Raw genomic sequence first — 56755 nt, forward strand, 5'->3', positions numbered from 1 at the left:
CCAGTCTATCCTGAGCGTCTCAACCGTCTTTCCAGTCCGTCAGCACCGTCTCCAGCGCCCCAGCACCGCCTCAGAAGCGCCGGTGAAGGGGGTTCTAAGGTTTACCCCGGAAAGCCGCAAGCAGAAAATCTGGAAAAATCGGAAAAAACTCTGATTGAAAAATTTTCAACATATTTACAGTTACTTACCGAAGATTCCCTTCCCAAAACGAACACCCCAGGCCACCGTTTCGACGTGCATCCCAGGTTTTGCACAGGCTTACCCACAGACTCAGGCGGAATCGACCTGTCGGAATCGGTTGAGCGGGTTCGACAGCGGCAGACGCAGGGCCAGAAGGCCCAGAATCACGCTCAGATAGATCAGTGGCTCGATCTGGAACCCTTTCGCCAGCATCACGTAATGCAGCCCGCCCAAAATCGCAGCTGGATAGACCAGACGTTGTAGAACGCGCCAGCGTGGACCCAAACGGCGCACCGACAGATTATTTGAAGTCACAGCCAGGGGCAGCAGCAGAAGAAATCCGGCCATGCCCACCGTGATATAGGGACGTTTGAGGATGTCGGCCCAGATCTGGCTCGGCAGTTGCACATCCAAAACCAACCATACCAACAGATGCAGACTAACATAGACGAAGGTCAGCACCCCCAAAGCGCGACGGAACTTCGTCAGGTTCAGTCCCGAAAACCGCCGCAACGGGGACACCGCAAGCACGACAATCAACAGCTGTAACGCCAACTCGCCATAGCGATGTTCCAGCGCCTCAATCGGATCAATACCCAGCCCTCCGGTCAAACCCTGATAGAACAGCCACGGTGCCGGGATCAGGCCCAGCAGGTAGACAGCCCAAACAGGCACTCGGCGGAGTATCTGGTTCAAGGTCTGCATGCGCCTAATAGTATTCCGACAGATCCATGCCTTCGTAAAGACCGGCGACTTCGGCCTCGTAGCCGTTGAACATCAGTGTCGGAATACGTTTCGAGAACAGCCCGCCCCCGATGGTACGTTCCGACGCCTGAGACCAGCGCGGGTGATCCACATTCGGGTTCACATTACTATAGAAGCCATATTCGCGCGGATTGGCCATGTTCCAGCTTGTCGGAGGCTCAACGTCCGTCAGGGTAATCCGAACAATCGACTTGATCGACTTGAAGCCATATTTCCACGGCACGACGAGTCGAAGAGGTGCGCCGTTTTGGTTCGGAATTGGACGATCATAGATGCCTGTCGCCATGATCGTAAGCGGGTGCATCGCCTCATCCAACCGCAATCCTTCGCGATAGGGCCAATCGAGCACCGGGTATTGCACGCCGGGCATCTCATCAGGACGGTATGCGGTTTCGAAGGCAACAAACTTGGCTCCTTCCTGCACTCCGGCCATGTTCAGCAGATCGGCCAGCTCAAACCCGTTCCAGGGCACCACCATTGACCAGGCCTCGACGCAGCGAAAACGATAGATGCGTTCTTCGACCGTCATCTCAGACATGATGTCCTTGAAATCATATTCGCCGGGACGGTCGACCAATCCATCGATCTGCACGCTCCAGGGTTCCGTTACCAGCGTGTGGGCGTATTTCGCAGGATCATCCTTGCGCGTACCGAACTCATAATAGTTGTTGTAAGACGTGATCTCTTCCCAGGTGTTGGGCACCAGATCCTCGGCCGCCTCTTCGGCCGCACCTTTCTGCGCCATCCCTGCCAAGCCGACACCTGCAAGCCCGGCCATCACCTGCCGCCGGTTCATAAACGCCGCCCGCGGGGTAACGTCTGCACGTGTCAAATTATTGGTCCAGCGATGCGCCATCTGCGTCTCCGTGATCGTTCTGTATTAGAGTCCAATTAGTGCGCTCATAGCACAGGACCAAGGCAACATGCGTCACGATTGGGAGAAGAGGCTGTAATGTATTCGCCACTCGGGAAACTCATATTGAGAGATAGCGGTAAAGATTCGCGCGTTTTCGAGCGTTTTTGCCAACAAGACCTAGCGTCAAGGTTGATATTCCCGCTAGCCAATGCCCAATCCGGAAGCGTAAGTTTTCTCAGGGCGCGAAGGGACAGAGTAGGCTGCCGTATATGGCTGGCATCGCAGTTGGCGCCAAGGGAAACGACGAGAATACGATCGGAAAGGACGAGACATGAAAACGAAAATGCTTGCGGGCTTGTCGCTGGTGCTGTTCATCGCTGCCTGCGCTGAGAATGAAACATATCCCATCAGCGGCTGCGATTCGAATGAAACATTCCCCGTAACCTGCGAGGAAATCGGCGACGACACTGGCCTGGACGAAAGCAACGCTCAGGATCTGAACGCTCTTCCTTCGGGCACCTGATCACGCATGATCTAAAATCCGAACACGTCGATGTTCGCACAATAACCCGCCATTCATCGGCGGGTTATTCGTTTTCAGCCCACCAGTTTCTCCCAAAATATCCTTTCAATTCAATAATATGAATTTTAAATTTAACAGATTAAGCCTTTACAGGCCATTTCCCAGCCTTGCACTCTGATTGCCGGGTACGCTGAAAATTCGAATGATCAGCCCCCGGATCGAACGCTGGACAGGGAGAAGACGAATATGTGCGACATCTGTGTAATGAATGCGGTTAAGGACCGAATGCTTTCACGGCGCAGTTTCTTCAAGGCCGCCGCTGCGTCGGGTGTGGCCGTTGCCGCCGGAGGGGTCACCGCACCCGCCGCTATGGCCTCAGGGCATGGCAAGGTCGAGGATATGACCCACACGATCAGCCCGGATTTCCCGACCTATTTCGGAGAGCCGGGCTATTCCGCCGAACAAATCTACAACTTCGGCGAACACGGCTTCAATCTTCAGCGGATCACAGTGAACGAACATACCGGCACCCATGTCGATGCGCCACTGCATTTCTCGGCGGATGGGGCGTCGGTGGATGAAATTCCGGTCTCTGACCTGATCGCCCCACTATGTGTGGTCGATATTGCCGCCCGCGCGGCTGAGGACGCAGATACGCTGCTGACACCCGATGACCTAAAGGCATGGATGGCCAGTCACGGCGATATTCCGGACGGGGCCTGTGTGGCCCTGTATTCTGGCTGGGCCGCCAAGGTCGACAGCGACGCCTATCGCGGGTTTGACGGGCAGGCACAGCACTATCCCGGTTTCCACGTCGAGGCGGCACAGATGTTGATCGAGGAAACTGGTGCACGCTCAATCGCCTCGGACACGCTGTCACTGGACCACGGCCCCTCGGCAACCTTTGATACGCACTATGCGTGGTTATCCACCGGTCGTTTCGGGATCGAAAATATCGCCGGGCTGGACCGCATTCCGGCCTCTGGCGCAACGCTCGTCGTCGGCGCGCCGACACATGCGGGCGGAACCGGCGGACCCGCGCGCATTTTTGCGATGGTTTGACAAGTTCTATCAAACGATAGCCAGTGGAAAGAGCTCTACGAAACAGAAAAACCCGCCGTGAAGGCGGGTTCTTCCTTTTGCCTCAGTGCACGACCGCGTCATTTGGCCTTGGGCGGTCCGAGGTGCCCAGACGGTCGCCGATGATCAGGCCATCCGAACCTGCCGAGACTGGGACGGTTTCACCATCCTTGATTTCACCGGCCAGCAACGCCTCGGCCAGCGGGTTCTGAAGCGCGCGTTGGATCACGCGTTTCAGCGGACGCGCGCCAAAGACCGGGTCATAGCCTTCATCGGCCAACCATTGCTTGGCACCATCATCCAGCGCCAGCTCGATCTTGCGGGCGGCCAGTCGTTTCTGCAGACGTGCCATCTGGATATCGACGATGCCATCCATGTCGGCCCGCTTGAGCCGGTCAAAGATGATGGTCTCATCCAGACGGTTGAGGAATTCGGGCCGGAAATGGGCTCGGACCGCATCCATCACATCCCGCCGCGCCTGCGCACTGTCGGCTCCTTCGGGCAACTGGCTTAGCGCCTGCGACCCAAGGTTCGACGTCAGGATGATCAGCGTCTGTTTGAAATCCACGGTGCGGCCCTGACCATCGGTCAGCACACCATCATCGAGAACCTGCAACAGCACGTTGAACACATCCGGGTGCGCCTTTTCGACCTCGTCAAACAGCACGACCTGATAGGGCCTGCGCCGCACGGCCTCGGTCAGCACGCCACCTTCGTCATACCCTACATAGCCCGGAGGGGCACCGATCAGACGGGCGACCGCATGCTTCTCCATGAACTCGGACATGTCGATGCGCACCATCGCGTTGTCGTCGTCGAACAGAAAGTTCGCCACGGCCTTGGTCAGCTCGGTCTTACCCACACCGGTCGGGCCGAGGAACAGGAACGAACCCAAGGGGCGGTTCTCGTCATTCAGGCCAGCCCGCGCACGGCGCACGGCGTTGGCGACGGCGGTGACGGCGGCATCCTGACCGATCACGCGGGAATGCAGGTCGTCTTCCATCCGCAGCAGTTTCTCGCGCTCGCCTTCCAGCATCTTGGCTGTCGGGATACCGGTCCAACGCTCGACCACAGACGCGATTTGGGCTGGCCGCACAGTTTCCTCGGCCATCATCGCATTGCTTTCGGCGTTCTCTGCGTCGGTCAGCTTTTTCTCAAGCTCGGGGATGACGCCATAGGACAGCTCACCGGCCTTGGCCAGATTGCCTTCGCGCTTGGCGATCTCAAGATCGGCACGAGCCTTTTCAAGCAGTTCTTTCAGATCACGTGCGCCTGCGAGTTTATCGCGTTCTGCCTGCCATTGGGCAGTCATCTCGGCAGATTTCTCCTGCAGATCGGCCAGGTCCTTTTGCAAGGTTTCCAAACGGTCCTTGGAGGCCGCGTCATCTTCGCGCTTCAGGGCCTCTTCCTCGATTTGCATTTGCAGGATCTGACGGTCCAGTTGATCTAGTTCCTCGGGCTTCGAATCGACCTCCATCCGCAGACGCGACGCGGCTTCATCGACAAGGTCGATCGCTTTGTCGGGCAGGAACCGGTCGGTGATATAGCGATGCGACAGCGTCGCCGCCGACACCAACGCCGAGTCTGAGATGCGCACGCCGTGGTGAAGCTCGTACTTTTCCTTGATGCCGCGCAGGATGCTGATCGTATCCTCGACCGTCGGCTCGGTGACCATCACAGGCTGGAACCGGCGCGCAAGGGCCGCATCTTTTTCGACGTATTTACGGTACTCATCCAGCGTGGTCGCGCCGATACAATGCAACTCTCCCCGGGCAAGCGCTGGTTTGATCAGGTTCGCCGCATCCATCGCGCCGTCGGATTTACCAGCGCCGACCAGCGTGTGCATCTCATCAATGAACAAGATGATCTCACCCGCCGCTTCGGTCACTTCGGTCAGCACGGCCTTGAGGCGTTCTTCGAACTCACCACGGTACTTCGCACCGGCAATCAGCGCTCCCATGTCGAGCGCAAGCAGCTTCTTGTCCTTCAGCGATTCTGGCACGTCACCGTTAATGATGCGCAGGGCCATGCCCTCGGCGATCGCGGTTTTACCCACGCCGGGCTCACCGATCAGAACCGGGTTGTTCTTGGTTCGACGCGACAGAACCTGCATCGAGCGGCGGATTTCCTCATCCCGCCCAATGATCGGATCGATCTTGCCTTCGGCCGCAGCCTTGGTCAGATCGCGCGCATATTTCTTGAGTGCGTCATAGCCTTCTTCCGCCGACGCGGTATCGGCTGTGCGCCCCTTGCGGATATCGTTGATCGCCTCATTCAGTTTCTGCGCGGTCACGGCACCATCTTCCAAAGCCTCCTTAGCCTTGGATTTCACCATGCACAGCGCCATCAGAATGCGCTCGACCGGGACAAAACTGTCGCCTGTCTTGGTTGCAATCTTTTCGGCCTCGGCAAGAACCTTGGCGGTCTGGCCGTCCAGATAGACCTGACCTGTGTCGCCTTTGACCTTTGGAATGCGCGCCATCGAGGCGTCCAGCGCATTCACCACACGGCTGGGCGCACCACCGGCCCGCGTAATCAGGTTGCTGGCCAGCCCCTGATCGTCATCCATCAATGCTTTCAGCAAATGTTCGGGCGTCAGACGCTGATGCTCTTCCCGCATCGCAATGGTCTGCGCCGCTTGCACGAATCCCCGTGCCCGCTCGGTGAACTTGTTCAAGTCCATTTTATTCTCCTTTTCCAAGCGCCCTGTTTTGATGCGCCCGCCTGGCGGCACGCGTCGGTTTTGGGCCTCACATTCAATCTGGGAAATATCTGCCCCGGTTCAAGAGGCGGAGGCGTATATTCGACCCCTATCTGCGCGGCACGGAATAGACCGCATAGCCCCCCGTTTCCGCCACCTGCCGCGCGCCGTACATGTCGACCAGAGACTGAGCTGCACTGCCGCCTTCGGGGCAAGACACAAGGTCCGCCGCATCATCCAGAAAGTCGACGGTAAAGGCCGTTTCACCCGTGATCTGACAATCGTCATCGGTCGAACGATACCCTCGCACCAGACGCAGGTTTTCGTTGGTGGGCGTTCTGACCACTGTATCGGCAGCCTCGGTTTCCAGCGGCATGTCCTGACATCCTGCCAGCACCAGAGCAAACGCGGTGGGCGCAAGTTGTTTCATTTGCAAATCCGTTCCTTCAATGTGCGAATAGTATAGCACAGCCTGAATGCGCTGCCGTGATCTGAATCACCTACCCATCCCACATGGACACAGACCCCCAAACCCGCTAGGACGCAGACGTTTGCCAAAAAACGGAGCACCCCCATGTCCGACGACCGCCTGATCGTAGCCCTAGATGTCCCGAACGCCCTGCAAGGTCTGGCCATGGCCGAGCGGTTGGGAGACAGCGTTTCCTTCTATAAGATCGGGCTCGGCATGCTAACGGGCGGCGGGTTGGCGTTGGCCAATGAGCTGAAACAGGATCACGGCAAGCGCATCTTTTTGGACATGAAGCTGTTCGACATCGGCAACACGGTCGAAAACGCGGTGCGTGGGTTGGCGCAGTTCGATCTGGATTTCCTCACAGTTCATGGCGATCCCCACGTGGTGCGCGCCGCGAAAGAGGGCGCCTCGGGCAAGGATCTGAAAATCCTGGCTGTAACCATCCTGACGTCGCTGAATCGCGGCGATCTGGACGCCAGTTTGTTGAAGGCGGGCGATGTGCAGGAGCTGGTGGTGGAACGCGCAGCCAAGGCGCTTGAGGCCGGGGCAGATGGCGTCATCGCCAGCCCGCAAGAGGCTGCGCTGATCCGCGCCCTGCCTCAGGCCGAAGGTCGATTGATCGTCACCCCCGGCGTTCGTCCGGCAGGGGCTGCGCTTGGCGATCAGAAACGCGTTGCCACCCCAGCCAGTGCTATTGCAGATGGCGCAGACCACATCGTTGTGGGCCGCCCGATCTATCAGGCAGAGGACCCGAAAGCCGCCGCCCAAGCGGTTCTTGCCGAGTTAAATTCCTTGACACGGCAATAAACGCGGACGTCAGAAACCGAGAAAAACATCGGTTTCTGGCGGCCAAGCAGTTGACCTTACGTCACTTTTAATGAAAACCGCGCCAAATCGTCCCTGTGCCCGAAAACACACATGAAAACTGCCTGTTTTCCTTGTGTGAACTCGATCCTATCGAAACCTCTGTTTTTCAGCGAATCTGGTCTTGTGATACTCCCCGCGGACCGTCTCTTCCTGAGGTCCGTCACCTCCCCCCGCAACGCGCGGGGGGTCTTCTTTTCCACCAGATCGTACCTGAAATCCGGCCTTGGACTTTTGCGTGGAGGTGGAGTTGGTATAGTTGCGCTCATGAACCGATCGCTTTGAAGGCGGGAAGACATCCATGCCCGGTCTTTGCCGAGATTGCCTGACCACAGTCACCGATGACAGGCGCTGCCCCGCGTGTGGCAGCCCCCGGATCAAATCACATCCGGAACTGTTCGACCTGACAATTGCGCATATGGATTGCGACGCCTTCTATGCCTCGGTCGAAAAACGGGACAACCCAGAACTGGCCGATAAGCCGGTCATCATTGGTGGCGGCAAGCGCGGGGTTGTGTCCACGGCGTGCTATGTGGCCCGTATTCGCGGCGTGCGCTCGGCCATGCCCATGTTCAAGGCGCTGCAACTCTGCCCCGATGCGGTGGTGATCAAACCACGCATGTCCGTCTACGCCGAGGTTTCGCGCGAGATCCGCAAGATGATGGATGAACTAACCCCGGTTGTTGAACCCCTGTCGCTGGACGAGGCCTTCATGGACCTCTCTGGCACCGAACGCCTGCACGGAGCGCCACCGGCGGTGATGCTGGCGCGTTTGGTCAAGCGCATGAAAGACGAGCTGGGCGTGACCGGGTCAATCGGGCTTTCGCACAACAAGTTTCTGGCCAAGGTAGCCTCGGATCTGGACAAGCCACGCGGGTTTTCAGTGATTGGCCGGGCTGAGACGGCAGAGTTTCTGCATGACAAACCAGTGCGCCTGATCTGGGGTATCGGCCCCGCCGCGCAGGAATCGCTGGACCGTGCCGGTATTCGCAGTTTCTCGGACCTGTTGCGCTGGGATCAGGAGGCGTTGACGGCCAGATTTGGCGCGATGGGCTATCGGCTGTGGCATCTGGCCCGCGGTCAGGACAAACGCCGCGTTTCGGCCCATGAACCGATGAAATCCATCAGCAATGAGACGACCTTTTTCGAAGACACCGCCAGCCTCGACATTCTGGACGGACATCTTTGGCGCATGTCGGAAAAGGTCGCCGACAGGGCCAAGGCCAAAGGGCTAGCCGGGCGGGTCGTGACCCTTAAACTGAAACGAGCCAACCACAAGATCATCACGCGACGGGTATCCCTGCGGGACCCAACCCAGATTGCTGATCGTATATATCGCACGGCGCGCGCGCTGTTCGATCAGGTTGGGGAACAGGGGCCATACCGGTTGCTGGGCTGTGGTCTGTCGGATTTGTGCCCGGAACATCAGGCCGATATCTCGGGCGATCTGCTGGATCCTGGTGCCGCCCAAAGATCACAGGCCGAGCGTGCCACGGACGAAATTCGCCGCCGCTTCGGGACCGACGCTATCGTGAAAGGACGGGCGCTGCGCTGATCCTATTCGGCCGCCAGACGCAGGGGCTCTTCGCCGATCTGGACGACATCGCGGATGACCTGCCGCAACAGTGTGCGGAACTCGGCGAAATTGCCGTTAGGTTCGATCCGGTCCTCATCCATATATAGCGCGCGGTCGATCTCGATCTGAACCGCATGTTGGTTGCGCGCGGGGCGTCCATAGGTTTGGGTCACATAGGCCCCCGCAAACGGAGCGTTGCGCACGACCGTCAGGCCGGCGGCGACAAAGGCCGCTTCGATCCGGTCAACCACCTCGGTTGAGGCTGACGCACCAAACCGGTCGCCGAGCACAACTTGCGGCCGTTTGGCTTTTGGGCCACTGGCCATGGCAACCGCCTCGTGCGGCATCGAGTGGCAATCAATCAAAACCGCCTGCCCGAACTTGGCATGCGATTCGGCCAAAAGTGATTTCAGGCGGGCGTGATAGGGACGCCAGCACGTGTCGATCCGCAGCCGCGCCTCGTCCATCGTCAGCTTGCCACGGTAAATCGCGCGCCCATTTGCCACTACGCGGGGAATCACGCCCAGGCCCGAGGCAACACGCGGATTGTGCCCTTGCCGCCGCGCACCTTGGATCAGCGCAGGATCCAGTTCCTCTGAACTGCGGTTGAGGTCCAGATACGCCCTTGGTTTCGTGGCCGATATCAGCGGTGCCCCGAAATCTGCAACAGGCGAGAACAGCTGATCGACAAATGCATCTTCCGAGGACCGAATCGCATTTCGGTTCAAAACCGTGCGTTTCAGCAAGCCTTCGGGATAGTTCCGCCCGCTATGCGGAGACGAAAACACCACACAAGACGTGCGCTTGGCGGGCATATCCAGTACATAGGCGGCGTTCTGCATGGTGACTCCTTGTTCGGACTGAACATAGACTGGAAAATAGTTCAACCAAACCCCTTGAACCCCTTTGCGACTCCTTTTATAGACCCCGCTACCGGCGCGGGGATCCGCGCCCCATTTCGTTATGGGGCAGGGCACGCAAAGGGAAAGTGGGCGGTTAGCTCAGCGGTAGAGCACTTCGTTGACATCGAAGGGGTCACAAGTTCGATCCTTGTACCGCCCACCATGATTTCACTGTTCCGGTTTTCCGGGACACCCGCTAACCCAGGCGCTGGCCACGTCCTTGATGAAGGCGCCGCAGATTGGAGACAGACCCATGAAGGTCAAGAACTCGCTCCGCTCGCTCAAGAACCGGCACCGCGATTGTCGGGTTGTGCGTCGCAAAGGCCGCGTCTACGTGATCAACAAGACGCAGCGCAAGTTCAAAGCTCGCCAGGGCTAAGAACGGCACGAACCGATTTGAAAAAACCGCGCCTTTGGGTGCGGTTTTTTTGTTGGCGCGTGAAAACTCGGAAATTGGTAATTTTGCTCAATTCCCGTCCGCGCGTGCTGAAACACCAAACGCCGCGACACCGCATCTCTGCGACCCCTTTGATACAGCTTTATTTTTCGCGGGTTCTCTCACAACCCGCGGGCCGCTCTATTGATGTATTGGGGTGTTTTTGTTTCAGATGCTCACATTCCCTCGACGCGATGTGAATTGGCAGCGCCCACTTAGTCTGCGCAGCATCTTGCAGTCGTTGAACGAGATAGGAAATTCGCCATGACAATCAAACGCCGCCAATTCGTGAAACTGGGGCTGGCTTCGGCTACCGCAGTCGCACTGGGAACGCCGTCTGCATTCGCCGGGGATAAGGAACGCACCGGCAGCCTCTCCGGTCGCAGCGGCTATAAGGTGAAGGGAACAGTTTCCGTATCCGGCGACACCGTCACCCTCAAGAGCGACTATGTGTTCGACCCCAACAAGAACCCGCCGGATATCAAGATCGGCTTCGGCAATGGTGAGAAATACGCAAAGGGTTCGAAGATCCACGACAAACTGACCGTGAAAAAGGGCGAAGCATCGTTCAAGATCCCGGCTGGAATCGACGTTTCGAAATACAACGAACTTTACATCTACTGCGAAAAGTTCACTGTGATTCTGGCAGTTGCACCGCTCAGCTAAGCCACGTACACGCTTTTTTTCGAGATCCGCCTGCACATGTGGGCGGATTTCTTTTTGCCCAAGTCACCGAGGGTAGACGTGTATAGTCAGGATTCCTTCTTTGATTTATCGACAAGGGGACAGGTGGGGCTTGCGTTGCTCAGCCTCATTCTGTTTGTCCTGATGGTGTATCTGACCCGGCGTGGTTTGTATCGATTTCCTTTTTGGGCAAGGATGTCCGGGGCTCTGATCCTCTTTTGGTTGTTCGTATGGGTTTCGCCGCAAATCTACTACATGTATTACCGCATGATCATTCCGGACTTGCCCCTTCAATGGGTCATCTGGCCACTACGAGACCCGGTTAAACCGCTGCAGATGCTGCTCTTCTCGTATCAGAGCAACCTCAGCGCGCATGGCCAGGGAATCCTCGGTTGGGCAATCATTCTGGCAGCTACCCTTCCGCGCTCGCGATCCATCTAAAGGGTTGTGGAAATAGAAACCGGCCCCCGCCCGAAACACTACACTCAATAATCAGAATCAGGCCGCACTTTGCCAGCGACCATTTGACCAACTAATTTTGTCGGAATTCCTTGCATCCCAGTCAGAATCGTTTAATTGACCAAATCAGTCGGGTTATCACCCGCCACGACATTTAAAGTTGGGACATATGATGCTGAAATCCTCTACCTGTATCGCCGTCGCGCTGACGGCCCTGATTGCCACCTCTGCTGCTGCCGAGGGAGAGCTGAACCTTTATTCTTCGCGCCACTACGACACGGACGAACGCCTCTATTCCGATTTCGAAGAGGCCACAGGCATCACCATCAACCGCATCGAAGGCAAGGCCGACGAATTGATTGCACGTATGGAAGCAGAAGGCGCGAACTCTCCCGCCGATATCCTGCTGACCGTTGACACTTCGCGTCTAGCGCGCGCCAAGAATGCAGGCATCCTGCAAGCCATCGACAGCGCGGTTCTGGAAGATCGCATCCCGGCGAACCTGCAAGACGAAGACAATCAGTGGTACGGTTTCTCGCAGCGCGCGCGGATCATTTTCTTTGATAAGGCCGACGTGGCAACCCCGCCCGCCAGCTATCTGGATCTGGCCAAACCCGAATACAAAGGTCTGATCTGCATCCGGTCGTCCAGCAACACCTATAACCAGACTCTGCTGGCCTCGATCATCACCAACCACGGTGCCGAGGCCGCCAAAACTTGGGCCGAAGGCGTTGTCGCCAACATGGCGCGTGACCCGCAGGGCGGAGACACTGACCAGCTGCGCGGGATCGTTTCGGGCGAGTGCGAAATTGCCGTTTCGAACTCGTACTACTTTGCTCGCGCGCTGCGTAAGGACGTGAAGGGCCTGAGCGCAGATATCGACATGATCGGCATTCAGTTCCCCGCACAAGACGCGGAAGGTGCTCATATGAATCTGTCGGGCGCAGGTGTTGCTGCCCATGCCCCAAACAAAGAGAACGCGGTGAAATTCCTGGAATACCTCGCCAGTGAACAGGCGCAGGTCTATTTCTCGAACGGCAATGATGAATTCCCCGCCGTCGAAGGCGTGGCGCTGGCTGACAACGTCGCTTCGCTGGGCGAGTTCAAAGCGGACGAAGTGAACCTGTCCGAGGTCGCCAAGAACATCCCGGAGGCACAGAAGATCTTCAACGAAGTCGGCTGGAAATAATCCTTCAATCCGGCGAGTGAGGGAAGAGCGCGGTTTTCCGCGCTCTTTTCTATTTACATAGCCGCATTTTAAACCGAATATCTCATAATCGGAAATGATTCTCATAATTGAAACATGCTGGATGACCTGTCAAACCGACTAGCCAACCGTCTGAACGAACTGCGCCGCACGCGGGGCTGGTCACTGGATCAGTTGGCAGATCACAGCGGTATCAGCCGCGCCACCCTGTCCCGGATGGAGAAAGGGGACGTCAGCCCGACGGCCGAAACGCTTGGTCGGTTATGCGCTGCTTACAGCTTGCCGATGTCCCGACTGTTGATGATGGTCGAAGACAGTTTTGCCCCGCGTGTACCTTTTGAAAGGCAACCGGAATGGCACGACCCCGAGACCGGATTTACCCGCCGTTCGGTCTCACCCCCCGCCAACGGGTTGAGCGGTGAGGTCCTTGAGGGCCACCTGCCACCCGCAACGGTGATCAGCTATGACGCACCGCCGAAACCAGGGCAGGAGCACCACCTGATCATGTTGGACGGCGCCTTGACCCTGACCGTCGATGACGTCGCACACGACCTGACGGGCGGGGACTGCCTGCGCTATCACTTGTCCGGCCCCACCCGGTTTGCAACGCCAAACACGCGCGGTGCACGATACCTACTGGTGCTGATATGATCGCCCGACTGACAGAACCGGAACTTGAAAGCGCGCTGGGCGACCTGACGGACATTCTGCACGCCTGTGTGCAGGACGGGGCCAGCGTCGGCTTTGTCTTACCCTTCCCCCCCGAACAGGCCCGAGCCTATTGGCACGACCACGCCTGGCCCGGCGTCGCGGTAAATACGCTGGACTTGTTCGTCGCGCGGCAGGACGGGCGCATCCTGGGAACGGTACAAATGGCCCCTGCTTTGATGCCAAACCAGCCTCATCGCGCAGACGTGGCCAAATTGCTTGTACATCCCGATGCCCGTCGGCGTGGGCTGGGTCGGGCGTTGATGATCGCGCTGGAGCAGCGTGCCGCGCAGATCGGGCGGACGATGCTGGTTCTGGATACGCGCAGCTCAGATCCCTCGCGCGTGTTGTATCAAAGCCTGGGCTTTCAGATCGCGGGCGAAATTCCGAACTATTGCCGCAACCCGTTCGAGGATCGGCTGGAGCCCACGACCTACATGTTCAAGGATCTGTCCTAAGCGTTGGTCTTGCGGACATTCGCCGCAAAGCAGTAGCCGATCCCGTGCACGGTCTTGATATAGGTCGGCGCAGCGGGATCGGGTTCGATCTTTTTGCGCAGACGCATGACGTGGACGTCGATGGTCCGGTCGCCGACAACGGTTTCACGTCCGCGCGCCTTGTCCAGCAACTGGTCGCGGGAAAACACCATATGCGGGTTCGAAACAAAAGCGTGCAGCACGTCGAACTCGGTCGTGGTCAGGTCCGCCGCAGCGCCGTCGTCGCCTGCGGTCAGCGTCCGTTCGTTCACGTTCAGCACCCAATCCCCGAACGTGATCAAGGGCGCATCCGCGCCATTGGCGGGTTTTTCGTCGGGCTTTGCCCGGCGCAGAACGGTGCGGATACGGGCCAGAACCTCGCGTGCCTCGAAGGGTTTGGTGATATAGTCGTCGGCCCCGAATTCCAGCCCGACCACGCGGTCGAAAATCTCATCCCGGCCCGAGAGGACAATGATGGGGATGTTGGAATTCACCCGCAACTCGCGCGTGATGTCAAAACCGTTGCGTCCGGGCAGGCCGATATCCAGCAGGATCAGATCGACGCTGGACTTGGTCAGAACCGCATCCATCGCATCGCCATCCGCAGCGCACGTGACCTGACATCCCTGCTTCTCAAGGTAGCGTTGCAGGAAAGACCTGATCTGCGGGTCGTCGTCGACCACAAGGATATGTTCTTGAACCATATTTCCAGTCCGGTGCGGGCGAGTTGAGCTTGCGCGCCAATGTTTTAGTCACAGCGTTCCGCCACATGCAAGCCAGCAAGGGCGGAACGCTGGCGTATGGCGATGGGAACTAGAACCTCAGGAAGGTAAGTCCATGACCTTCCGACAATTCCTCTGTCTCAGCAGGGATCACGGCCAGACCGTCTGCCTGCGCCAACAGCGCCACCCGGCCGCTGTAGGACGGCGCCATCAGCCGCAGGCGTGGCGTGCCGTCGGGCGTCCGGCCCTCAATGGTGACAGGGCGGTATTCCTGACGTCCGGCACGCCGGCGCAGCGGTTCGGCCAGAACGGCCTGCTGGGGTGTTTGCGAGGCATGGTGCAGTCCGGCACGGCGGGCCATCATTTGCGATCCGATGATCTGCCATGTCACATAAGCCGAAACCGGATTACCCGGCAGACCCACATAAAGCGCGTTCCCGCGCCGCCCGAACATGATCGGTTTCCCCGGCTTCATCGCCACTTTCATCACATCGACCTGACCGCCGATTTCCCCGAACACACGGGGCATGTGATCTTCGTCACCGACCGAGACGCCACCCGTGGTGATGATCAGATCGGCACTGTCGCAGGCCTCGCGCAGCACTTGTTCAAGCTTGGCAGGATTGTCCTCGACCGGGCCCTTGTCAGTCAATGCGATCCAAGGTTTGTCCAACAGCGCCCGCAGCATATAGCGGTTCGAATTGTAAATCTGCCCCGGTCCCAACGTCTCGCCGGGTTGTTTCAATTCGCTACCGGTGGAAAAGATTGCGACTTTCAGCTTGCGATAAACCGTAACCTCTCCGTATCCGGCCGAGGCCAGCGCGGCGACCTCGCGCGCGGTGATCTCACAGCCGCGGCGAAGGATAGGCGCGTCCGCTTTCAGGTCTTCACCCGCGCGGCGGATATGCTGGCCCGGCTTGGGTCGGCGGGAAAAGCGGATACCGTAGATCAGAGCGTCGCAATCTTCCTGCATCACCACGGCGTCGAAATCCGGCGGAACCGGCGCACCAGTGAATATCCGCAGGGCGCTGCCCGCAGGCGCGTCGTGCGCGCCGCTGTCTCCTGCCGCGATTCGCCCAGCAAGCGGCAGCTCGAACAACGGGCCGTTGCCCAGATCACATGTCCGCACTGCGTAGCCATCCATGGCCGAATTGTCGAAGGCGGGCATATCCACCTTGCTGGTACAATCTTGCGCCAGAACGCGCCCAATGGCGTCGATCAGCGGCAGGGTTTCGGTATCCGTCAGTGGATCGGCCACCGACAGACCACGCCGCAGCGCATCCTCAACAGTCAGGTACATATGGGCGTGGCGGTCGCAGGCGCATCCATCAGCCATTATGAGCCTCCATTTCAGCAAAGAGTTCTTCGAAACCTGCCCGCTCGGCCTCGCCCAGCTCGGACAGATGGGCCTTGGCCTCCTCAAGGTTCGCGTCGGGGTCGCCGACCACCAGCAGCATGACCATTCCGTGACGGCCATGCACGCGGCAGCGGATGCCGTAGACGCCTTCTTTGTCGAAGGTCAGGTCCAATTCGGGTTTTCCCCGGATCTCGAACGCGCGGGCACCCACAGGGATCATGCGAAGGATTGACGTGACCGTGTGACGCCCTGTCGATCCTTTGAACCGCACCGTCGCGCCCGCTTGGACATGCAGCAGCTTGGGTTCAAACCTAAACGCATGGGCCGGGGTATCGGCATTCGGGTCGATGATCTGGTGGACCACAGCGATTTCGGGGATATCCTCGGCCCAAGCAGGCGCAACAGCCAGTGCGCCTGCCAATATCGCTGCACCTAGTTTCAGCGATGATGTCATCTGTCCCTCCGGGCCTTTCAGGCCGCCTGTGAGGGTTCTCCCAGCAGGTCAGCCAGCGCGCTGATCATCACCGGCCATTGCGCGCGGCGGTCTTCGTCGCGCAGCTCGGCCAGCAGTTCGCGGCCAATGGATACGATCGCAGGGGTGCTGTCCTTGACATAGGTCACAATCCGCTGCTCGGGGTTGGCCAACAGGAAGGGCACGATGGCCGCCCCCGCCTGATCGGGCGCGGTTTCCGACAAGAGCCGCATGGCCGCCTGCCGCACGGGGGCCGAGATATCATCCAGCAGGCTGCGCGCCACGTCTGGGGTGCCATCCCATCGGGTCAGGATATGCATCGCGTCGATGCGGAAAGCAGTATCGCCGGTTTTCACCATCGCACGCAGTTTGCCGCGCAAGCTATCCTGCGGTGGCAGATCAGCCTGTTGCAGCAGCTTCAGCGCCTGCTGGGACAGGGCGGAATCTGTGTGCGACAACCCCTTGGTGATCAAATCGACCAGCTGGTCTTGATCCAATTCCGCACCATGGCGAGCGACGGCCACGCCCAGCGCGGCAAACGCCTGCTGCGCGATCTCGGTTTCCGGGTCTTGGGCGATCTGGGCCAGCATGACCTGCATCCCTTTGACCTCGCCCAGCAGGCAGATGGCGGACATGCGGGTTTCGCGCTGCAACGCAACCGCATCGTCGTCCAGCGCCACGCGGCGGCGTTTGGGGTGGCGGGTCGCCTTGGCCAGCAGCGCCTGTTCGCGGGGGGTGAGGGGTTGGACCTCATCCTCTTGCGCTTCCTGAGTCATCTCGGCGGCAATCGCGTCATGCCCCAGAATCGCTCCAAGGCTTGAGGTCGGGCCGTTCTCACCGCCTTCGGAGACGTCCAGACCGGCCTCTTCCAGCGCGGCGATGTCGGTTTGCGGGGTCTCTGCGGGTTCCTCGTCTGCGGCCACAGGCATCGGGGCCAGCGCAAAGGACAGCAGCAACTCGCGCCCTTGCTGCTGGTTCACATGTGGACGATCGGCATCCGTGACGATCATCGCCAGCGATGCCACCGCCTTGAGCCGCACCGCCCGGAACGGAGACCGGCACGCACGTTGCAGCCATTCCGCCGCCTCACGCAGAGGCGAGGTCGCCAGCGCATCGACGATAGCCCATTGCAGGCGCTCAGCCTTGAGGTCATCGGCATCGACCGAGAAAAGCGAATTGAGCCGGTCGGCCACCAATTCCGGGGCCAGCGCCGCCAGCAGGCCCAGCGCCTGCGCGGACACTTCGGGCTGTTGACCGGTGGCGAGGAAATCCAGCACCTGCCAGCGCAGATCGTCCTGGTCGGCAATCGGCGTTGTGCGATCCAGCCGCTCAATCAGCGCCAGTTGCACCTTGGCACCGGGGTCGCGCATCATGCGGTCCAGCAGCTCGGGTTCCGAAAACCCAGCTTGGTTCAGCGCGGCAATACGGATGTCCTCTACCGCGTCCGGCAGCGCCTGTTCGACCAGAGCAGCATCGGTTGGCATCAGCGCCTCATAAGCGATCAGACGCACGGCCCCGTCCTTGTCGTTGGTGGCTTTGCGTAGGATCGCTTCGGCTTCGGCCCCGCCGATGGTGGCCAGAGTGCGCAGGGCACGGTGGCGCAGGCGGCGGTTCGAGGATTGGGTGAACACGCCCAGCGTCGGCACGGAAGCCTCACCAATCCGGCCCAGCGCCTCGCAGGCCACATCGCCCAGTTCCTGCCCGTCTTCGTCCATCAGGGCCATGACGATTGGTTCGATCGCCGCCACATCGCCCATCCGGCCCAACGCTTTGATCGAGGCGATCTGGGTGTCCAGCCAATCGTCCCATTCGTCCTGGTGCAGCTCGTCCTCGTCCCATGTGATCTCCTCGCCGCGCCCGGCGACAAGGGTGCGTAGGTAAGGCGCGGCGTCTACGGATTTCAACTCGGCCAGAGCGGTGACGCAGGCCAGTTTGACCTCGCCACAGGGATCGTGGATCAGGTTTTCCAGCAGTTGCGGTGCTGCGTCCTGAACGCCCAGCGCGCCCAGTGCCTGGGCTGCGTCCTGGCGGACGTCTTCGTCATCGTCCAAAAGCGCCTCGACCAAGGCCGGGCTGTTGGCGGCGCCAATGGCACTCAGGGCCTGAATTGCGCGCAGGCGGATCACGTCATAGTCGGATTTTGCGTAGTCCGAGAACAGGCTGGTGGCCTCATCTCGCAGGGCGGTATCGGAATGCATGTTCATATCGGGTCTGCCATGTTTTGCGTTGGGAAAGGTTGGGTGAAAGGGGAAGGCAGGTGTCCCAACCGATACCTGCCTTCCAGGTGGTCCCTTCTGCAGTGGGACCAGACCCGAGGGGCGGCATGGCGACCGCCCCCCGGAAACACGTCAGGCGATATCGCGCGGTGCGAAGGACATCGTACGGAACGAGGTCTTGTAGGGGCTCGGCCCCAGTTTGCGCAGCTTGGCAACGCCCATCTTGTAGTTGTAGTTGCCGCTGATCCAGTCAACGATCCGGCCCTCAAGCGCGTTCGCGGGCTGCTGCATGTGCAGGAAGTCCATGTAGACCACGCTTTTCTTGATGGCGGGCGTGACCATGGCCACGGCGGTGATCGCCGCCTTGGTCAATTCGATATGCCCGTTCTCCATCAGTTTCGAGAACTGGAAGTCGTCGCCTTCCACTCCCAGCAGCGTGGTCTTGTTGCCCGGAACGCGTTCCGAGTAGACCATCACATAGTCGCCGCTTTCGATGCCGCGCTCGGCCGCATCGTCGGGGTGAATCTCAACCCAGTTTTCCGGCCAGCGCTGCACGATATACGGGCGGCGGCGGTCGTCGAAACCGGACTGCCAGCGTTCGTTGATCCGACCGGATGTGGCCCACAGCTCGCCTTCTTCCTTGTTGGGTTTCAGCCATTCCCAATAGTCCGAGAACAGGTTCCACGGCGATTTCTGGATGTTGCACTTGCCGGTCTGGCTGTTGAAATGCGTCAGCTTCTTGTTGAACACATCCGCACCAGCCGCACCGGTTTCGGGCAGTTCGCGGGTTGTGTCGTGCAGACGTTTGGTTTCAATCAGCGTGACGCCATCGGCATCCAGCATGACCGGGCATTGCACACCGTCGGTGCCGAATTCACGGACCTTCTGGTGCAGACCTTTGCCCTCTTTCTTGGCCAGACGGTAGACCGCGTGGAAGTCCTTGCGCGACCCGCGGGTAAAGCGCACGGCCTCTTCGGCAACCTCGTTCGAGTTTTGCCAGTCGAACCCGTCAAAGCCCATCCGCTGTGCCAGCTGCGCGATGATCCACCAGTCTGGCTTGGCCGCACCGGGGGCATCATAGAACTTCTGGTACAGACGCAGACGACGTTCGCCATTGGCGCGCAAAAAGTCCTCTTCACCCCAGGTCGCTGCGGGGAACACGATGTCGGCATAGCGGTTGCCGATCGGGTCCTGCAGATAGATGTCCTGGTTGATGACCACCATACCGCCGCTGTCGGCGCGGGCCTTCAGCGTGTCAATCATCTCTTGCTTGTCGAAGCTGGCGATCTGGTGCGGGTTGCGGACTGTCAGTTCCTCGAACTTGTCGGCCAACTGCTGGCTGCCGCACATGGACTGGATCCATGTGGTGCCGATCACATGGGCCATACGAGTATGACCTGCGATCAGATACCGGTCGGTATCCATGGCGCGGCGACGACGACCGGGCAGTTTCTCGGGCGATTTGTTGCGCGGGTATTTCCCACCCTTCACGCCACCCCGCTGGTGACCACCGGCCCGGCCAATGACCTGACCCGGACGACCGCCGCAGCCACAGATGATGCCCAGCGCGGAAATCGCCTGTGTGTTGCCGGTGTTGTTGGACCAGTAGAACCCTTTCTCGATCATGACCGAGGTTTTGGGCCGTGTGCCATCCGCCTTGGGTTTGGCCAGCCATTCGGCGGCAGTATAGATTTTCTGCACGTCGATTTCGGCCATGGCGGCAGCGGTCTCGGGCGCGAACTCTTCCTGCGACAGCAGCCACTCTTTCCAGTCTTCAAAGCCTTTGGTCTGGAACTTGCCCCAGGTCGTACGCCACTGCCATGGCGTGTTGCGGGTGCCCTGACCGAAGCCGGACGAGCTTTCCCACTTGTTGTTGACCCATTTCTTGATCCAGTCGCTGTCCTCCCAGCCATTTTCCACGATGACGCGGGCAATGGCGTTGACGACCAGTAGGTCGGTGCCGGGCAGAACGTCGATGTGCAGGCCGCCCATCTTGACCGCATGGGCCACACCGGCCGAGCTGCGCGGGATCAGATAGATCTCTTTCTGACCGTTCTGCATCCCCTTCATCATCCACTGGGTATAGAGGATGGTCTTGGTCTCATACGGGTCAGTACCGCAAACCAGAAGGGTTTCCGCATCGCGCCAGTCCTCGTAGGACGGGCCGAAGTTGTCAAACCCCGCATCCCGAAAACCGGGGGTCGAGGTCACGTCGGACGGCGTGTCGTGGAAGGTGAAGTTCGCGGTGTTGATATGGCGCAGCGCGTATTTCGAGATCGCATAGGTGTTCTCGATATACTGATAGCTGAAGGTTTTCACGCCATAGGCATTGGTGCCGTGCTTGGCGATGACGTGGTTGCCCACCTCGGCCGCCACATCCAGCGCCAGATCCCACGGAACCGGCATCAGCGTGCCATAGATCCGCATCAGCGGTGTCTTCAGGCGGTCACGAGTCGGTGTCTGCGGGTTATAGCATTTCTGCGCAATACACCCGCCCCGCAAGGAACTGTCGCCGTCGGTGTTGACGTATTGCGTGTCCTTGTCAGGGATGATCACCACGTGGTGCGGCTGACCTTTGTGCAGAACGATATTGTGCTGGTTCGGCGCGACCCATGCACCCAAGGGTGCAACAGGGAAATCCTCGCCAAAGGCGTTTTCGTCCGCTGTAGGCCCACCCGGCTTGGCCGTCACAGGCCAGCGGTAGACTTTGTAGCCACAGGCCACGATGCAGTAGTCGCAGGCGGTCGAGATGACCTCGGCGCCTTTGGGCGGCAGTGGGACGTTGGTTTCGGGTACGTAATACGGGGTTGCCATGTGAGTATCCCCTTCCCTTATGCAATCAGGTTGTCGTAGCGGCCGTAGATCAGGCCGAACATGCCGACGGCGTAGATGTCATCACCGTCCAGTTCCAAAAGGACCTGCGGCAGCGACTGATAGGCTTGCCCCGAAACGAGGATGCCGTGCCGTGTCACGTCATAGGTGGACAGGTGCAGCGGGCACGGGCCCAGCACCTTATGTTCGGGTTTGTAGCTGTCATACATCGACCCGCCCTGGTGGGTGCAGGTGAGGTTGAAGGCCACAACGTCCTTTTGCGGACCGATGCCGCCGCCGCTTTCCACGCCGGTCTTGACCAGAATCGAGTCCGAATAGTCGCCCTCGTCGGGGTAATAGAACTCGACCGGGACATCCTGTTCCAGCTCGGACAGTTTGCCGATCAACTTGCGCGGATAGGTGGATACCAATGCGGGCACCTGTTCTGCCTGACCGTGGCGAGTGGGCATGGCCACCATCACGGCAAAGGTTGTTGCGCCCGAGGCGAACAGGAACTGGCGGCGGTTCACGGTGCAGGCCTTCTTGGCCTCACCCGAACAGCTGCATCCGGTTGCGTTATGATCTTTCATGACGCTTACTCCTCTGCTGCCGCGGGAAGCGGCTGGTAATCCGGCAGATCGGGTTCTTCGACCAGAATCTCGTCACCGGACAGGGATTTCAGGAAGGCGACCAGATCCGCTTTCTCCTGATCGTTCAGGCCAAGCGGCTGGATCAGATCGGATTTGGTTGCTGCGAATTCATTCTCGCCGCCGCCCTGGTTGTAGAACTCGACTACGTCCTCAAGCGTCTCCAACATGCCGTTATGCATGTAGGGTTCGGTGTAGAGGGTGTAGCGCAGGCTCGGTGTGCGGAACTTGCCCAGATCGGCCTTTTCCTTGGTGCGGAAATAGAAGCCGGGGTCGTCCTTGGTGTGGCGATAGAAATCCTCGGTCGAGCCTTTGGAGTAAAGCTCATACCGGAAGGTCACTTGCGCCAGACCGTCATCTTCCCAGCCGCTATAAGGTGGAACGCCGGTGTTGTAGTATTTCTCATCCGACAGCAGCGCGCCGTTGTGGCATTCGGAACATTGCGCCTTGCCGGTGAACAGCTCCAGCCCGCGTTTCTGTTCGTCACTCAGCGCCGCATCATCCCCGCGCAGATAGTTGTCGAAGGGTGTGTCGGTCTGAACGATGGTGCGTTCAAACGCAGCGATTGCGCGCCATGCGTTGCTGATACGCGGCCACTGATCGCCGAAGACGTCATTAAAGCGTTCAACGTACTCGGGCACAAAAGCCAGACGGGCCTCCATCATGTCGGCCTCGCCGTTGCCGGCGACTGCACCGCCTGCAGCGGATTTGGCCTGGCTTTCAAGGCTCTTACTTGATCCCGCCCAGAACAGCTTGCCGTAGTAAGCCGAGTTCACGATGGTCTGGCTGTTGCGCCAGTGAGTCGTGCCGGGATAACCGAACGAGATCGGCGCTTCGACGTCCCAGCCCACATCCGGCAGGTGACAGGCCGAACATGGCGTTGTCTCGTTCCCGCCCAGCCGCGGATCGAAGAACAGCATCTTGCCCAGTTCGATCTTGGCCTCGGTCTGCGGGTTGTCCAGCGGGATGGGCGGCTCGCCAAGCGCCACCAGCGGCGCATCGGGGTCGGGGTCTGCGCCGCCGATACCGGCCTCAATCGCCATACTGTCCGCAGCAAACGCTTGCGAACCGATAGCGGCAAACAAAGCAGCGGTGGCGATTGTGCCTGAAAGGTAAGACTTAAGGTCTTTCATGGGTCCACTCCTCAGTTTGTCGTTTCGCGCCAGTTTTCGATCGGCGCATAATCCGTATCGATTTCCTCGGCGACGAATTCGGGCCCGGTCAGCGGTTCGCCGGAAAGTGCCTTCAGGAAGGCCACCAGCTGCGCTTGTCCGGTCTCGGAAAGATTCAACGGCTTGATGCGCGGATCCTTGTTTTCATCGTCACCGCCACCGGCGTTGTAGAAGGCCACCACATCTTCGAGCGTTTCCATCGTGCCGTTGTGCATATACGGCGCGGTATAGGTCAGCTCGCGCAGCGTGGGGGTCATGAAGGTGCCGAACGTGTCAGCGGTGTGTGTGCGGATATATGCTCCGGGGTCAGCACGCAGGTTCATGTAGTTCTCGACGCCGAGAAACTTCATCATGGTCACAAAGGTGATGTGCCGTGTCGGGTCCGCCCAGATGTCAGGGTTGTCGCCGAAGCCGATATTGTGCGGCAGATCGTCAGTGAATCGCTCGCCCGAGTGGCACGAGCTACAGCCGCTGGCGTTGAACAGCTCATACCCCGCTTTGGCCTCGTCCGACATCTCGCCGGTGTCGAAGGGCGCACCGCGCGAGATCAGCGTTTTCAGATATTCCGGGATCGCGTTACGCACGCCACCGTTCGAAGGCTCACCAAATCCGGCGGCTTCGAACATCTCGACATAGACCGGGTCCTGCTTGATGCGTTCCTGCATAAGACGCATGTCCATGTTCATGGAATAGGTCTCGGTGATGCTTTCGCGGGTCACGTCATTCAGGTTGGTGCCTATCCGCCCGTCATGGAACCATGCCTCGCGCTTGGCGCTGTTGATCAGCGTTGGCACGTTGCGGAAATGCAGGTTGCCCGTATAGGCATCCGACAGGGCCTGCCCGTCGGTAAAACCGTTTTCCGGCTGGTGGCAACTGGAACAGGACAGCGCAGCGTCGCCGGACAGGCGCGGATCAAAGAAAAGTCGTTTGCCAAGGGCCGCCTTGGCTGGATCGAACTCTATGGCTTCTACCGGGCCCGGCTGGTCCGCCAGGGCCTGGTGAACCGGGAACGCAGCACTCATCGTCAGCAGCGAAACTGTCGATAGCGCCGAGAACCATGTTCTGGCTTTGGTCATCATCTAAAAGCCCCTTTTTCGCTATTCCGATCACTCGGTTTGGCCGAGGACCGGTACGGCGAACCTTAGGGGGCAGTTGTGTCGTGCTGATTTGGACGCGATGAAAAGACGTGAAAAGATGTTAAGAAATGTAACAGGCGTCAGGGAACAAGAGATCGTATGATCCGTGCAAGACTCTGAACATCGAAGGGTTTCTGCACTCGTACCGTCGTATCGCCTTCAGCCGGGCTTTCTGCGTCATCAAAATAACTGCTGACCAGAATCGTCGGAACATCCGGTCGGACAGCCCGTGCAGACGCGATAAGATCGGTCCCCATCAGCCCCGGCATCATCAAATCCGACACAATTGCGTCATAGCTGTCCGGGGCCGCCCTAAAGGCATCCAGCGCGCGCATCGGCTCGGAATAGGCCTCGACCCGGTAGCCATAGCGCGTCAGCAACCGGCGCGTGACATAGAGGATGTTTTCGTCGTCATCGACCAGCAGGATGTGCTCATCCCCCGTGACGGCGCGCGCCTCTTCCTGTTGTTGCGCGCTTAGAACCGGCATCATCGGGTAGAACAGGCTGAACCGGGTTCCCTTGTCGGGTTCCGAATGCAATTCGACCCGACCGCGGCATTCCTCGACGCTGTTGCGAACGATGGCCATGCCCAGACCAGTGCCCTTGCCCACCGGTTTGGTCGAGAAGAAGGGTTCGAAAATTTTCTCCTGTACTTCAGGCGTCATTCCCGGCCCGTCATCGGTTACGTCCAACCGGATCACGCCAATCGCATCGTCCGGCAGGTCGTCCAGCGCAGAGTCTTCGGCTTGGCTGATGCGCAACACAACTGTGCCGGGGTGATCGCCGATCGCCTCGAACGCGTTGTGGCACAGGTTCAGCAATGTCTGGAAAAACAGTGTGCCGTCAAACTCGGCGAAGGCCTGATCAATGTCGATGTCAAAGCGTGTCTCGATACTAGGTGGGGCGGCGACCTTGATCAGGTCCAGCGCCTCTTGCGTGGCTTTGACCATATCGCCGCGCTGAGGGTTGCGGGGCCGTTGGCGGGCAAAGGTTAGCATCTTGCGAACCAGCGCCTGCGCCCGACGTGCCGCGATGCGGATGTGATCGACCGAGGTCTGAATGTCCTCGTTATCTTCGGCGTCCAGTTCGATCAGTTCGGCATTGCCGATCACGCTCATCAACACGTTGTTGAAATCATGCGCCACTGACCCGGCCAGAATGCCCACGGCCTCCATCTTCTGCACTTGTGCGAATTGCTCGCGCGTGCGGCGGGACTCGGTCATGTCCTCGCCGATACCGATATAGTGGGTGATGCTGCCATTCTGATCGACCAGCGGGAAAATCGCGGTCGAGACCCAGTAATGCGTCCCATCTTTGCGCAGGTTGCGAAACACACCATACCAGCTTTGACCGTTTCTCAGCCTGGCCTTCAGGTCGCCGTAAACCCCCTGCCCCGAATGTCCCGATTGCAGCATCTTGGGCGAATGGCCATAGACCTCGTGTGGACCATAGCCACTAAGGTCAAAGAACTTGCGGTTGGCATATTCGATCTTCAGATCAGTATCCGTGATGATGATCGAGGCCGGGCTTTGTTCGACCGCACGCGCCAGCTTGCGCTCGGCCAGCTCAACCTGTTCACGCAGCGCCAGTTCGGCCTTCAGGCGACGGTTGGCGCGCAGGATGTTGGTGATCAGAAACGTCGTGAGGATGGCAATGACCCCGACCAGAACGATCAGCCCAATCAACAGGACTGAGAAGTTGCGCACCAGACGTTCGCCATCCGAAAAGGCACGCACCATACCGGACAAGCTTCTGTCACGCTCCTGCACCCACAGGGTTTCAAGCGTTGCCAGCGCTGCCAAAGCATCACTGTCATCGACACGCACCAAAGCGTCGATTTGTTCCGCGCTGAGACCCGCAGCGATGCCCTCTTCGATCAATGAGATGTTGCCGGTATATTCCAGTGCCACGGCCTCGATCTGTTGCAGGGCCTCCTGCTCGGTCGGGGACGGGTTAGAAGCACGATAGGCGGCGATGGCGTTCAACAGACTTTCCGATTGCCGTCGCAGACGCGGCCCCAAGTCCGGGTCATGACGCAAAACGTAGTTCTTGAAGTTGTGAATCAGACCGCCATAGCCGAAATCCTCGCGGATATCTGAAATCCAATAGCCACGCGGCGTGGTCTCGGCCGAATATTCCTGCCACGCCACCCGCATTTCACCAATGCGCGCACCGGTCTCGCGCGACATGTAAAGAAACACGGACAGGATGATCACAAGCGCAAGGCCAATCGCAAAGGCCACCGCCAAGGGTCGCTTCAGAGACCCGCTCATCACGTCGGGACTGTCGCTCATGCCTGCACCCCTCCCAATTGGATCAACAAGAAAGGGTGTGTCACGTTTTGTACGCGCACGCTATGGCTGCGGGCGCGGCATATCTACGCTTTGGAATCGTCGTCCAACCCGTTCGTTTCCGCAATGAAGTCGGCCATCATGGGAACGTAGTCCTCACCCCGGCCGGCGGCCTCCATCGCGGCGAAGGCATTGCGCAGGGTCGCCTGAACCGGCGTGACCGCACCGATACTGTTGGCCAGGTTCGACAGATACCGCATGTCCTTATGCGCGTTGGTGATGGCAAAACGATGGGCGTTTTCGTCCCGCTCCAGCGTCCATTTCATAAAGGTCTCGTAGAACCCGTTCGACAAACGACCGGGGCGCAGAACGGAATCCACCTGTTCCGCGCTCAGACCCGACTTTCGGGCCACGGCCAGTGCCTCGGAATACAGGACCGCATAGCCCATGGCGACGAAGTTGTTGATCAGCTTCATTTTGTGGCCCAATCCGACCTCACCCATGTGGACAACCAGCCCGGCCCAGCAGTCGATTACCGGCTTGATGCGGGCAAAAGTCTCAGGCGACGCGCCAACCATCGCGTCCAGCGCCCCGGCTTCGGCCTCTTTCGGGGTGCGCCCCAGCGGAGCGTCGGCCAGGTCCATGCCTGCGCCGCGCAGTTCCTCGGCCAGTTGCAGGGTCGAGACCGGGTCCGAGGTGGAACAATCCACGACGATCAGCCCCTCTTTCCCTGCGGCGATGATCCCGTCGGGGGCCCGCACCAGCTGTTCCACTTGTGGACTGCCTGAGACACAGAGGTGGATGATGTCGCAGGCCTCGGCCATCTCACGAGCCGAATGAACTTCGGTCGCGCCGCGCTGCAACAGGTCTTCGACCGGTTGGCGATTACGATGCGCCATCACCACCAGCGGATAGCCGTTTTCCACGATGTTCTTGGCCATGCCATGGCCCATCAGGCCAACACCGATAAAACCGATTACGGGTTTGTTCATGGGATTTCCTTTGTTGCTGTCGCGGCTCAGGCGTCCGAGGACTGGGACCACAGATTGACCTCTCCGTTGGCGGAATAGAGGTCGATCTCGGCCAGTTCTTCGGACGTGAATTCAATGTTCTTCAGCGCGCCGACACAGTCAACGATCTGTTCCGTCCGCGACGCCCCGATCAAAGCAGTTGTGATCCCGCCTTCGCGCAGCACCCAGGCAATTGCCATCTGCGCCAGCGTCTGACCGCGCCGTTTGGCGATGGCATCAAGGTTGCGCAAATTCTGGATGGTGGCTTCGGTCAGCAGATCGGGGTTGAGGGACTTATCCTCGGTAGCGCGACTGCCTTCCGGCAGGCCATTCAGGTATTTTCCGGTCAGCATTCCTTGCGCCAGCGGCGTGAAGGCGATGGACCCGATCCCCAGCTCTTTCAGCGTGGCTTTCAACCCATCCGTTTCCACCCAACGGTTGATCATATTGTAGCTGGGCTGATGGATGATACAAGGCGTACCCAGATCCTTTAGAATAGCCGCAGCCTCGCGCGTGCGTTGCGAGTTATAGGACGAAATGCCGACATACAGTGCCTTGCCGGAGCGCACGATCTGATCCAACGCGCCCATCGTTTCCTCGAGCGGTGTGTTCGGGTCGAACCGGTGGGAATAAAAGATATCGACATAGTCGAGCCCCATCCGTTTCAAGCTTTGGTCACAAGAGGCGATCAGGTATTTTCGGCTGCCCCATTCGCCGTAGGGGCCGGGCCACATCCCATACCCGGCCTTGGATGAGATGACCAATTCATCACGGTATGCGGCGAAATCGGTTTTCAAAATCTCGCCAAACGCCTCTTCGGCGCTGCCTGGCGGCGGGCCATAATTGTTTGCCAGATCGAAATGCGTGATCCCCAGATCAAAGGCCGTGCGGCACAGCTCCTGCTTCAACTGACGGGGGCGATCATGCCCGAAATTATGCCACAACCCCAGCGAGATAGCAGGCAGTTTCAGCCCGCTGCTTCCGCAAGAGTTATAGATCATTTCATCATAGCGGGTGGCGCTGGGGACATATGGCATTGGGGAAAATCCTGAAGATATAGCAGATCGGAGTTGGCGCTATCATATGGGTCCGGACCCTTGCCCTCAAATGCCTTTAACCCCATTTAATACAGTGTAATGAACATCAAGGACCACAGGTTTGCCGCGCCCTGACCGAGTTTTCAAAAGCGCCTGCAACGCCATGCTGGACAGGCTGATGGCCGGGGCAGAGGTCACCAATATCTCGCAATTGGCGCGTCATTTGGGGGTCAGCCGCACTACAGTGCGGGCCGTTCTGTCCTATCTGGAAAAAAGGGGTTTGCTTGCCCGACAAGGACGGGGCTATGACGTGCAGCGCCTGCCAGAACAGGCCGATTACTTTTCAGCCGCCCAAACGATGGACACACGCGACGCGCTTGAAGCCGCGTTCATGCAGATGATCCGCAATCAAGATCTGGGCCCCGGAACGCGGCTGAACGAAGGGCAACTGGCGCGGCAGTTGGATGTCTCGGTTCAAACTATCCGCGAGTTTCTGATCGGCCTCAGCCGGTTTGGATTTGTGCGCAAGGATCACCACAGGCGCTGGGTGCTGGAGGGCGTCACCCGCCAATATGCGTTGGAGCTGCACGAGGTTCGCGTCATGTTCGAAAGCCGCGCGGTGGAAAACCTGTGCTGCCTGCCGGAGCAGCATCCGTTCTGGGGTGGTCTGGCACGGTTGCGGCAAGAGCATCAGGCTGTGACCCCCAGCGCCGATCTTTCCACGTTGGATTTCCCGGCATTGGACACCAAGTTTCACCGCTTCCTGAATGATCACGCGGGAAACCGGTTGATCGTCGGCTTTCAGGATGCGATTGCGATGATCTTCAACCACCACTACCTGTGGCCGCTAGAAAACCAGCTCGACCATCACCTGACAGCCACCGCCGATCACCTTGCCATCATCGACAGCATCGAAAGACGGGACAAGCGCAAGGCCCGTGCCGCGATGGCCGCGCATCTGGACACCACCCGCCGCCGCTTTGCCCAGGCGACCGCTAAACCGCCTGATGAACCTCGATGATGTTGCCCTCTGGGTCTTGAAAGAACACCTGGTGCCATTCCTTGGCAAAGGCTGTCCCGTAGTCGGAATAGGGGATGCCGTTGTCGTCCAACAATTTCTTGAAAGCCGCAATATCGTCGGTTCTGAAGGCAATATGCCCGCGTTCAACCGGATTGATGGACTCACTGTGTTTGAATGCCACACCAAGATCTTTCTCGGCCAGATGCATCTGCATATGGCCATCTGTGGCAAAACGGATCTTGCCGCTATAGCCGCTGTCTTCGGTCTCGTCAGGTCGGGGGAAGTTCTCGATCGGGATGTCGTCCAGCCCAAGGACGTGCGTGTAGAAATGATGCAGGCGCTCCACGTCCTGCGAGACATAGTTGATGTGGTGGAATTCCAGTTTCATGATCCGTGCGTATCCTGACGTTGATCCGATGGGCTGCAATCATTCGGTTTGCCCCGAAGATTACGCATTCCGCATCGCCGCGAAACCGCAAATTCAAGGATATGTCTTTGCTATTGCGACAAGACCGCCACTTTCCAGTATACTGACTCCCAAGCGCCAGACAGGTGCAGCAGACGGAGGGGGGAATGGAACAGCGGCTCTCGGCTATTCTGGCGGCTGACATGGTCGGGTATTCCCGGCTGATGGAACTGGACGAACTGGGCGTTCTGTCCCGGCAAAAGAAATACCGACGCGAACTGATCGACCCTGAGATCGAGCGCAGCCGCGGCAGCATTGTGAAAACCACTGGCGATGGCATGTTGGCCACCTTCGATTCTGTTCAGGACGCAGTGCGCTGCGCCGTGAACATCCAAAAAGCGATGAACCTGAATGAAACAGACCTGGAAGATGATCAGAGGATCCGCTTCCGCGTCGGCATCAATCTGGGTGATGTCATTTTTGATGAGGGCGACATCTTTGGCGACGGTGTCAACGTCGCGGCAAGGCTGGAGGGGCTGGCAGAGCCCGGTGGGGTTTGCGTCTCAGACATTGTGCATCAGGCCGTGCAAGATCGTGTCGATGCGCCGTTCCGGGACATGGGCGGGCAGCGGGTCAAGAATATCAGCCGACCGATCCGGGTTTGGCACTGGTCGCCGCAGGCCGCCCCCCGGCGCGTGGCACCCGATATCTCGCTGCAACAGCGGGTAAGGTTCTGCAAATCGGCGGATGGGGTCAATCTGGCCTGGGCCTCGACCGGACATGGGACGCCCGTGCTCAAGGCGCCGAACTGGCTAAACCATATCGAGTATGAATGGACCAGCCCCGTCTGGGGCGATTTCCTGTCCGAGATGTCCAAGCTTTGCCATCTGGTGCGGTTCGATCAGCGTGGCAACGGACTGTCGGATTGGGACGCGGATGATATCTCGGAGGATCGGATGATCGACGACATGATCGCCGTCGCCGATGCAGCGGGGCTGGATCAATTCGGCCTGTTCGGGATCAGTCAGGGCTCGGCCTTTTCGATCCGGTTTGCGGCCAAATACCCCGATCGCGTCAAGTTTCTGATCCTTCTGGGCGGCTATGTCCGGGGTCGCATGATGCGGGACGATGCCGAAGCCGAACAATTCTATCAGGCCTCCCGCGCGATGGTATCCGCCGGGTGGGGCTCACCCAATCCGGTCTATCGCCATTTCTTCACCTCATCTTACATGCCAGACGCCACCCCGGAAGAAGGCGCAAGCTTTGATGAGATGCAGCGTATCTCGGCCAGCCCCGAAACGGCGCTGCGGATCATGGAGATGAACGCTTATGTGGATGCCCGCGCGGATGCACAACGGCTAAACGTGCCGACATTGGTGTTGCATGTCAGAGATGACATGGCTGCCCCGATCAGCGAAGGCCGCGAAACCGCGCGCGAAGTTCCAACCGCCGAATTCGTCGAACTTCCGGGCGCCAATCACTGCATGATCCGAGGGCACGCGGGCTTTGACGAGTTTTTTCAGGAGATTGGCCCTTTCCTGCGGCAGCATGGCGGCTAACCTGCCCCGCAAAACAGAGATGAAAGAGCGACTATGCGGAAATACACGACGCTGGATGAAATCGGCCCCTTGGAGGTCTGGCCTTTCGACAACCCCAGCAGCGACTACAAGATATTGGAAGGTCAGCCCAAAGCCTCTGGCCGGATGGACGACGGCGGCCCCGGACATGTAACACGCGCCGGAATCTGGCGCTGCACCAAAGGAGTGTTTGAATGCACCGAACAGGGGGATGAGCTGATGACTATCCTGTCCGGCCGTTGCCAAATAATCGACCACAGTACAGGGCACACCACCGATCTGGATGTAGGAGATAGCTATTTCGTCCGGGACGGCAGCCGCGTGACGTGGAACATCATCGAGGATGTCACCAAGGTCTTCTTCGGGCATAAACCGGGCGGGTTCGACTGACGGAAGCGGGAATGCCGATGGCGAAAATGCCTCCGGCGATTTCCTGTAGGTCTGCGCAAAACGCTGCATTGCCCACGTTGGTTTGACTAAAGAAAATCTTGGAACTTTGCGTAAACCTTTACGCGGTATTTGCGCATAGCTTTGTACGATTTGCCCATAAGTTTGCATGCTGCAGAGAACTCATCGAACAAACAGGCTCTCAGGCTTATCTGCAGTGCCTAATTGCAGTTTACTGCCAATCACCAGCCGATGAACGCCACGTCTTAGCTTCCGCATCCCAAACACTGGCTGATGCGCAAGGCGTCGGGTTTATTCCGTCACAATTGCTTCCGTGGACATCCGCAAGGACAATGCGTTGACGCCCGAAGTCAACGACCGTCCAGCCTCGGTTAAGCAAGGAGTGAACCTCCTCTTCAATCAAGAAGTGCGACATGCATCCGCCAGTTCCGCAAAAAAGAGATGCGGCGCTCGAGCACGCGAAACCAGATTCGTTCAGAACCCAGTCGCGTTGTAGATCCCCGTCGAGATCCACTCTCTCGACCGCACCCCAATCTAAATCAAACTGACCGTCGTTGAACTCCGCGCAAGCCTGTGCCGCCAGATCAACCTTCGCCTGAAAACCGGGCGGAAGTTGTGAAACATCAGCAGCGACAGCTGGTGAGGTCCAAAATAGGCCCGAAACCAGCACAATCCCTGATACCAGCCCTTTCAACAGGCGCACTTTTTGGGAAGCAGTTTGGAGGGTGGCGTCAGTTACATTGATCATACCTATAGTCCCCGTACTCCAGCCAGTTTGCCGAACCTTCGCTAAAAATCAAAAACTCGGACCTGTCTTCCCCAAGCAGGGCAACGACAAATCCGGCCGGCGGCTCAGAGTTTCCGAAGTAACTGTAGGCCGTCATGGCTCTGATCGTCTCGCCGTCAACCGTTACTCGCGCGTCCCACTCTCCGTCCGGGTTGTCCAAAATTACGGGTTCGATCACGCGTTTTATCGCTCCGCCACCACAATAGACGATGCCTTCGGGTGCTTCGTAGGAGGCCTCCTGGCTAACATTCGAGTTGCACGCATAACGAAGGGATCGAATTGCCGCGCTGGAACCCTTCAAGTCAAAGATTCCATAGCTGACGTCTTGATCAATCATGGACAGATTAACCGATGCATTTGCTGCAAGCTGGTCCAGTACAAAATCATAATCCTGCTGACTGTTGAAACTGGCCTCGACGGGATAGTTGTCGACGATCTGCAAAGCAGCGTTTTCTGCGCCAACCTGAAATGCCCCAAATTCAGTGGTGCCGTTCTTCAAAAACCGAATGGAAAACCCCTGCTTCTCTACAATGTCCTGGCTGTCCTCGTATCCAGCCGGAGCAAAGCGGATACGGTCACACTGAAGTTCCAGTGTCATGTTTCCGGTTTGAATAAAAGCATTGGGACTAGGCCCGGAACTGAACGACCACTCCGCCGATGCAGTGGTCACCATTGCCATCATCAACGCTCCAATGGAAATCAGTTTGAAACTCATTTTCACTCTCCATGGTGTTGCGGTTCGGACTTTCACCCAGCAGGGTTCCCGGCTTGTTTCCCGGAAAACAAGGTCAGGAAACAGGTTCGCCGTATTCGTTTGCGCCTTCTTGGGAAGGTCGTGTCAGCCACCAGATCATCAGGATAGACAGAACCAATTGAAGAATTGAGACAACAACAATACCGGTCACGCCCAAGACGGCCGCAGGTCCTCGCAATGCATCGGGATTTTCGGTCCCTTGCTCCAATACCGAAAAGAACGCCACCCCACCCAGCAAAACAAAAAGCGTTGTAATGCTGAGCGCCATCGGCAACAGCAAGTACCAGCCAGGTCGCCCTGTATCGTGCAGCCTTCTCCAACCGACGGCGAGCATGGGTATAATGACGGCCAGTTGGAAAACTGAGGACAGAACCTGAGAGCCTTGGCCCGTTTCGGGGTTGGTTCCAAAAAGAACCGAATCCAACATGGCTAAAGCGGCACTCACGACAACCACAAACAAGAAGAACCACCAGTATTCTGAGCGTAAAGCCCGGCCGGAGAACTGGAAGTATTTCGAAAAACACGTTTTAACGGATTCACCAAATCCCATTTTTCACTCCCTTTTTGACTTTCATTGCGCCGAAAACGCTTCGCCGCTCAGAATTACTCACGCGCCCCTAAGGATGCGCCCACGAACCTTTTTTATTTGAAGACGAAGGCCTATCGTACGAGAGCGTAAAGAAGTTTACGCGCGGAAAAAATGTTGATTTATTAAAAAATAGATTCAAACATGCGAATTCGACACAACTTTCATTTTACCTCCGTTGTTGTCGTTGTTGCTCGCGTTGCCGGGCCCTTCCAGCCGCTAGAGTGAGTGCTGGCGGCTGGAAGACTTTCTAAAGTGATCGTGCTTAGGAGGACGCGATGCTCAATTTCAACAAGAGATCACTCTCTTCAAAGCTCGCTCTAGCTTTTGCCTGTGACGTCATTTGGCCATCATGCGTTGTTGGCCGTCTTGGCAATCAACAAAGTATCGATCCGCTGACCAAGCCAGCAAGCTGCGGGTTTTGGGCAAGGTAGTCACAGGATCAAGGCATGTTTTATTGGCTGTCCAGTCGCCAGAGATTCTAACAAGCGCATCCAATTTCAATAATTTCATGGGAACAAGAGGGAGAAGAAAATGTCCAACAAGATGGTGATGATTGCAGGCGCAACTTGTTTCGCATTGCTTGCAGCCTGCGACGAGACGAGTACATCAAACGCGTCCGCCGAACTCACGCCGGCTCAGCAGGCGTGTTTGCGAGACGTAGCCAGCACAACGAACAATTCGCAAGTCGTGGTGCTCTCATCCGCGTTTAGCGAGGCAGGAACACAGGTCACAGTCGGCGTTGGCGAGGATCGTGCTCCTTGGAATTGCATTGCTTACAGTGATGGCACGACAGCTGGTATCGAGTTCCTGGGCGAGGAAGGCGCATTGTGACCAGTTTGGTGCGCGGCGGAGCACGGCTGCGCAGTACTGGCTCGCTCTTTGGAAAGCTCGACTTGGCCTGCCGGATACGCCTTTCAGGCTATGGCGTAGGCATCCGTTACGGATCATCGGATGCACCAATTGACCGATTAGGAGTTTTGCAAGCAAAGCGAAACCTCTACGAGAAAGAGGCCTGCATGGATGCTAGGTTAGACCTTCTGGTGACTACTACTGGCCACGTGCCAATTGCATTATCGTACGGGCTGGTATTCGGTAGTTCGATCCCAGTTTTGCTGGGACTTCCGTTGGAAGGAACGGACCAGACGTATGTCTTCCGTGCGATTATGGGTCTTTACGTAGCAAACGCTTTGTTTTGGTCAGCGACCGTGGCGAAACCGGACTTACAGCGCACTGCGCTATGGGTTCTATTTTTGTCTATCTCGGGATTGGCCGCAGGATGCATACTTAGCATATTTTTTGACGGCGTCCCGAAAGGGATACTTCTCTTTTATCTTGCAGCCGCGACTACAATTGCAGCTCTGGCAGCGGTTTCCCCAAAAAACGTATGATGAAATAGGAAGTGGTAAAATGGTAAGGTTTGGCCTTGTTATCTCGATGATTGCAACACTAGCAGTTTCGACATTCGCTTTTGCACAATCTTCATCTGTCCAGATTGCGGTGGACGAAAACTTCTTAGAACTTGAGACTGCAGTTGCCGATGCGGGAGCTACTCCGATCGCATCGATAGATCATGCGCGCCTGGCCGAGGCCGAAGGTGTCGAAATGCCAGCGTCTCGTGTACTCGTGTTCTCTGATCCAGAGATAAACACGCCAATTCTGGAAGAGAACGTACGAGCAGGTCTGGATCTTCCTTTTCGCGTTCTTTCCTTCGATCAGGATGATCACCCGCAGATCGCATACACAGACTCTCAGTTTCTCAAAGTGCGTCATGGTCTGAACAATAGCCAAGCGTTGAATGCATTTGAGAACAAGTTGCTCGAAGTCCTGAACGACTTGGATGCAGCACCAGCACCGACCAAAGGATTACTTGCAAACTATGGCATCATCGAATTGCGATCTGAGCTCAGCGTGTCAGAGGCAGTAGAACGTCTCAGGACAGCTGTGATGGGACAGGACGATACAGTCTGGTTTGGGGAGATGGATTTTGCGGCCGAAGCGTCCCAACTGGGGGCGCAGCTACCGGATGCTGTTCTCTTGTTATTCGGCGGACCAGCACCCGGTGGTGTGGCAATGGCGGGTTTTCCGGCAATTGGATTGGATGCCTTTTGCCAAAAACTATTGGTTTACGCGAACGAAGAAGGCGGCTCCGTAGTCATTTTCAATGACATCGCTGCCTTGGCAGAATTGCACTACGGTTCCTCAGCCGAGCCTCATCACGGTTTGAACAAAAGGCTTACCGCAACATTTCAAACCGCAATTGAATGACCTTTGGTCAGAAGTCACAATTATCAGAGTTTTATTCTTCGCATTTCACTGCCCCTTTTTGGCTCAATCAGATCGGCATCCAAAATCCGGCAGCGGGCGAACAAAACTGGCACTAAAGAACGCAGCGGGTGGGACGGTTCGGCACCTGCGCAAAATGCAAGATTGGCCACCGCGCCTATCGGAGCGAGTTGGGGCAATCTTCCGGCTTGTTCAAGTGACGATCAACGAGAGCCAAAGGTCGAAATCCCGAGCGGATCATAGACGTTAGACTGCGTTGATTGCGAGTGATCGTGATAGTGGGCCTTACTGCGTGCGTGGCGTAGTGACGCCATCAACACTTTTTCCGGATTATTGATGAGACGGCTAGCACCGGCTTCGTCATGGTCTGTTTCTGCTGTGGGAGGGGCGGGCTGAAGACGGCCTTCAAGTACAGTTCCCCACACTTTGATATCGGCCAGCGTCAAAGGATCCACAGTTAGCGGATTTTCTTCAAGGATTGTGAAGTTGGCCAGTTTGCCGGGCTCGATGGAACCGATCTCATCCTCCAATTGCAGGGAATAGGCTGCACCGATGGTGATACCTTGCAGCGCGTCTTCGGCACTGATGCGCTGGTCCGGACCAACGACACGGCCACTCGTGGAAATCCGATTGACAGCAGCCCACATGTACTTCAGCGGCTCTGCAGGAGCCATCGGCATGTCCGAGTGCATCGAAAAGGGGATACCTGCCCGAACGGCGTCACCTAGTGGCACCATGCGCTCTGTGCGCTCGCTACCCACGCTGCCTGCGGAATACCGATCTGCGAGCGTCGGCGTATAAACGGAATTGCCACTGACAATCGCGCCAAGACGTTTAATACGTGCGATCTGATCTGGTTGAGCGTAGCCAAAGTGCACCACGACGGTGCGATGGTCATATCGCGGATTGCGCTGCATGGCGTCTTCAAGAGCATCAAGAAGGATGTCCAGACCGCCGTCTCCTAGATTGTGAACATGGACCTGAAAACCTGCGTCCCAATAAAGGTCGAACACCTGCTTGAAGAAATCAGGCGTCATAATCCATTGACCTTCATGCCCGTCCAGATAGCCGTCGCGCATGATCATTAATTCACTGAAGATCGCACCATCTAACAGGAGCTTGACTTGCTTAGGTAGGAACTGGGTTCGGCCTTCGCTCCACGCTAGCATAGCTTCGGTCTCGGCCAGTACTTTTTCGGGGCCCTCTGTGTTCAGAAACATACTCCCAAGCGTTCGACCGTCCGGAATAAAGTAAAAGTTGAACGGCGTTTCGTCTGGCCCGAACGCTTCTGCCACCAGAGCTTGGGCGTTCTGATCCACAGGGCCAGCAGGCTCTGCCAGGGTCGTGATCCCGCTGCGGTGATAATAGTTCTCTGTGAACTCCAGCGCCTCCATGACCCTGTCGATAGATGCATAGACCGGAGCAAACTTCTCAAAGAACACATGCTCCCAGAATGCAGCTTCAAGAAACAGGCCTTTCTCAAGATTGGCTTGAGACCGGGCCAGTTCGCTTGACCAGCCGGCAATGTATTCTTCGGTGATTTCAAGTTGTTCGAGGGCAACTGAGTTGAAGTACATCTCGTGGGTGGAGCGTTGCCATACAGCCAGCGGGATATCGGGGGCCAGTTCGTCCAAAATCACACGGCTCATGTCGCCGTGCCATGACGCGTGATACCCCCAGACCATCAGCGGTCGCCCGCTGCTTCGATCATATGTGTTGATGACCTCGGACAGACGTTGGCGAAACTCCTCCTCGCTATTGGCAAGAGGCGCAAATCCCGCTGGCGATTGCCAGTCCTCGATGGAAATGATGGCATCCGACATCATCGCAAGCGCGCCCAGAAGCGGGTGCAAATGCTGTTCAATAAACCCGGGCACCATGACCTTGTCTTCAAAACTGCGGTCAATTGCATAGCTACCTTCGGGTAGGCGACCCTCGATTTCCTCCAGGGTTCCAACGTCAGTAATTCGACCATTCCTGACCGCCACCGCCTCAACCACCGGGGCGTCCGGATTCATGGTGAGAACTTCTCCACCGACGTAGACAGTTGTGCCGGGAAACTCAGGGAAACGCTCGAAGGCGTCTTGCAATGAGGGGGACTGTGCAGCGCCGTGAAGCGGCATCAGCGCAAAAGCGAATACTGTGAGAGACTTAAAGAACTTCATTGATGCCTCCGAATGGGTTTACGGACATAAATAAATTGCTTCGATCAGAGCAGGCTGATCTGCGATGTGTCAACCTAAGCCCTCAGTCACTCAATACTGACTGAGCAACCCAAACTTGAAAGCCACTTTCGTTGACCGCTGTGGGCTCACAGCAGTCATTCGCCCAAATTCGCAGAATGCCTGCATTGGAAACAACGTTGGACTTTCACCAGGCAGCATAGAACGGCAGTTAATCTCGAATTCCCGAGAAAACGGACTATGCTTTGCCTCGTAAAACTAAGATGTTCAGTTCTTTGAAAACCAGATTTTGACAAGCCGACTGCGGCCGTACTTTAGTTGCAACTCATTTGGAGCGGTACTGCGATGCCAAACACTTCGTTACTTTCAAAGTCCAATTTTCCAGTTTTTGCGCTTATTGGAGGTTTGATTATGCAAAGCCTTGGAACTTCTCCTGTACATGCTGAAGACGACCCATACGCAACGCCGCGAGAAGATTTTTCCATCCGCGACCTGAGGAATGGTTACACAGCCAAGCAAGCCTACGACCTGAGCTCTGAATGGAATTTGCAGAAGTTCCTCGACATTACCGAAGCCGGGGCGTTTTCGTACATGAACCTCGCCGAGTTCCTGCCAAGTTCGGTTATTCGCCGCGACGGGGCCGTCGCGATGCTTGCGGCAAACCTTAACGATGCCATAGGTGCCACGAGTGTCCCAGGCGCTGATGAAAAGGCTGTCTCGCTTGACGAGATGATTAATGCCGACGATTCCACGGTGCAGGGCGTTATGGTTCTTCACAACGGTGAAATTGCTTACGAGGTTTACCCAGGAATGCGACGGACGGACAACCACGTCTGGATGTCCAATGCAAAGATCCTTTCGAGCTTGCTGATCGGTCAATTGGAAGATGAGGGTAAGATCGACGTTCAGAAAACGGTTGGCAATTATGTCGGTGGCACCGAGGGAACAGCTTGGGAGAACATAAAGATCATCGACGTCCTTAACATGCAGTCTGGGTTGGATCTGGAAGAGAACCCCCTCTCGCGCAAAGGCGATACGCCATATGGGCGTTTTGTCAGGGCTGAGGTTGGTGTTCCGAACGAAGCAGGCGTCCTTCAAACGCATAACGAAGCCCTTTTTGCTATACCCAAGCTGCGGGAACCGGCTGAGGCCTTCGAATACTCTTCTGCAAACACACAAATGCTTGGTCTTGTTATTGAATCCGTTACGAACCAGCGACTTGGTGAAGCGATCACGGAGCGGGTCTGGAGCAAAGCTGGAATGACTGGCGATGCCACCCTTGCGCTGTCACCTCAAGGAAACGGCATAATACACGGTCTGATCAGCAGCCGCTTGATCGACATGGCAAAGCTTGGTCTGCTCTACACGCCAAGCTGGGACAAGACAGCGTCAGACCGCATTGTATCTGAAAAGATGATCGACACGATCCAAACAGCGGGTGTCGCTGAAAACTACATGAAGGGAACGCTTGGCCCGCACCTTTCTGACGCATTCCGTGAACAACCAATGGCAAACGCATACCAATGGGATGCCGTTTTTGCCGATGGCGATTTCTACAAAAGTGGGATGAATGGCCAAGGAATTTATGTCTCGCCAGGAAAAGATGCCGTCATGGTTTGGTACGCAACCGGAGGTGCCAGTATCGACATGGAAGCCTACGCCAGAGCCATTGTGAATTCTCTGTAAGTCGGATCACGCACTGGTGTCTTTGGCTGTGACCCAATGTATTGTTGGTCGTTTGGTGACTAGAGCATCCATTCGACCGGCAGCCACCTGACCACGGCCGTCAGGGCACGCTGTAAACCGGTGGTTTGCGGGTCTGCGGTATGAACGGTGACTGTCCCATCCTGCTCTTCTTGCAGCCATATCATCTCGCCGCTGTCGTTGAGTTCGACGCGATAAGAAAACTCAGGCCGGTTCAATTGTTCTGCAAGTGCCTGAGTTATAGTTGGGCTTTCGATCATAAGGCCCATTTCTGTATTCAGCCGCGCAGACCTTGGATCGAGGTTGTAAGAGCCTATGAAGATCCGTTCTCCATCCGATCCGAAGACTTTTGCGTGTAAACCGGAGGCCGACCCGGCCAGCATCTCGGGCAGGCTGCGCTCGCGATGTTCACGCCGCAAGGCTCGAAGCTCTAGCAACTCTACACCGCTGTTCAGCAAGCCTTCTCTGTATCGCATATACGCTGCGTGAACCGGCATCACATCCGTGGCATCCAATGAGTTGGTCAGAATGCGGACCTTCACTCCGGACTTTGCCAACCCTTCCAGAACCTCCGCGCCTCTTTCCCCCGGAATGAAATACGCAGAGACCAAGTCCAATGAGATTTGAGAGGTTTTGGCGAACTCGATAAGTTGTTCGACAATCAGGTCTTCACTTTCGACTTCGCCCAAACCTTTTGACGGGTCGTCGACAAAAAGAGTGACTTCGCTCCACTCGAACTTCAGATCATGTGCTGCTATCCGGTCGGCCAGTTCGTTATCCTGAATTGCCCTTTGATAGCCTGCGCCAACCGCAGTCTGGCGCGCGGCGTCTGCCTTTGCTTTAAGGCTTTTTTCCGCCGGAGTTTCCAAAAAGAGCCCAGCGTCATACGCGGAGGCACTATTCCAATATGCGTCGAAGGATTGCGACACCTCATCCACAATCGGGCCGATAGCTATCGCGTCTACATCCAGGTAGTGCGTTCCCGCCCCGTAGTCGAAATAGATGTCACCAATGTTGCGTCCCCCAACTATCGTGGCGACCCCGTCCACAGACATTGACTTGTTGTGCATCCGCCGGTTCAGCCGCCCAAAGTCAAATGCATAGGACAGAAGTTTTGGGTTCCTCAAAGTGAACGGATTGAAAATGCGTACATTTGCATGTGGCAGAGCGTTCAGTTCGGCGAGCAAATCATCCAATCCGGAAATGCCGTTATCGTCGACCAACAATCTGACGCGCACACCACGCTCTGCTGCTACCCTAAGCTCCTCGAGAAGCATTAGGCCGGTAACGTCATCTTGCCAAATGTAATACTGAGCATCGATTGAGGATGTCGCTTCTCTCGCGAGGATCGCCCGTGCCGCAAAAGCTGCGCGTCCATTGCCCAAAGGCCTTACACCGTCGAGCCCGGGGTTACGCTCAAGTGCATTTTTTATTGTTGCACCTAATGGCCCGTCCCAATCGGCATCTTCCTTAAGCGTTGGCTCAGAAAAGTTTTCTTCAGGAAGCGGAAACGTCAATCGTAACCCCATTATGGTCACTGCGATCACCGCTACCAAAATCAAACATGTTCTGATCAGCCGCATTCGGGGATCCATAGGTGGCACTTCGGATTGTTCTTGCAGCTGAGATTGGCCTATCGACAGATAGTTTTTCAAGAGTTTAGGTTGGAGCAACAGGCTGAGCACCAAAGTTTGTCAGCTATGGAATTGACCGACCATGCACCTTAACGAGCACTATCAAACGTGACCGTAGTAGTCGCGAGAAACGACGGCCGAGTAGGCATAGTGTAGTAAGGTTCCCCAGTCGAAGATAGGTAGACCCACCTCGCGCTGTGCGGCACGGCTAAACGGTTGCATTCCTGTGCACTCATAGATGATGGCGCCAATGTTCGGATCACGTGCCACAAGTGCCTTTGTCGCTTCGACCATCTGTATTTCGCAGGCTTCGTAACGTGCGTACGGCTCTTGCGGGCGTTTTTCCGGATCCCAGAGTTTGTCGAACTCGGTCACCCCCAGCTCGTCCTGGGCGCCGCCAATGATTAGATTGGAATTCGGATCAATTCCGACAGCCTCAAGGTGGCGATCCGTCAGGAAGCGGCGTTGAGCACACAGGATTGCCACCTTCTTACTGCTGCCTATGAGGGTCTGGGCAAATGGCACCTGCAGCAGGCTGGACGTGAACACCGGCACGCTAACGGCGTTGGCCACCTCCTGCTGGAAATAGGCAAAGTACCCACATTCCGCGGCAATGGCGCGGCACCCGTATTTTTCCAACCGCTTTGCGGATGCAATGATCGGCGCGCGTACTGGTGTTTTGTCCAGATCCCAAACCAAGGCCTTGTTGCTGACGTCCGTGGCGATGTCGTATTGGATCGGAAAGGGAAACGCGCTTGGGTTTCGCACGTCACCGGGGAAGCCCGGATAGGCATCGTCCAGAAGTATGACGCCAAGGCCCATCCCATAGCCCACATGGTTCTGACGCGCGCGGATATCTTTGATGCCGGGTCACGGGGTGCATAAAGCACTTAGTTGGGCCTTTTCGTGTTAGGCATTTGGGCGGGCCAACATACAGTCGACCCACCTCAGTCTGATCAGCTGTTGCGTTCGAGGAAGTCGACCAGCAGGGCCGAGATCTTCTCGGGCTGGTCTTCCATCGAGAAGTGGCCGCAGTTCTCGAGCACATGAAGTTCCGAGCCGGGGATGGCGTTGTTCAGCTTATGGGCCCACGCAACCACCTGCCAGGCGTCATCCGCGCCCCAGATCAATTGGACCGGACGCTCACCGAGTTCGGCGTAGCGCGGTGCAACCTCATCGGTATGCTTGGGGTCGTAGTGCATAACCTGATGCTGAAAGAAACTGCCCTGTCCTACGGGACCACAGATGAAATCGAGGTAGGTTTCCATCGAGGTCTCGGCGAGACGTTTCTTGTTCTGCACTGTCGAATAGAGCCATTCCCGGAAATGCTCACGGTGTTCTGCATCCGGCGCCTTGATCAGCTTCTCAAGACCCGCTTGCATCTGTTCATGGGTACGCTTCGAGGGCCAGCTGTCATAGCTCACCACGTCGATCATGGTCAGCGTGCGGACACGCTCAGGGGATTGGATGGCGAACCGCTGGGCGATACCACCACCGATATCATGTGCGATGACATGCAGGTTATCCAGCCCCCAGATGTCGAGCAGCCCTTCAAGGATCGGAACCTGCCCAGTGACCGAGGTGTCGATGTTCGGGTCGCGTGGACGTTCCGACAAACCATACCCGAGAAGGTCGAATACATGCACCTTGTACCCGGCCTCGACCAGCGAAGGCAGAATGTTGCGCCAGATCCAGGACGAGGACGGAGTGCCGTGGATGAGGACCACGGGATCGCCTTCACCATGGACGCCGTGGGCGATGCGGTTTCCGTTTATCACACAGTGTCGGTCAACAAGTTGGGTCATGGTTTTTCTCCTGCTTTGGTGGGCTGGTCGGGCAGCTATTCCGGGATGATTTCAAGGAAAGGGAGCGCAGGAACGGTCATACGCTCCAGGCAAAAATGCCGTAGGCGCCGGCGGCGATGTAGAAGCCCTGCATCGTCGTCCAGCCCCACATCTGCTTGCGCACCGCAAGGGTGAAAAGCAGCAGCGCCGACAACAGGAAAAACACGAAGGAAAGCACCTCGTATCCAGTGTTGGACGCGATGAGCAGGGAATATGCGATAGACAGAAGAGCTCCGCCCCACTCAAGCGATTTGTTTGCATCGGTTGTCATACTTCAATCCGTTTTCTGACTTTCCCCGATTGTAGTTTCAGAGCAATCAATCTATCCAATGAATGATTGTCATGAATCAATAAAAAATTAGAATGGAGCTGTGTCATGGCTGAACGATTGGAAATAGATGGCCTGCGGGCGCTTCTGGCAATCTCGTCTCATGGGGGCGTTACCCGCGCGGCCGAACATCTTGCGCTGTCGCAACCGGCGGTTAGCCACAAGATCAGGCGGCTGGAAACGGCGCTGGATTGCGATCTTTTGGCGCGCCGTGCAGGCGGGCCGCTATTTACTGAAGCGGGTGAGCGGTTGCTGGGATATGCACAGCGCATGATGGATCTGCATGACGAAGCGCTGGCTGCGTTGGGCAAGAAACCACTCAAGGGCACGATACAACTGGGCATGACCGAAGACACAACGGGTGGCGACGTGGCTCGTATTTTAGGTCGCTTCACCCGACTGCACCCGGAAACCCAAGTGCGCACACGGATCAGCCAGAGCCTGACCCTCGCAGATTGGCTGGAGGCCGGTGAAATCGACGTTGCGGTCATGCAGGTCTTCAGCCGTGATGTGCACCCTGACGATCTGGTTCTCTATGAAGACCAGTTGCATTGGATCAAATCTCATGACCTTCCGCTGGACTTGTCGGTCCCGGTTCCGTTTCTCGCCTTTGATAGCAACTGTTTCTACAAGCATTGGGCCAGTGCCGAAGGGGCGCGAGGTGGGCAACGGTTTGAAACGGTCTTCGAATGCCCCAGTGCGTCGGGCATCCTGTCCTCCGTGCGCTCGGGGTTGGGGGTCGCGCTGATGAACGGGCTGCACCTGTCGTCTGACCTGGAAGTTGTCGAAGATGTGTTCCCCGAGCCGCCTTCCATCGCCTATGTCGCGCGAACTCGCCCCAAGAACCGGAATGATGCAGTCAAGGCGCTCATCCAGGAAATCTCCCGTGAGGTCAGAAATGCAATTCCCCTACGCGTTGCTTGACGAACCAGCCCTGGCCTCTATCGAAGCACAGGCAGCCCAAATTCTCGATGAAATCGGGGTTGAGTTGCAGGGGGATCCCGGCAGCCTCAACGCCATGGCGTCGGTCGGGGCACGGATCGAAGGCGAGCGTGTTCGTATCGACGCTGACCGTCTGCGCGGTCTGATTGCGCGTGCGCCCGCCTCCTTTATCTGGCAAGGAAAGACCGAAGCGGCTTCGGTCACAGTCGGAGGCGACCGCCCGGTGGTTGTCCCCTTCTATGGCCCTCCGAATGTCCGGCACGCGAACGACACCATTCGCCAGGGCACGCTCGAGGACTACCGCGAACTCGTGCGCTTGTGCGATGCTTCGTCGGCAATCGACAGCACCGGCTTTCAGCTTTGCATCGCCCACGACGGGAACGCGCTCGTGCCCTACATGGAGCTCGCCCGCGCCCATCTGGCGCTTTCGAACAAGCCGATGATGGGCACCATCCTGTCCGAAGACGCGCTGCGCGAGGTTGCCAGCGCGGCTGGCGTCAAGGATACGGACGAAGACTGTCGGTTGCTTCACCTGATCAACCTGACGCCCCCGTTGTTCTTTCAGGTCAATCCGCTGCGCTGCCTGCGTGCGTCGGCCGAATTGGGTCAGGCGAGCCTTGTTGCCTCTTACATGATGATGGGGGCCACGGCGCCGGTGACCGTTGCCGGGGCGCTGGCGCAGGGGCTTGCGGAAATCATGGTAGGGCTGGCTTTGACGCAAATCTATCGCCCTGGGGCGCCAGTGGTCGGCGGGATCTTCGCAACCCCGTTTTCGATGCAGTTCATGGGCCCGATCTTTGGAACACCAGAATCTCACCTCGCCCAATTGGCCGGTTGCCAGCTGGTGCGTCGACTTGGGGTCCCCTGCCGTGGCGACGGATTGGTCACTTCTTCTAAGATCAATGACGCTCAGGCTGGATATGAAGGTGCCAGCGCCTTCGGAGCATCTTTTATGGGAAGGGCCGACCTGATCCTGCATGCGGCGGGTTGGCTGGAGTTTGGGCGGACTGTCGGTGTTGAGAAGTTCAATTCTGATGAGGCGATCCTAGAGGCGCAGCTCTCAAATCTCCAAATTCGTCATTCATCAGGATACTTCTGAACGACGGCTGTGAGCCGTTCGTCATACTTAGAAAAGTCCGGGTTGTGCGCATCGCAGACCCTGCGTGATAGTTTAAGTTTCCCTAGGAAGCCCCGTTGCGGGATTGAGCAACGCAAAGGGCCATAGCCGCAACGATTTCGCCAAAAATTGATTGCATTCATCGCCAAGGCAGACAATCGCGCAGCGCAAAATCTTGGGCAAACTACGCAGACATATTGGATGCGAGAAGTGTTGTGCGCAAACCCACACATCCTGTAGGGACGCGCATAACGCTGCATTCCTATCATTGATTTTATTCAGAAAATCTGGGTGTCTTCGCCCATAATATTGCACAGCATTTGCGCATAAGTTTGCACGATTTGCCCATAAGTTTGCACGGTTCACCATACGCGCTCAATTGTCGATTGACTTAGCGTAGCTCGATCAACTTGAACGCACCAAAACTCAATCAAAAGTGCATTTCACCTGGAATAATTCAACCCAAAACCGAACAACACAACTCAATTGCGAGGTTGTGGTAGATCCCTTTCAATGTAGCGCGGCTCGGTTGGCCTTCTCCAGTCAGCCAACTTGTATTTTGGCGACATACAAGCTTTTGCGGCAAAGGCGGCATCGATTGCTTAGCGAGTGAACTTCATCGGATTCTTCAATGCTCGATATCCCGCTTTGACAGAGCCGCTACGAGGACAGGCGCCAAAACAAGCGCCGCCAAGACCCTAAAAATATGATGCACGCCGACGAAAGCAACATCTCGACCAACGCTCACCGCGATGATTGACATCTCCGCCAAGCCTCCAGGTGAATATGCTAAGACAAGTGCGACCGGGTCTGCCTCCAACACGTTCGCAACAGCCAGTGCGCCTGAGAAGGCCACAGAAATCTGGAGAGCGACAACCATGGCCGCTGCACCTAGAGCTGCGATCAGAGCTTTGATGGGCACTCCGGAAAAGCGTGCACCAACATTAATGCCTATGAAGACCTGTACCAACGCAGTCACAGAAACCGGGATCTCGAATTCTGTCCATCCCAGCAAGTGAACGGCCGCGCTGAATATCATCGGCACTACCACAATAGGTGCCGGCAGCTTCACCCTACCCCGTGCTAGCATTCCCACAACGATGCAACCGATGATCCAAACCCAATCGGTGAACGTGATCGAAGCCAGCTGTGTTTGCGCTTCGGGTGGAATGACTTCGAAGTCTGCAATCAGGTTGATTAGTACCGGAATCAGCAAAATTGCTAATGCAATGCGCAACGCATGAACGATAGCGACACGAGCCTGATCCGCACCCTTTTGCTCGGACAGCAACACCATTTCGGCAATGCCACCCGGCATTGCGCACAGAGAAGCTGTCAATGCATCAAATCGCGAAATACGTCGTAAAAGGTAGAAACCAAGGACGTACATTATTCCAAGGGCTAACAGTAAGAAGGCCAATGACACCCACCAAGCACCAAAAGAGGAAAGCAACTCGTGCGTAAAGGATGCTCCTAACATCACACCGACAGTTGCTCTTACCAGGTCCAACATAGGGCCCGGTAGTTTAACAGGAAACTGCTTCAACGACCCGGCGATGGTCACCAACATTGACCCTATCATCCACCCCAGTGGAATGCCTGTGAGCGATACAAGCCAGCCAGCAACAGCTGCCGTGACTATGATAGCGCCATGCTGTGAGAACTTGGCTAAACTTGAAATCAGACCAAACGCTTCGTGCTGTGCAACACGCCGTCCGCATCGCCATAAACCCAATCACCAGGATGGAATTTAACCCCACCGAAAGTCACCGGCTCCCCGATTACGCCCCATCCACGTTTCGCGCTTTTGACGGGACTGGTCGCTAAGGCGAATACCAGAGTGTCCATTTGATTGATTTCGGCACTGTCTCGAACTGCGGCATTCATGATAAGACCAGCCCATCCATTTTGGATTGCAAGATCAGCCAACATATCGCCAAGGATTGCAATTCGCGTTGATGCTCCGCCGTCGACAACCAAAACGCGCCCCTCACCGGGTGTTTTCAGTTGCGCCCTAAGTTCCGTGTTATCTTCGAAGCACTTCACTGTCTGTATTTGCGCCGCAAAGAACGGTTTTGTCCCGAACTGCCGAAACGGTAGGTGGACAAGTGTAAGCTCTGACGCATGGTGATCGATAAGGTCAGCGGTTTTCATGATGGCTTAAATCCTTCCGAAAGTCTCTTTGAGTTCCGCGACTTGTGCTGCATCCAACATCCGGGTTGGCATGCCCCGCAAGGCCACAAGCAGCTTGGCTGTTTCTTCCAACTCTTCTGCGGCACAGACCGCCGAGAAGAGGTCCTTTCCCGATACGACAGGTCCGTGATTGGCCAGCAGAACAGCACTATAATCGCCGCCCAATTCGCAGATCAAATCACCAGATTTCGGGTCACCCGGCTTGACGTATGGAACCAGTTTGACCGTGCCGACGCGCATGACCACGTATGGTGTAAGCGGCGGAATACAGTCATTGGGATCGGTGTCTTCCAAACACGACAGAGCGGTGGCCCAGGTCGAATGTAGATGCACCACTGCACCAGCTTGTGGCCTCGTCTCATAGAAGGCTTGATGCAGAAAAACTTCCTTGGTCGGCTTGTCTCCTGAAACGTGGTTTCCATCCAAATCAATCTTGGCAATGCGCTCTGGGTCGATATCACCCAAGGTGGAATTGGTTGGCGTCATGAGGATTCCGTCATCAAGGCGCGCGGAGACATTGCCCGCTGTGCCGACGGAAAAGCCACGCGCAAACAGCGAAGCACACAGTTCCGACATCTGCTGCCGTAAAGCCAATTCTTCAGATCTCATTTGCCGGCCTCCATCATTCTGAGGGCTTTCGCAAAAAAGTCCGGAGCGCCAAAGTTTCCAGATTTTAGGGCCAGCGCAATAGGTTCAGTTTTTCCAATGCTCAGGACTGGCACGCCCGGGTCGATCTCTGGCCCAATTGACATGGCAGGAGACCCCAGTGCCTCAGATACGACCTTGGCGACAGCTCCCGACGTCTCCCCTCCGGCAACGACAAGGCGCTTATAGCCCGTTTGGACAAGTTCCTGGGCAGTTTCAGCAAAGAGATTGTCCAGCTTTTCCGCCACAGCTTCCTGACCATATTTGTTTTGGATCGCCCGCACATCATCCGGGCTTCCCGATGAATATGCGAGCGGTGCCTGACCCGGATGCGTTTCAAAGAAATCCAGAAGCGTCTGCGTGGTCACATGCCCGGACATGACACCCGGAACGTTAATGGCGAACGTCGGATGGGATTTCGCATGAACATCAATCTGCTCTCGGGTCGCACCCGAGCACGACCCGGCAAGGATCGCGGCAGGCCCAGCGATACCGGTGAACACTTTGCCAGTACTTTTGGATGAAGCCTTTCTCAGGAAGTTTCGTGGTAGCCCCAGTGCTATACCCGATCCCCCGGTGATGAGCTTGGCATCCTTTAGAGCTTCGCCCCAGGCCAGCAAATCCTCGTCCGAAATCGCATCACCAATCACAAAGCGTTCGTTTGCGTTCTGCAACCCATCAGAAATCGCCTCTGGCCCTTGCTTCACTGTGTCAATTGACGCCAATCCAACCGCTTCTTCGGTTTGATGCTGCAACCAGCGCTTGATGTTGGCGTCCGTCATCGGAGTAAGAGGGTGATTTTCCATCCCAGACTCGTGCAACAGCTTGCCGAGCACAAAAAGATGACCTTGATAGACGGTACGCCCCGTGGTGGGAAAGGCCGGACAGAAAACCACCTTTTGCGCACTCAGTTCATTGGCCAGTGCTTCCGCAACGGGGCCGATGTTTCCTTCTTTAGTGGAATCGAATGTCGAGCAATATTTGAAGATGAACTGCTGGCATCCTTGGTCCACGAGCCACCTCAAGGCACTCAAACTGTCTGCAACGGCTTCCTTGACCGGTGCAGTGCGGCTCTTGAGCGAGATGACGCCCGCTTCGATCTCTTCGTTGGCTGGGGTCGTCGGAATACCTGGAAATTGAGCTGTTCGTAACCCACCTTCCGGCTCAACGCCCTTCGCCAAGGTGTTCGCAATGTCGCTCGCACCGGTGAAGTCGTCCGCTATGACGCCGATCTTCATAATTTGATGTCCCTGGTTGGACCAGGATCCAGCCTATGGATATGCGGTGCCGCACCGACAGGAAAAACCTCACGCACAAGTGGATCATGGCCGGGCACGATAAGCCGAGGGTGCGAGGCCAACCTCTCGAGTGTCTTGAAGCCATCCATCATGTCCTGCAGGTCGACGACGATGGGAAAGGCTTTGCGGGCCATGAAATTCTCATAATAATGCGAGGCATCAGAGGCGAGTACCATCCACCCGGCTGCCGTTCTAACGCGAACGCATTGCAACCCGCGCGAGTGCCCACCGATGCAGTGCACCGTAACCTCATCTGCAATCTCAGCCTCTCCATCGTAGAACACGACCTTGCCTGAATAGAGACGCTTTACGACCTCGCAAACATGGCCAGCCGTGAAAGGCGCACGTAGGTGGTCATGGCACATGCAAGGGCCGGTGGCGAAGGCCATTTCCGCCGACTGCATATGCAACTTCGCGTTTGGGAACATATGCAGCCCCCCTGCGTGATCATAGTGAAGATGGGTCACGATGACATCGGTCACCGCATCCGGCGCAATGCCTAAGGGCCGCAACGCCTCGCGAGGATCCATCGCGATGGGACGATCACGGGCGGCGGCCTCATCGGAATCGTAGCCAGTATCGACCAGAATGACTTTGTCGCCGCGTTTTAGCACCCAAACGAAGTAATCCATCGCATGAGGCGCGTCATGATTATCATCGATGATGAAACTATCAGCTCGCGTCCGGGCGTTGCGATCCGCGTATTTCACGGCATGGATTTCCCAATCGTTCATCGGATGACCTCGGAATACTGGTGAACTACCTTGGTGGCGATCATATCAGCCACTGCCGTATCAAAGGACTGAAAATGCGCGCTTTCTAGGTGGGCAGAGAACGCCGCGCTGTCATCATAAACCTCATAGAGAAAAACTGTCTCGGGATCGTCGCCGAGACATACGTCAAATTGCTGGCATCCGGGTTCTCTACGCAAAGAAGTTGAAGCGTTTTCTACCATCAGCGGCAAGAAAGCGCTTCTCTTACCGGGTTTGAGAGTGAAAGTGACAGTGACTACAAACATCAGACAGAAAGTCCTTTCAAACGTGAAAAAGCGCGCTTTGCGAAGGGCAGTTGGCTGAGGATCAGACCAATGTTGAGCACCAGCAGAATGGCCGCACCAGGCCGAGAAAAGAAGACCGAAAGATCCCCATCCGACAGGAACAGCGACCGACGGAAGGTTTCGTCAAACAGGCTGCCCAGAATAACGCCTATCACCAACGGCGCGATTGGGTATTTCATCAGGTTCATGAAATAGGCAACCGCGCCGACGCCAAGCATCAGGTAGAGATCATTGATGCCACCACCAACGCTGAAAGACCCAATGGTTGTCAGAACCATTACGACGGGCAAGAAGATGGTCTGCGGGATGGCGAGTATTTTAATAAAGACCCGAGCAGTGAACAGGCCCATTAAGAACATTGTCAGGGAGGCCAGCACTAAAATTGCAACCACGCGCAGAATGATCTCGGGGTCTATTGTCGGACCTGGGATCACGTTGTTGATCTTGAAAGCCCCCATCAAAGCCGCGGCGGGTGGTGAACCGGGAATGCCCAAAACCAAAAGCGGGATCAGCGCGCCCCCAATGCAGGCGTTATTTGCTGTTTCAGAGCACAGCAGACCTTCCAATGACCCTTTTCCAAACTTGTCGCCCTCGGCAGAAACGGTCTTGCCAACACCGTAGCTGACCCAACCGGCGACATCTTCGCCGACGCCAGGAAGCGCTCCTACCCCAGTTCCAATCACTCCTGACCGGCCAATGGTGGGCAGGTAGCGTCGGATGGAGCGTAGGTTCGGAAGTATGCGGCCTTTCAGGGCCAGAACTTTCCCGGCCTCAACGTGCCTCAAACCGTCAATGATTTGGGGAATGGCAAAGGCCCCCATCAAAACTGGCACAACCTGAAACCCGCTCATCAGGTAAGACCAACCGAAAGTATAGCGCGGCTCAGACAACAGAGGGTCGAGGCCCACCATGGACATCGCAAGCCCAATCAGACCGGCGATCCATCCCTTAATCACCAGGTCTTCGCTCATCAAAGTGCCAGAAAGCAAAATGCCGAACAGGGCCAGTAATGCTTTCTCTGGGCTTGCGATGTTCTTTGAAACCAAAAGCAGCGCCCAGACAAAAATCAAAAGCGTGATGGTTCCGATAACTGTGCCAATGAAACTGGCCGTTGTGGTCAGCCCTAGTGCTTCGCCCCCTCGACCCGCTTTGGCCAGAGGGTAGCCATCCATCGCCGTCGCCGCGCTGGCTGCCGTGCCCGGAATGTTCAGCAAAATAGACGGATATGAGCCGCCGTAAATCGCGCCGACATAGGCCCCGAGCAAAGCGATGAGCGAATAGTCGAGCGGGATTTTGTTGCCGAAGAAACCCGTCAGGATCGTCACAGCCAGGGTTGCCGTAAGGCCGGGCAATGCGCCGAACGTGATGCCCAGGAACACGGAAACGATCAGATACAGATAGGTCAGCGGGTCTACTGCCAGGCCCAAGAATGCGGTCCCAAACCCAGCCAGTTGCGAAAGGATAAAGTCCATCCGGTCAGTCTTTCCACAGCGGACGAAGCGTCACGTAGTAGTGGTATTCGATTTGCTTGAAGATCAGCCCGCCGCGCGCGGGCACGTTCTGCCGGAAAACAAAGGCCATCGCACAAACGAGGATGAGCGGGGCAAGTATTGCCACCAATGGAACGAACCGCAAAACGCGTTCGGAAGCCGCTTTGGTCAATACCACTAGTGTTAACGCCACCCACAAGGCCAGTGTGAACCAATCATCAGCGTGTGCATTCCAATCCGCCTGAGCAGGAAACACGGCGAACGCAAACAAACCGGCGACGACAACTGCTATACAAGCCACCAAAGCACGCCGCGCATGACCCCCGTAGTAACCGTAAGTCAAAGCCGTGATCAGCAACCCAGAGCACAGAATGAAGTCCACTCTGGGAACCAGCCCGACGACATATGCAAGAAGAATCAGGCCTATGGTTGAAACTCGATAGGCTTCCGACTTTTCCCATCCGACCCCTAAAGCACTGAGCGCGTGTTGGGCTCCTCCTGAACGGATCGAAATCGCCAGCAACACGAAGGACAAGACAAGCAATCCACCGAAGATGAACAGCGGTACAATTGCTGCCGAGTTGTACCAATCAGACCCATTTACACCTGCGCGGTTTTCACCCCAAAGCGGGATGTCCGACGACTTCCAAAGGAAAAAAGTGGAAATTGCTATCAGACCAATCGATGCCCAGAAATCGCGCGCGCGCATGAGCAGTGTATCGTCAGGTTTGTCCATTGCCTGCCTCTTGTCGGAAAGGGCGCGATCAGACGCGCCCTTGAAAAAGTGATAGGATTATGGCTTCTCGATACCCAGCGATGCCGGATCGACGGTCGCTGCGCCCAGATCTTGCAAGGTATAGGCAAAGGTAGCTTCGAGGTTCGCAAACAGCTCTTGAGCTTCTTCGCCGTGTTGACCACCGACATCATAATTGTTTGCAGTGGCCCATTCAGCGACGGTGTCGGAGGCAATCGCTTGCTCGAAGGCGTCACCAAGCGCGGCCTTTACGTCGTCCCCGGCCGAACTGTGAACAGCAAACCCGATGGCCTGCTTGAGCGGCAAATACCGGTCGAGACCGTCATAAATGCCAAAGGCAGATGGTACTGTTGCTCCTGCGATCTGCGCGTCCTCGGGCGTCAACATAGCAAGCGGTTTAAGTTGACCGCCTTCGATCAACGGAGCCTGTTCAGCCAGTGAAGTCACAACCAACGCAACTTCCCCCGCTATCGCTGCTTCCTGCCCTGGCGCTGAGCCTTTGTATGGAACAAACTTGAATTCTGCACCGGACCCTTTTTCGATGGCCAGAAGGTTCAAGTGGTGGATCGAACCTGCGCCGGAAGCCGCCGCTGGAATAGTGCCAGGAGCAGCTTTCGCGGCGTCGACCAGTTCTTCCAGAGTATTGTAAGGGCTGTCTGCCGGGACCGAGATCAGATCAGGCGATCCGCCAACAATAAACGGATACCAAAAGTCGAATTTCTTATCCCACCCACCCTGCACGGCAGCGGTGACGTTTGACTCTGACAGACCAACCAATGTGTAGCCATCGTCCGGTTGGTTCATGACGTAGACCATACCGTTGGAACCCGCGACACCACCTGTTTGATTGATAACATTGATCGAGACCGGAAGGTGTTTTTCCATTTCGGCCATGATCATTCGATTGATCGTGTCCGTGCCGCCACCGGCCCCCCAGACCACAGCTGTGGTGATATCACGATAGGGGTAGTCCTGCGCAGACGCCGTCCCTGTAATACCGGTCGCCAACACCGCCGCGGCCACCAACCGCCCTAGTTTTCGTTTCATTTCCAAGTCCTCCCAAACAACTTTGCGTTTATTGTTGCATTTAATTGCGTATACATTAAAGAATGCGTTGTCAACGGACTGTAGTGGAAGCTGCTATCGCGCTATGAATGCGAAACGGGAAGGAAGCGGGCCAAAATGAAAAAGACTTACGATGTCGCAGTGTTCCACGGGGATGGGATCGGCCCTGAAATTATGGCCCCTACGCTTGAAATTCTGCACCACCTCTCGCTCGGCAACCGCACCTACGAACTGGCGTTTACAGACGCGCCGGCAGGTGCAGGCCACTACGCCAAAACTGGAGAATCGTTTCCGGCTGGATCACTCGAAACTGCACGCAACGCTGACGCGATTCTGCTGTCTGCAATGGGCTTGCCAGATGTTCGATACCCTGACGGAACCGAGATTTCACCGCAAATCGATCTGCGAAAGCAACTGGGACTTTTCGCTGGTGTACGACCAGTAAAGGTAAGCAGTGGACAAATGACCCCCTTGGCGCTGCCTCCCGGAAAAGAGATCGACTTTGTCTTGATACGCGAAAGCACAGAAGGACTGTTCTTCACCCAAGGCGCTGGCGAAGTTACCGAAGACGAAGCACGTGAAACTCTGTTGATCACTCGTGAGGTGTCCGAAAAACTGTTCCGTTTCGCGTTTGAACTCGCCCAGAACCGCAAAAGAACCGGGCGCGGTCAGGGTCGAGTTACATGTGTCGACAAAGCCAATGTATTCCGCGCCTTTGCATTCTTCAGATCGATGTTTGATGCAGAAGCCGCCCACCATCCCGATTTGCAGGCAGACCATGCTTATGTTGATGCCACCGCACTGTGGATGGTCCAAAAACCTTGGGAGTTCGATGTCATGGTGACCGAGAACATGTTCGGAGACATCCTCTCCGACCTTGGTGCAGGTCTCATGGGCGGTCTTGGACTGGCTCCGTCAGCGGATATCGGATTGAATCACGCTGTGTTCCAACCCTGCCATGGTTCCGCTCCAGACATTGCAGGACAGGGTATTGCCAACCCCTTTGCGATGATCTTGTCCGCAGCAATGATGCTTGAATGGTTGGGGTTGACCCATGATCACCCAGGCCTGTCCAACGACGGCGAACGGTTGCGTGAAGCCGTGGAAAAGGTGACTGCGAACGGACAGAACCTGACGCGTGACCTAGGTGGCACCGCCGGAACGCAGGACGCAGCCTCATCGGTATTGGAAGCATTGCGGGCATGAATACTCAACAAGCCATCAGGGTCGCGTGTGTGGGTGCGGGGTATTTCAGTAGGTTCCACTACGAAAGTTGGTCCCGAATGCCCAGAGCGGATCTGATTGCATCCTGCAACCGTGATATCAACAAGGCGAAGAAAACAGGACTGGCCGCTTACGATGATCTGTCAAAAATGCTGGAGGCGGAAAAACCAGATCTCGTGGACATCATTCTTCCACCTGTGGTGCAGGCCGACGCCATTCGAACTGCGCTGCATTCGGGCATAAAATGGCTGATCTGCCAAAAACCTTTCTGCATGTCTCTGGATGAAGCGGAGAAGATCGTTTCAGAGGCTGAAGCGGTAGGTGCAACTATTGTCGTGCACGAGAATTTTCGCTTTCAGCCTTGGTATCGTGCAATCAAGGTGGCGATGACCGAGGGTCGAATTGGAACACCTCTACAAGCGACCTTCCGGCTTCGGCCCGGCGACGGACAGGGACTGCGAGCCTACCTGGACCGGCAGCCGTACTTTCAAAAAATGCCACGTTTCCTAGTTCATGAGACAGCGGTTCACTGGGTAGACACATTCCGATTTTTGTTCGATGCGCCCAGCGCAGTTTATGCGGACTTGCGCCAAGTTAACCCCGTTATCGCGGGCGAAGACGCAGGTTACATCCTGTTTGACCACCCCAACGGTTTGAAAACTCTGTTCGATGGCAACAGATGCCTTGACCAC

General features: G+C 56.8%; 56 protein-coding genes and 1 tRNA gene (1 of these 57 cut by a window edge). 22 read left to right on the forward strand and 35 right to left on the reverse strand.

Annotated features, from left to right (window positions below; all coding sequences use genetic code 11):
* Nucleotides 1–270 precede the first annotated feature (270 nt).
* Nucleotides 271–885, reverse strand: a complete 615-nt coding sequence (msrQ, locus tag ACR0CA_RS16040) for a protein-methionine-sulfoxide reductase heme-binding subunit MsrQ (protein ID WP_480900197.1) — start codon at nt 883–885, stop codon at nt 271–273.
* Nucleotides 886–889: 4 nt separating this feature from the next.
* Nucleotides 890–1801 carry a protein-methionine-sulfoxide reductase catalytic subunit MsrP gene (gene msrP, locus ACR0CA_RS16045; RefSeq protein ID WP_170787491.1) on the reverse strand — a complete coding sequence of 304 codons (912 nt, stop codon included), beginning with the start codon at nt 1799–1801 and terminating at the stop codon, nt 890–892.
* A gap of 331 nt (nt 1802–2132) precedes the next feature.
* Here msrP and ACR0CA_RS16050 point away from each other — a divergent pair, with 331 nt between their 5' ends.
* Together ACR0CA_RS16050 and ACR0CA_RS16055 are read left to right on the forward strand one after the other, a co-directional pair.
* Nucleotides 2133–2324 (forward strand): hypothetical protein, encoded by a 192-nt coding sequence (locus ACR0CA_RS16050; RefSeq protein ID WP_170775519.1) that lies wholly within the window; start codon nt 2133–2135, stop codon nt 2322–2324.
* Between the two features lie 246 nt (nt 2325–2570).
* Nucleotides 2571–3386 (forward strand): cyclase family protein, encoded by an 816-nt coding sequence (locus tag ACR0CA_RS16055; RefSeq protein ID WP_170787489.1) that lies wholly within the window; start codon nt 2571–2573, stop codon nt 3384–3386.
* Nucleotides 3387–3468: 82 nt separating this feature from the next.
* Here ACR0CA_RS16055 and clpB read toward each other — a convergent pair whose 3' ends face one another.
* Entirely contained in the window at nt 3469–6087 is a 2619-nt protein-coding gene (clpB, locus tag ACR0CA_RS16060) for an ATP-dependent chaperone ClpB (RefSeq protein WP_480900200.1), read from the reverse strand.
* A gap of 127 nt (nt 6088–6214) precedes the next feature.
* Nucleotides 6215–6535, reverse strand: coding sequence for a hypothetical protein (locus ACR0CA_RS16065; protein ID WP_170790496.1), 321 nt, complete (start codon nt 6533–6535; stop codon nt 6215–6217).
* Nucleotides 6536–6679: 144 nt separating this feature from the next.
* Here ACR0CA_RS16065 and pyrF point away from each other — a divergent pair, with 144 nt between their 5' ends.
* Both pyrF and ACR0CA_RS16075 read left to right on the forward strand, forming a co-directional pair.
* A complete protein-coding gene (gene pyrF / locus ACR0CA_RS16070; RefSeq protein WP_480900202.1) occupies nt 6680–7384 on the forward strand; it encodes an orotidine-5'-phosphate decarboxylase in 705 nt (234 codons plus the stop codon).
* 358 nt (nt 7385–7742) lie between these two features.
* Nucleotides 7743–8996, forward strand: a complete 1254-nt coding sequence (locus ACR0CA_RS16075) for a DNA polymerase IV (protein ID WP_480900204.1) — start codon at nt 7743–7745, stop codon at nt 8994–8996.
* A 2-nt stretch (nt 8997–8998) separates the two neighbouring features.
* On the opposite strand, the gene ACR0CA_RS16080 is transcribed toward ACR0CA_RS16075, so the two are convergent.
* Nucleotides 8999–9859 (reverse strand): N-formylglutamate amidohydrolase, encoded by an 861-nt coding sequence (locus ACR0CA_RS16080; RefSeq protein ID WP_480900206.1) that lies wholly within the window; start codon nt 9857–9859, stop codon nt 8999–9001.
* A 148-nt stretch (nt 9860–10007) separates the two neighbouring features.
* Here ACR0CA_RS16080 and ACR0CA_RS16085 point away from each other — a divergent pair.
* From ACR0CA_RS16085 to ACR0CA_RS16115, 7 genes are all read left to right on the forward strand, one after another.
* Nucleotides 10008–10082: transfer RNA gene (locus ACR0CA_RS16085), tRNA-Val, on the forward strand.
* Nucleotides 10083–10172: 90 nt separating this feature from the next.
* Complete coding sequence (gene ykgO, locus ACR0CA_RS16090; RefSeq protein WP_005648635.1) at nt 10173–10298, forward strand: type B 50S ribosomal protein L36; 126 nt, start codon at nt 10173–10175, stop codon at nt 10296–10298.
* A gap of 321 nt (nt 10299–10619) precedes the next feature.
* Nucleotides 10620–11021 (forward strand): DM13 domain-containing protein, encoded by a 402-nt coding sequence (locus ACR0CA_RS16095; RefSeq protein WP_170775506.1) that lies wholly within the window; start codon nt 10620–10622, stop codon nt 11019–11021.
* Between the two features lie 78 nt (nt 11022–11099).
* Complete coding sequence (locus ACR0CA_RS16100) at nt 11100–11480, forward strand: hypothetical protein (protein WP_480900207.1); 381 nt, start codon at nt 11100–11102, stop codon at nt 11478–11480.
* 190 nt (nt 11481–11670) lie between these two features.
* Nucleotides 11671–12687: an extracellular solute-binding protein gene (locus tag ACR0CA_RS16105; protein ID WP_480860829.1), complete on the forward strand. Its 1017-nt coding sequence runs from the start codon at nt 11671–11673 to the stop codon at nt 12685–12687.
* Nucleotides 12688–12801: 114 nt separating this feature from the next.
* Complete coding sequence (locus ACR0CA_RS16110) at nt 12802–13356, forward strand: helix-turn-helix domain-containing protein (RefSeq protein WP_170790492.1); 555 nt, start codon at nt 12802–12804, stop codon at nt 13354–13356.
* Nucleotides 13353–13871, forward strand: a complete 519-nt coding sequence (locus ACR0CA_RS16115; RefSeq protein WP_480900210.1) for an N-acetyltransferase family protein — start codon at nt 13353–13355, stop codon at nt 13869–13871. The genes ACR0CA_RS16110 and ACR0CA_RS16115 overlap by 4 nt, the downstream gene beginning before the upstream one ends.
* Here ACR0CA_RS16115 and ACR0CA_RS16120 read toward each other — a convergent pair.
* From ACR0CA_RS16120 to mgrA, 11 genes are all read right to left on the reverse strand, one after another.
* A complete protein-coding gene (locus tag ACR0CA_RS16120) occupies nt 13868–14593 on the reverse strand; it encodes a response regulator (protein WP_480860827.1) in 726 nt (241 codons plus the stop codon). The two genes, ACR0CA_RS16115 and ACR0CA_RS16120, sit on opposite strands and share 4 nt — an antisense overlap.
* Before the next feature lie 109 nt (nt 14594–14702).
* Nucleotides 14703–15947, reverse strand: coding sequence for a molybdopterin molybdotransferase MoeA (locus tag ACR0CA_RS16125; protein ID WP_480551813.1), 1245 nt, complete (start codon nt 15945–15947; stop codon nt 14703–14705).
* Nucleotides 15940–16422, reverse strand: coding sequence for a plastocyanin/azurin family copper-binding protein (locus tag ACR0CA_RS16130; protein WP_480900213.1), 483 nt, complete (start codon nt 16420–16422; stop codon nt 15940–15942). The genes ACR0CA_RS16125 and ACR0CA_RS16130 overlap by 8 nt, the downstream gene beginning before the upstream one ends.
* Nucleotides 16423–16439: 17 nt before the next feature.
* Nucleotides 16440–18638 carry a HEAT repeat domain-containing protein gene (locus tag ACR0CA_RS16135; protein WP_480900215.1) on the reverse strand — a complete coding sequence of 733 codons (2199 nt, stop codon included), beginning with the start codon at nt 18636–18638 and terminating at the stop codon, nt 16440–16442.
* 150 nt (nt 18639–18788) lie between these two features.
* The gene (locus ACR0CA_RS16140) at nt 18789–21470 is read right to left on the reverse strand and encodes an arsenate reductase (azurin) large subunit (protein WP_480900217.1); all 2682 of its coding nucleotides are present in this window, start codon (nt 21468–21470) and stop codon (nt 18789–18791) included.
* Nucleotides 21471–21487: 17 nt separating this feature from the next.
* On the reverse strand, nt 21488–22057 hold the full coding sequence (locus ACR0CA_RS16145) for an arsenate reductase (azurin) small subunit (protein ID WP_170724694.1): 570 nt from the start codon (nt 22055–22057) through the stop codon (nt 21488–21490).
* A gap of 5 nt (nt 22058–22062) precedes the next feature.
* Nucleotides 22063–23247: a cytochrome-c peroxidase gene (locus tag ACR0CA_RS16150; RefSeq protein ID WP_480900219.1), complete on the reverse strand. Its 1185-nt coding sequence runs from the start codon at nt 23245–23247 to the stop codon at nt 22063–22065.
* Between the two features lie 11 nt (nt 23248–23258).
* Entirely contained in the window at nt 23259–24362 is a 1104-nt protein-coding gene (locus ACR0CA_RS16155) for a cytochrome-c peroxidase (protein WP_480900221.1), read from the reverse strand.
* A 140-nt stretch (nt 24363–24502) separates the two neighbouring features.
* Nucleotides 24503–26716 (reverse strand): hybrid sensor histidine kinase/response regulator, encoded by a 2214-nt coding sequence (locus ACR0CA_RS16160; RefSeq protein ID WP_480900223.1) that lies wholly within the window; start codon nt 26714–26716, stop codon nt 24503–24505.
* 83 nt (nt 26717–26799) lie between these two features.
* Nucleotides 26800–27756: an NAD(P)-dependent oxidoreductase gene (locus ACR0CA_RS16165; RefSeq protein ID WP_480900225.1), complete on the reverse strand. Its 957-nt coding sequence runs from the start codon at nt 27754–27756 to the stop codon at nt 26800–26802.
* Nucleotides 27732–28760 carry an L-glyceraldehyde 3-phosphate reductase gene (gene mgrA / locus ACR0CA_RS16170; protein ID WP_480900227.1) on the reverse strand — a complete coding sequence of 343 codons (1029 nt, stop codon included), beginning with the start codon at nt 28758–28760 and terminating at the stop codon, nt 27732–27734. The genes ACR0CA_RS16165 and mgrA overlap by 25 nt, the downstream gene beginning before the upstream one ends.
* 163 nt (nt 28761–28923) lie before the next feature.
* Here mgrA and ACR0CA_RS16175 point away from each other — a divergent pair, with 163 nt between their 5' ends.
* Entirely contained in the window at nt 28924–29781 is an 858-nt protein-coding gene (locus ACR0CA_RS16175; RefSeq protein WP_480900229.1) for a GntR family transcriptional regulator, read from the forward strand.
* On the opposite strand, the gene ACR0CA_RS16180 is transcribed toward ACR0CA_RS16175, so the two are convergent.
* Nucleotides 29756–30169, reverse strand: a complete 414-nt coding sequence (locus tag ACR0CA_RS16180) for a VOC family protein (RefSeq protein ID WP_170787455.1) — start codon at nt 30167–30169, stop codon at nt 29756–29758. The two genes, ACR0CA_RS16175 and ACR0CA_RS16180, sit on opposite strands and share 26 nt — an antisense overlap.
* 185 nt (nt 30170–30354) lie before the next feature.
* On the opposite strand from ACR0CA_RS16180, the gene ACR0CA_RS16185 reads away from it, so the two are divergent.
* Complete coding sequence (locus ACR0CA_RS16185; RefSeq protein WP_480900231.1) at nt 30355–31746, forward strand: alpha/beta fold hydrolase; 1392 nt, start codon at nt 30355–30357, stop codon at nt 31744–31746.
* 33 nt (nt 31747–31779) lie between these two features.
* Entirely contained in the window at nt 31780–32154 is a 375-nt protein-coding gene (locus tag ACR0CA_RS16190; RefSeq protein ID WP_480900233.1) for a cupin domain-containing protein, read from the forward strand.
* 229 nt (nt 32155–32383) lie between these two features.
* Here ACR0CA_RS16190 and ACR0CA_RS16195 read toward each other — a convergent pair whose 3' ends face one another.
* From ACR0CA_RS16195 to ACR0CA_RS16210, 4 genes are all read right to left on the reverse strand, one after another.
* Nucleotides 32384–32920, reverse strand: coding sequence for a hypothetical protein (locus ACR0CA_RS16195; protein ID WP_480551790.1), 537 nt, complete (start codon nt 32918–32920; stop codon nt 32384–32386).
* Nucleotides 32904–33674 carry a hypothetical protein gene (locus ACR0CA_RS16200; protein WP_480900235.1) on the reverse strand — a complete coding sequence of 257 codons (771 nt, stop codon included), beginning with the start codon at nt 33672–33674 and terminating at the stop codon, nt 32904–32906. The genes ACR0CA_RS16195 and ACR0CA_RS16200 overlap by 17 nt, the downstream gene beginning before the upstream one ends.
* Before the next feature lie 73 nt (nt 33675–33747).
* A complete protein-coding gene (locus ACR0CA_RS16205) occupies nt 33748–34263 on the reverse strand; it encodes a DUF805 domain-containing protein (RefSeq protein WP_480900236.1) in 516 nt (171 codons plus the stop codon).
* 375 nt (nt 34264–34638) lie between these two features.
* Complete coding sequence (locus tag ACR0CA_RS16210) at nt 34639–34812, reverse strand: hypothetical protein (RefSeq protein ID WP_480900238.1); 174 nt, start codon at nt 34810–34812, stop codon at nt 34639–34641.
* A 21-nt stretch (nt 34813–34833) separates the two neighbouring features.
* On the opposite strand from ACR0CA_RS16210, the gene ACR0CA_RS16215 reads away from it, so the two are divergent.
* From ACR0CA_RS16215 to ACR0CA_RS16225, 3 genes are all read left to right on the forward strand, one after another.
* On the forward strand, nt 34834–35133 hold the full coding sequence (locus ACR0CA_RS16215; RefSeq protein WP_480900240.1) for a hypothetical protein: 300 nt from the start codon (nt 34834–34836) through the stop codon (nt 35131–35133).
* A 185-nt stretch (nt 35134–35318) separates the two neighbouring features.
* Complete coding sequence (locus ACR0CA_RS16220) at nt 35319–35690, forward strand: DUF4345 family protein (protein ID WP_480900345.1); 372 nt, start codon at nt 35319–35321, stop codon at nt 35688–35690.
* Nucleotides 35653–36567 carry a DUF302 domain-containing protein gene (locus ACR0CA_RS16225; RefSeq protein WP_480900241.1) on the forward strand — a complete coding sequence of 305 codons (915 nt, stop codon included), beginning with the start codon at nt 35653–35655 and terminating at the stop codon, nt 36565–36567. Before ACR0CA_RS16220 ends, ACR0CA_RS16225 begins: the two co-directional genes overlap by 38 nt.
* A gap of 221 nt (nt 36568–36788) precedes the next feature.
* Here the strand turns inward: ACR0CA_RS16225 and ACR0CA_RS16230 are convergent, their stop codons facing one another.
* The gene (locus ACR0CA_RS16230; RefSeq protein ID WP_480900243.1) at nt 36789–38750 is read right to left on the reverse strand and encodes an amidohydrolase; all 1962 of its coding nucleotides are present in this window, start codon (nt 38748–38750) and stop codon (nt 36789–36791) included.
* 363 nt (nt 38751–39113) lie between these two features.
* On the opposite strand from ACR0CA_RS16230, the gene ACR0CA_RS16235 reads away from it, so the two are divergent.
* A complete protein-coding gene (locus tag ACR0CA_RS16235; RefSeq protein ID WP_480900245.1) occupies nt 39114–40454 on the forward strand; it encodes a serine hydrolase domain-containing protein in 1341 nt (446 codons plus the stop codon).
* Nucleotides 40455–40513: 59 nt separating this feature from the next.
* Here ACR0CA_RS16235 and ACR0CA_RS16240 read toward each other — a convergent pair whose 3' ends face one another.
* From ACR0CA_RS16240 to ACR0CA_RS16255, 4 genes are all read right to left on the reverse strand, one after another.
* Nucleotides 40514–42055, reverse strand: a complete 1542-nt coding sequence (locus ACR0CA_RS16240; RefSeq protein WP_480900247.1) for a phospholipase D-like domain-containing protein — start codon at nt 42053–42055, stop codon at nt 40514–40516.
* A gap of 153 nt (nt 42056–42208) precedes the next feature.
* The gene (locus ACR0CA_RS16245; protein ID WP_480900347.1) at nt 42209–42970 is read right to left on the reverse strand and encodes an aspartate/glutamate racemase family protein; all 762 of its coding nucleotides are present in this window, start codon (nt 42968–42970) and stop codon (nt 42209–42211) included.
* Nucleotides 42971–43062: 92 nt separating this feature from the next.
* Nucleotides 43063–43911, reverse strand: coding sequence for an alpha/beta fold hydrolase (locus tag ACR0CA_RS16250; RefSeq protein WP_480900249.1), 849 nt, complete (start codon nt 43909–43911; stop codon nt 43063–43065).
* A gap of 76 nt (nt 43912–43987) precedes the next feature.
* Nucleotides 43988–44221, reverse strand: a complete 234-nt coding sequence (locus ACR0CA_RS16255) for a hypothetical protein (protein WP_170655455.1) — start codon at nt 44219–44221, stop codon at nt 43988–43990.
* Between the two features lie 105 nt (nt 44222–44326).
* Here ACR0CA_RS16255 and ACR0CA_RS16260 point away from each other — a divergent pair, with 105 nt between their 5' ends.
* The gene (locus tag ACR0CA_RS16260) at nt 44327–45202 is read left to right on the forward strand and encodes a LysR family transcriptional regulator (protein ID WP_480900251.1); all 876 of its coding nucleotides are present in this window, start codon (nt 44327–44329) and stop codon (nt 45200–45202) included.
* Nucleotides 45177–46319: a trimethylamine methyltransferase family protein gene (locus ACR0CA_RS16265; RefSeq protein WP_480900253.1), complete on the forward strand. Its 1143-nt coding sequence runs from the start codon at nt 45177–45179 to the stop codon at nt 46317–46319. The genes ACR0CA_RS16260 and ACR0CA_RS16265 overlap by 26 nt, the downstream gene beginning before the upstream one ends.
* 646 nt (nt 46320–46965) lie before the next feature.
* Here ACR0CA_RS16265 and ACR0CA_RS16270 read toward each other — a convergent pair.
* The 9 genes from ACR0CA_RS16270 to ACR0CA_RS16310 are packed head-to-tail and all read right to left on the reverse strand — an operon-like array spanning nt 46966 to nt 54821.
* Nucleotides 46966–48072 (reverse strand): AbrB family transcriptional regulator, encoded by a 1107-nt coding sequence (locus ACR0CA_RS16270; protein WP_480900255.1) that lies wholly within the window; start codon nt 48070–48072, stop codon nt 46966–46968.
* Nucleotides 48018–48491 carry a ribonuclease E activity regulator RraA gene (gene rraA, locus ACR0CA_RS16275; RefSeq protein ID WP_480900257.1) on the reverse strand — a complete coding sequence of 158 codons (474 nt, stop codon included), beginning with the start codon at nt 48489–48491 and terminating at the stop codon, nt 48018–48020. The genes ACR0CA_RS16270 and rraA overlap by 55 nt, the downstream gene beginning before the upstream one ends.
* Nucleotides 48492–48497: 6 nt before the next feature.
* The gene (otnC, locus tag ACR0CA_RS16280; protein WP_480900258.1) at nt 48498–49139 is read right to left on the reverse strand and encodes a 3-oxo-tetronate 4-phosphate decarboxylase; all 642 of its coding nucleotides are present in this window, start codon (nt 49137–49139) and stop codon (nt 48498–48500) included.
* The gene (gene otnK, locus ACR0CA_RS16285; protein WP_480900260.1) at nt 49136–50413 is read right to left on the reverse strand and encodes a 3-oxo-tetronate kinase; all 1278 of its coding nucleotides are present in this window, start codon (nt 50411–50413) and stop codon (nt 49136–49138) included. Before otnK ends, otnC begins: the two co-directional genes overlap by 4 nt.
* Nucleotides 50410–51207, reverse strand: coding sequence for an N-acyl homoserine lactonase family protein (locus ACR0CA_RS16290; RefSeq protein WP_480900262.1), 798 nt, complete (start codon nt 51205–51207; stop codon nt 50410–50412). Before ACR0CA_RS16290 ends, otnK begins: the two co-directional genes overlap by 4 nt.
* Nucleotides 51204–51491: a putative quinol monooxygenase gene (locus ACR0CA_RS16295; protein WP_170775449.1), complete on the reverse strand. Its 288-nt coding sequence runs from the start codon at nt 51489–51491 to the stop codon at nt 51204–51206. The genes ACR0CA_RS16290 and ACR0CA_RS16295 overlap by 4 nt, the downstream gene beginning before the upstream one ends.
* A complete protein-coding gene (locus tag ACR0CA_RS16300; protein ID WP_170775447.1) occupies nt 51491–53002 on the reverse strand; it encodes a tripartite tricarboxylate transporter permease in 1512 nt (503 codons plus the stop codon). The genes ACR0CA_RS16295 and ACR0CA_RS16300 overlap by 1 nt, the downstream gene beginning before the upstream one ends.
* Before the next feature lie 4 nt (nt 53003–53006).
* Nucleotides 53007–53756 carry a hypothetical protein gene (locus ACR0CA_RS16305; RefSeq protein ID WP_480900265.1) on the reverse strand — a complete coding sequence of 250 codons (750 nt, stop codon included), beginning with the start codon at nt 53754–53756 and terminating at the stop codon, nt 53007–53009.
* A gap of 57 nt (nt 53757–53813) precedes the next feature.
* A complete protein-coding gene (locus tag ACR0CA_RS16310) occupies nt 53814–54821 on the reverse strand; it encodes a Bug family tripartite tricarboxylate transporter substrate binding protein (protein WP_480900267.1) in 1008 nt (335 codons plus the stop codon).
* 135 nt (nt 54822–54956) lie between these two features.
* Here ACR0CA_RS16310 and ACR0CA_RS16315 point away from each other — a divergent pair, with 135 nt between their 5' ends.
* Together ACR0CA_RS16315 and ACR0CA_RS16320 are read left to right on the forward strand one after the other, a co-directional pair.
* Nucleotides 54957–56045, forward strand: a complete 1089-nt coding sequence (locus ACR0CA_RS16315) for an isocitrate/isopropylmalate dehydrogenase family protein (RefSeq protein WP_480900269.1) — start codon at nt 54957–54959, stop codon at nt 56043–56045.
* A protein-coding gene (locus ACR0CA_RS16320) for a Gfo/Idh/MocA family protein (RefSeq protein ID WP_480900271.1) crosses the window boundary here: on the forward strand, nt 56042–56755 show its 5' portion. It continues 318 nt past the right edge of the window; the window shows 714 of its 1032 coding nt (coding positions 1–714); it begins with the start codon at nt 56042–56044; its stop codon lies beyond the right edge, outside the window. The genes ACR0CA_RS16315 and ACR0CA_RS16320 overlap by 4 nt, the downstream gene beginning before the upstream one ends.

The sequence above is a fragment of the Ruegeria sp. F12 genome, assembly GCF_056533885.1.

Coding starts and splice junctions, on each gene's coding strand:
- clpB (WP_480900200.1), bottom strand. CDS start 6,087: ATGGACTTGAACAAGTTCACCGAGCGGGCACGGGGATTCGTGCAAGCG.
- ACR0CA_RS16190 (WP_480900233.1), top strand. CDS start 31,780: ATGCGGAAATACACGACGCTGGATGAAATCGGCCCCTTGGAGGTCTGG.
- mgrA (WP_480900227.1), bottom strand. CDS start 28,760: ATGCCATATGTCCCCAGCGCCACCCGCTATGATGAAATGATCTATAAC.
- ACR0CA_RS16215 (WP_480900240.1), top strand. CDS start 34,834: ATGTCCAACAAGATGGTGATGATTGCAGGCGCAACTTGTTTCGCATTG.
- ACR0CA_RS16185 (WP_480900231.1), top strand. CDS start 30,355: ATGGAACAGCGGCTCTCGGCTATTCTGGCGGCTGACATGGTCGGGTAT.
- ACR0CA_RS16145 (WP_170724694.1), bottom strand. CDS start 22,057: ATGAAAGATCATAACGCAACCGGATGCAGCTGTTCGGGTGAGGCCAAG.
- ACR0CA_RS16115 (WP_480900210.1), top strand. CDS start 13,353: ATGATCGCCCGACTGACAGAACCGGAACTTGAAAGCGCGCTGGGCGAC.
- ACR0CA_RS16295 (WP_170775449.1), bottom strand. CDS start 51,491: ATGTTTGTAGTCACTGTCACTTTCACTCTCAAACCCGGTAAGAGAAGC.
- msrQ (WP_480900197.1), bottom strand. CDS start 885: ATGCAGACCTTGAACCAGATACTCCGCCGAGTGCCTGTTTGGGCTGTC.
- ACR0CA_RS16065 (WP_170790496.1), bottom strand. CDS start 6,535: ATGAAACAACTTGCGCCCACCGCGTTTGCTCTGGTGCTGGCAGGATGT.
- ACR0CA_RS16220 (WP_480900345.1), top strand. CDS start 35,319: ATGGATGCTAGGTTAGACCTTCTGGTGACTACTACTGGCCACGTGCCA.
- ACR0CA_RS16305 (WP_480900265.1), bottom strand. CDS start 53,756: ATGGACAAACCTGACGATACACTGCTCATGCGCGCGCGCGATTTCTGG.
- ACR0CA_RS16125 (WP_480551813.1), bottom strand. CDS start 15,947: ATGGCTGATGGATGCGCCTGCGACCGCCACGCCCATATGTACCTGACT.
- ACR0CA_RS16255 (WP_170655455.1), bottom strand. CDS start 44,221: ATGACAACCGATGCAAACAAATCGCTTGAGTGGGGCGGAGCTCTTCTG.
- ACR0CA_RS16235 (WP_480900245.1), top strand. CDS start 39,114: ATGCCAAACACTTCGTTACTTTCAAAGTCCAATTTTCCAGTTTTTGCG.
- ACR0CA_RS16140 (WP_480900217.1), bottom strand. CDS start 21,470: ATGGCAACCCCGTATTACGTACCCGAAACCAACGTCCCACTGCCGCCC.
- ACR0CA_RS16260 (WP_480900251.1), top strand. CDS start 44,327: ATGGCTGAACGATTGGAAATAGATGGCCTGCGGGCGCTTCTGGCAATC.
- ACR0CA_RS16150 (WP_480900219.1), bottom strand. CDS start 23,247: ATGAAAGACCTTAAGTCTTACCTTTCAGGCACAATCGCCACCGCTGCT.
- msrP (WP_170787491.1), bottom strand. CDS start 1,801: ATGGCGCATCGCTGGACCAATAATTTGACACGTGCAGACGTTACCCCG.
- ACR0CA_RS16240 (WP_480900247.1), bottom strand. CDS start 42,055: ATGCGGCTGATCAGAACATGTTTGATTTTGGTAGCGGTGATCGCAGTG.
- rraA (WP_480900257.1), bottom strand. CDS start 48,491: ATGAAAACCGCTGACCTTATCGATCACCATGCGTCAGAGCTTACACTT.
- pyrF (WP_480900202.1), top strand. CDS start 6,680: ATGTCCGACGACCGCCTGATCGTAGCCCTAGATGTCCCGAACGCCCTG.
- ACR0CA_RS16315 (WP_480900269.1), top strand. CDS start 54,957: ATGAAAAAGACTTACGATGTCGCAGTGTTCCACGGGGATGGGATCGGC.
- ACR0CA_RS16265 (WP_480900253.1), top strand. CDS start 45,177: ATGCAATTCCCCTACGCGTTGCTTGACGAACCAGCCCTGGCCTCTATC.
- ACR0CA_RS16210 (WP_480900238.1), bottom strand. CDS start 34,812: ATGAAATTATTGAAATTGGATGCGCTTGTTAGAATCTCTGGCGACTGG.
- ACR0CA_RS16195 (WP_480551790.1), bottom strand. CDS start 32,920: ATGATCAATGTAACTGACGCCACCCTCCAAACTGCTTCCCAAAAAGTG.
- ACR0CA_RS16130 (WP_480900213.1), bottom strand. CDS start 16,422: ATGACATCATCGCTGAAACTAGGTGCAGCGATATTGGCAGGCGCACTG.
- ACR0CA_RS16180 (WP_170787455.1), bottom strand. CDS start 30,169: ATGAAACTGGAATTCCACCACATCAACTATGTCTCGCAGGACGTGGAG.
- ACR0CA_RS16290 (WP_480900262.1), bottom strand. CDS start 51,207: ATGAACGATTGGGAAATCCATGCCGTGAAATACGCGGATCGCAACGCC.
- ACR0CA_RS16200 (WP_480900235.1), bottom strand. CDS start 33,674: ATGAGTTTCAAACTGATTTCCATTGGAGCGTTGATGATGGCAATGGTG.
- ACR0CA_RS16080 (WP_480900206.1), bottom strand. CDS start 9,859: ATGCAGAACGCCGCCTATGTACTGGATATGCCCGCCAAGCGCACGTCT.
- ACR0CA_RS16075 (WP_480900204.1), top strand. CDS start 7,743: ATGCCCGGTCTTTGCCGAGATTGCCTGACCACAGTCACCGATGACAGG.
- ACR0CA_RS16095 (WP_170775506.1), top strand. CDS start 10,620: ATGACAATCAAACGCCGCCAATTCGTGAAACTGGGGCTGGCTTCGGCT.
- ACR0CA_RS16110 (WP_170790492.1), top strand. CDS start 12,802: ATGCTGGATGACCTGTCAAACCGACTAGCCAACCGTCTGAACGAACTG.
- ACR0CA_RS16105 (WP_480860829.1), top strand. CDS start 11,671: ATGCTGAAATCCTCTACCTGTATCGCCGTCGCGCTGACGGCCCTGATT.
- ACR0CA_RS16135 (WP_480900215.1), bottom strand. CDS start 18,638: ATGCATTCCGATACCGCCCTGCGAGATGAGGCCACCAGCCTGTTCTCG.
- ACR0CA_RS16120 (WP_480860827.1), bottom strand. CDS start 14,593: ATGGTTCAAGAACATATCCTTGTGGTCGACGACGACCCGCAGATCAGG.
- otnC (WP_480900258.1), bottom strand. CDS start 49,139: ATGAGATCTGAAGAATTGGCTTTACGGCAGCAGATGTCGGAACTGTGT.
- ACR0CA_RS16250 (WP_480900249.1), bottom strand. CDS start 43,911: ATGACCCAACTTGTTGACCGACACTGTGTGATAAACGGAAACCGCATC.
- ACR0CA_RS16175 (WP_480900229.1), top strand. CDS start 28,924: ATGCTGGACAGGCTGATGGCCGGGGCAGAGGTCACCAATATCTCGCAA.
- ACR0CA_RS16230 (WP_480900243.1), bottom strand. CDS start 38,750: ATGAAGTTCTTTAAGTCTCTCACAGTATTCGCTTTTGCGCTGATGCCG.
- ACR0CA_RS16050 (WP_170775519.1), top strand. CDS start 2,133: ATGAAAACGAAAATGCTTGCGGGCTTGTCGCTGGTGCTGTTCATCGCT.
- ACR0CA_RS16310 (WP_480900267.1), bottom strand. CDS start 54,821: ATGAAACGAAAACTAGGGCGGTTGGTGGCCGCGGCGGTGTTGGCGACC.
- ACR0CA_RS16160 (WP_480900223.1), bottom strand. CDS start 26,716: ATGAGCGACAGTCCCGACGTGATGAGCGGGTCTCTGAAGCGACCCTTG.
- ACR0CA_RS16300 (WP_170775447.1), bottom strand. CDS start 53,002: ATGGACTTTATCCTTTCGCAACTGGCTGGGTTTGGGACCGCATTCTTG.
- otnK (WP_480900260.1), bottom strand. CDS start 50,413: ATGAAGATCGGCGTCATAGCGGACGACTTCACCGGTGCGAGCGACATT.
- ykgO (WP_005648635.1), top strand. CDS start 10,173: ATGAAGGTCAAGAACTCGCTCCGCTCGCTCAAGAACCGGCACCGCGAT.
- ACR0CA_RS16155 (WP_480900221.1), bottom strand. CDS start 24,362: ATGACCAAAGCCAGAACATGGTTCTCGGCGCTATCGACAGTTTCGCTG.
- ACR0CA_RS16055 (WP_170787489.1), top strand. CDS start 2,571: ATGTGCGACATCTGTGTAATGAATGCGGTTAAGGACCGAATGCTTTCA.
- ACR0CA_RS16205 (WP_480900236.1), bottom strand. CDS start 34,263: ATGGGATTTGGTGAATCCGTTAAAACGTGTTTTTCGAAATACTTCCAG.